Below are 56,921 nucleotides of genomic sequence, written 5' to 3'. Positions count from 1 at the left end.
TTCCCTTCCTCGAGCCCCTGGCGCCCGGCGCCCACGGGCCCTTCTACGAACTGCGGGAATACAACCTGATCCCGTCCGGCCTGACGCCCACGCTGGACGGCTGGAAGAAGGCCGTCGGGCCGCGCACCGGTGACGCTTATTCACAGGTGTATGCCGCCTTCTACGCCACCGACGGGCGCACGCCGCGCTACCTGCACATCTGGCCCTACGCCAGCCTGGAGCGGCGCCTCGACGTGCGCACGCGGGCCGTCGAGGACGGCGTCTGGCCGCCGGAAAACTCCGGGCCGCAGCTGCGCGAGATGCATTCCACCGTCTACCTGCCGGCGAAGTTTTCGCCGTTGCAGTAGCGGCTTTTTTCACGCTTTACCTCGGCCCGTTCCACTCCTTTGCGGGCCTTTTTTTGTTCGATTGGGTGACCGCTTTTCTGTGGGGGCCGCTGAGGTACGAAACCCATGCGGGGCTGATTGATGGGTATCGCAGGCTCGCGGATCGCCGCCCGACCCATCCTACGAACGTGCCAAGAATGGGGGGTGTGTCCGCTTTTCAGCCAATCCGCCCCTCCGACAACTCCTCGATCAGTGCCAGGCAGTGGGTCAGCGCCGGTGAAGCCTCGCCCACCCGGCGGCTGATGATGATGGGGGAGGTGGCCTGGGCTTCCTGCAGGGTGGCGTAGCCGATGTCGACGCGGTGCAGCACCTGCACCGAGGCGGGCACCAGGGTGATGCCGATGCCGGCGGCCACCAGGCCGATGGCGGTCTGCAGTTCGTTGGTCCACTGCGCCACCTCGATCTGCAGGCCGTAGGCGGCGAACAGCGCCAGCACATGGTCGGCATAGCTCGGTCGCGGGTTGCCGGGATAGAGCACGAAGGGTTCCTGGGCCAGGTCCGTGAGGCTCACCGGGCCGGGCAGCAGCGGGTGGCCGGCGGGGAGGGCGGCCACCAGCGGGTCGAGGGTGAGCACCTCCTGCTGGATGGCCGGGTCGTTGATATGGATGCGCCCGAAGCCGACATCGATACGCCCGGCCTTGAGCGAGTCCACCTGTTGCAGGGTGGTCATTTCCGAAAGACCCAGTTCCAGGCCCGCATCGCTGCGCAGGCGGCGGATCAGGTCGGGCAGCACGCCGTAGAGCGTGGAGGGGGCGAAACCGATGCCCAGCCAGGCTTTCTCCCCCGAACCAATGCGGCGGGTATTGTCACAGACCTTCGCCAGCTGCTCGAGGAGCGTGCTGGAGTGCTCGTGGAAAAAGCGTCCGGCCTCGGTCAGACGCAGGGGCCGGCCACGCTCAAGCAGGGCCACGCCCAGTTCGTCCTCCAGCTGCTGGATCTGCCGGCTCAGCGGCGGCTGGGCGATATGCAGGCGTTCCGCGGCGCGGGTGAAATTGAGGGTTTCGGCAAGCGCCTGGAAGTAGCGCAGGTGGCGAAGCTCCATGGAGTCTCCCGGGTGTTTGGCGTTGCAGACTTTCGATACCTGTGAGGTATCGAGCTAGACAAACTCTATATTGGACCCCGTTGTTTGTCGCGGCCACTATCGGGACCAGATGAAACGAACCTGATGGGTATTGAATTGAGCCAAGTCCTGATCGAAAGCGTCGAGGCGATCATCGTCGACCTGCCGACCATCCGCCCGCACAAGCTGGCCATGCACACCATGCAGAACCAGACCCTGGTGGTGATCCGCCTGCGCTGCTCCGACGGCATCGAGGGCCTCGGCGAGTCCACCACCATCGGTGGCCTGGCGTACGGCAACGAGAGCCCCGAGAGCATCAAGCAGAACATCGACAGCCACCTCGGTCCGCTGCTGATCGGCCAGGACGCCGCCAACATCAATGCCGCCATGCTGCGCCTCGACAAGGCAGCCAAGGGTAATACCTTCGCCAAGTCCGGCCTGGAAAGCGCACTGCTGGACGCCCAGGGCAAGCGCCTGGGCCTGCCGGTCAGCGAGCTGCTCGGTGGCCGCGTGCGCGACGGCCTGGAAGTCGCCTGGACCCTGGCCAGCGGCGACACCGCCAAGGACATCGCCGAAGCCGAGCACATGCTGGAAATCCGCCGCCATCGCATCTTCAAGCTGAAGATCGGCGCCGGCGAGGTGAACAAGGACCTGGCCCACGTCATCGCCATCAAGAAGGCCCTGGGCGACCACGCCAGCGTACGCGTCGACGTCAACCAGGCCTGGGACGAATCCGTGGCCCTGCGTGCCTGCCGCATCCTTGGCGACAACGGTATCGACCTGATCGAACAGCCCATCTCGCGCATCAACCGTTCCGGCCAGGTACGCCTGAACCAGCGTAGCCCGGCGCCGATCATGGCCGACGAATCCATCGAAAGCGTCGAGGACGCCTTCAGTCTGGCCGCCGACGGCGCCGCCAGCATCTTCGCCCTGAAGATCGCCAAGAACGGCGGCCCGCGTGCCGTGCTGCGCACCGCGCAGATCGCCGAGGCGGCCGGTATCGCCCTGTACGGCGGTACCATGCTGGAAGGCTCGATTGGCACCCTGGCGTCGGCCCACGCCTTCGTCACCCTCAAGCAACTGACCTGGCATACCGAGCTGTTCGGCCCGCTGCTGCTGACCGAGGAAATCGTCAGCGAAGCGCCGGTGTACCGTGACTTCCAGCTTCACGTGCCGCGTACCCCGGGCCTCGGCCTGGCTCTGGACGAAGAGCGCCTGGCGTTCTTCCGCCGCAAGTAAGGAGGAGAATCAACCCATGCTGTTCCACGTGAAGATGACCGTGAAGCTTCCGGTCGACATGGACCCGGCCAAGGCCGCCAAGCTCAAGGCCGACGAGAAAGAGCTGGCCCAGCGCCTGCAGCGCGAGGGCAAGTGGCGCCACCTGTGGCGCATCGCCGGGCACTACGCCAACTACAGCGTGTTCGACCTCGACAGCGTCGAGGAGCTGCACGACACCCTGATGCAGCTGCCACTGTTCCCCTACATGGATATCGAGGTCGACGGCCTTTGCCGCCACCCGTCGTCGATTCACGAAGACGATCGCTGATCGCTTCGCGCCCGATAACAACAAGATGAGGAAATAGACATGACTATCAAACTGTCCAGCACCGAAAACGTTCAGAAGTTCTTCCAGGAAGCCAGCGGCTTCAACAACGACCAGGGCAGCCAGCGCATGAAGAAGCTGGTCAACCGCATCCTGCTCGACACCGTGAAGATCATCGAAGACCTGGAAGTCACCACCGAGGAATTCTGGAAGGCGGTGGACTACCTCAACCGCATGGGCGCCCGTGGCGAAGCCGGCCTGCTGGTCGCTGGCCTGGGCCTGGAGCACTACCTCGACCTGCTGCTGGATGCCCAGGACGAGCAGGCTGGCCTGTCCGGCGGCACCCCGCGCACCATCGAAGGCCCGCTCTACGTGGCCGGCGCGCCGCTCTCCGAAGGCGAGACCCGCATGGACGACGGCACCGACCCGGGCACCGTGATGTTCCTCGAAGGTCGTGTGCTGGACACCGACGGCCAGCCCATCGCTGGTGCCACCGTCGACCTGTGGCACGCCAACACCAAGGGCACCTACTCCTACTTCGACACCACCCAGTCGGATTACAACCTGCGCCGTCGCATCATCACCGATAGCGAAGGCCGCTACCGCGCCCGTAGCATCGTGCCGTCCGGCTACGGCTGCCCGCCCGATGGCACCACCCAGGAAGTGCTGAACCTGCTGGGCCGCCACGGCAACCGTCCGGCGCACATCCACTTCTTCATCTCCGCGCAGGGTTATCGCCACCTGACCACCCAGATCAACCTGTCGGGCGACGAGTACCTGTGGGACGACTTCGCCTACGCCACCCGTGATGGTCTGGTGGGTGAGATCAACTTCAACGAGGACGCCGCCGCGGCCAAGGCTCGTGGCGTCGACGGCCGCTTCGCCGAGATCGAGTTCAGCTTCCAACTGCAGAAGGCTCCGAGCCCCGAGCTGGAAGTGATCCGCGACCGCGTACGCGCCGAAGCCTGAGTCCCCCGACTTGGCGGGGGAGGCTGGTTCCCCCGCCATTTGAGCCGGCCGTTTGGCCGGCTTTTTTATGCCTGCGTTGCGGTCATTGCCGTAGGGTGCGCCGTGCGCACCTTGCCGGTCCGAGCCGGATTCGGGTTTTCTGGTGCGCGCGGCGCACCCTACCGTGGACAAACTAGTGGGATAACCATCCCTGACTATCTGGATTTCCCGCCACCGCCGATTGCCGCCTAATCCATGGACGAGCAACCGGAGGTGCCCATGACCCGCCCCAGCGACCCGGCCGACCTGGCCGCGTATTACGATGTGCAATACAACGCCCGCGCCAGCGTCGAAGACTTCGACCAGTACCCGCGCCAGTACCGCGCGCTGAGCGATGCGGCCCACGCCAGCCTGCGCTGCTGCAGGGATGTGGCCTACGGGCCGGGTGCCGGCGAGCGGCTGGATATCTTCCCCGCCAACCGCCCTGATGCACCCGTGCTGCTGTTCATCCACGGCGGCTACTGGCGCGCCCTGTCCAAGGCCGACTCGGCCTTCATGGCGCCGGCCCTGACCGCCGCCGGCGCTTGCGTGGTGGTGCTGGACTACGACCTGGCGCCCGCCGTGACCCTCGACCATATCGTCGACCAGACCCGCCGCGCGCTGGCCTGGTTGCATCGGCACATTGCCGAGTTCGGCGGCGACCCGCAGCGGCTGTATGCGAGCGGCAGCTCGGCGGGCGGACACTTGACGGGGATGCTGCTGGCCGGCGGCTGGCATGCCAGCTACGGCGTGCCGGACAGCGTATTGCGCGGTGCATTGCCCATCAGTGGCCTGTTCGACCTGCGACCCTTGCTGGACACCCATATCAACGGTTGGATGGGCATGGACGACGCGGCGGCACGGCGCAACAGCCCGGCCTTCCACCTGCCGGCGCGGGGCGCCGAGCTGGTGATCAGCTACGGGGCGCTGGAGACGGCGGAATTCGCCCGCCAGAGTCACGAGTTCCTGGGTGCCTGGACGGCGCGCGGGTTGCCGGGGCGCTTCGTCGAAGCGCCCGGCAAGAACCATTTCGATGTGGTGCTGGAGCTGGGCCAGCCGGGGACGCCCTTGTACCGGGCGATGGTGGAGCTGATGGGGTTGTAACTCGCGGGGATCTATTTGTTGTGGGGGCGATTTCAATCGCTAAGGGGCACGCAGTGCCCCCAGGTGAGGAGGGCAGACCTGCGGTCTGCATCGCGAATGAATTCGCCCCCACAGGTGGAGCAGGCTGTGCCGAGACCCGAGCGCAGCGCTCGGTCTTAGAACAGTGCCAATGTGTAATTGAGGATCAGGCGGTTCTCGTTGATATCGGTGCGGTAGTTGGAGCGCGCGGTGACGTTGCGTACGCGCACGCCCAGGCCCTTGAGGGCGCCGCTCTGGAACACGTAGCCGATGTCCAGGTCACGCTCCCAGTCCTCGCCCTCGAAGCCGCGCCCGGTGTCCACGTTGTCGCCACGGATGTAGCGCAGGGTGGTGGTCAGGCCGGGGATGCCGAGGGCGGCGAAGTCGTAGTCGTGGCGCACCTGCCAGGAACGCTCGTCGGCCGAGGCGAACTCGTAGGTCGGTACTTCGTTGCCCAGGGGGGTGATGTTGGCGAACACCTTGGGGAAGCCCTGGTCGCCATACATGGCCTGGTAGCCGACGAAGAAGGTGTGGCCGCCGCGCTTGGCGGAGAGCAGGGAGTAGAAGGCCTGGTTGTCGACTTCGCCGATCAGCTTCTTGCCGTCCTCGCTGGAGTCGTAGAAACCCATGTTGGCGCCAAGCACCCAGTCGCCCACCGGCTCGGCGTGCTTGAGGCTGACCAGGCGCTGGTCGTAGATGTCTTCCAGTTGCGCGTACCAGGCGCCCACGGTGGTGCGGTTGCCGTTGAAGGCGTAGTCGGCGCCGGCGTAGTTGAAGGCATCCGAGGAGGCCTGACGCTGCGGCTGGAAGCCGATCTGGGCCTGGATCTTGTCGTCGCCGGCCTCGTTGCGCAGGCTGGTGCCGGTCAGGTGGCCGCCCTGCAGGGTGAGGCCGGTGATTTCGCTGGAGGTGAGGCTGGCGCCCTGGTAGCTGGGCGGTAGCAGGCGGATATCGCTGAACATCAGCACCGGCAGGTTGGGCTGCAGCTCGCCGACCTTCAGCTCGGTCTTCGACAGGCGCATCTTGCCGGCCACGCCCAGGCGGCTGTAGTCGTCGGCGGCCTCGCCATCTTCCTGCACCGGCAGCAGGCCGGTGTTGACCCGGTCGGGGCTGCTGTCCAGCTTGATGCCGAGGGTGCCGATGGCATCGATGCCAAAGCCCACCGGGCCCGGCGTGTAGCCGGACTTGAAGTTGAGGATGAAGCCCTGGGCCCACTCCTCGGCCTTGGACTGCTTGTTCGGGCCGACGATGTCCGAGAAGTCGCGGCTGAAGTAGTAGTTGCGCAGTTGCAGGGTGGCGGTGGAATCCTCGATGAAGCCGGATTCGGCGGCCAGGGCGGAAACAGGAAGGGTGCTCAAAAGGATGGGTAATGCGCGGGTCTTGTAGTTCATCGCAAGGCTCTTCTTCTTGTGTTTTTTGGGCGCAACCGTCCGCCGCCGGCTTTCGATGAAGCCGGCGGAGAGTGGGTGCGTCAGGAGGCCGGCCCGTCGTGACTACGGGCCGGGAATTTCCGCGTCGGTCAGACGCCGAGGTAGCGGTGCGACAACTCCGGTGTCGCCGCCAACTGGTCCGGCGTGCCCTGCCAGACCTGCCGGCCCTTCTCGATGATGTGGTGGCGGTCGACCACCCGCGCCATCTCCTTGAGGTTCTTGTCGATGACCAGGATGGTCTCGCCCTCGGCCTTGAGGGTGGCCAGGCAGTTCCAGATGGTCTCGCGGATCACCGGGGCCAGGCCCTCGGTGGCTTCGTCGAGGATCAGCAACTGCGGATTGGTCATCAGCGCGCGGCCCACCACCAGCATCTGCTGCTCGCCGCCGGAGAGTGTCTTCGACAGTTGCTCCTGGCGTTCTTCCAGGCGCGGGAAGAGGGCATAGATGCGCTTGAGGTCCCACTTGCCGCCCTTGCTGGCGGTGGCCAGCAGGTTTTCCTTCACGCTCAGGCTGCCGAAGGCGCGGCGGCCCTCGGGCACCAGGCCGAGGCCGGCCTGGGCGATGCGGTAGGGCGTGGCTCCGCGCATTTCCTTGCCGTGGATGCGGATGCTCCCGGCGCAGGGCTTGAGCAGGCCCATGATGGATTTCACGGTGGTGGTCTTGCCCATGCCGTTGCGGCCGATCAGCGAGACCACCTGACCCCGTTCGATGGTCAGGTGCATGTCGAACAGCACCTGGCTCAGGCCGTAGCCGGCCTGCAATCCACTGACTTCAAGCATGTTCTTCCCCCAGGTAGGCGGCGCGGACCTGCGCGTTGCTGCGGACTTCTTCGACGGTGCCGGTGAGGATGGTCTGGCCATAGACCAGCACGGTGATGCGGTCGGCCAGGGCGAACACCGCGTCCATGTCGTGCTCCACCAGCAGGATGGCGTAGCGCCCCTTGAGCGACTGCAGCAGCTCGGTCATGCGCGCGGATTCCTCCGCGCCCATGCCGGCCATGGGCTCGTCCAGCAGCAGCACCGAGGCTTCCTGGGCCAGCGCCAGGGCGAGTTCCAGCTGGCGGCGCTCACCGTGGGACAGCTCGTTCACCAGGTCATCTGCACGGCGGCCGAGGCCGACCTGTTCCAGGTAGCCGCGGGCCGGGTCGAGCAGGCGGCGGTCGCGGGACAGCGGGTTCCACATGCCGAAGGTCTTGCCTTCGCGGGCGGCGATGGCCACCGCGACGTTCTCCAGCAGGCTGAAGTCCGGGTACAGCTGGCTGACCTGGAAGGAGCGTGCCAGGCCCAGGCGCGGCCGTTCGTGGGCCGGCACGGCCGTGATGTCCTGGCCGGCGAAGAGGATCTGGCCCTTGTCCGGGCGGATTTCCCCGGCGATCTGCGAGATCAGCGTGGACTTGCCGGCACCGTTGGGACCGATGATGGCGTGCAGCTCGCCGGCGGCCAGCTCCAGGTTGGCGCCATTGGTGGCCTTCACCGCGCCGAAGGCTTTCTCCAGGCCACGGATGGACAGTTGCGCGCTCATGGGTGCACCTCGCGGGTGGTGGCGACGGGGGCGGGCAGGGAGGCGGAGGACGCGGCCGGCTTGCGCAGCTTCTGGCCGGGCATCAGCAGGCCGTAAATGCCCTGGCGGCCGAACAGCACCACCAGCAGGAGCAGCGGGCCGAAGATCAGCAGCCAATGCTCGGTCCACAGGCTCAGCAGCTGTTCCAGGCCGAGGTAGACCGCCGCGCCCAGCACCGGGCCGAGCAGGGTGCCGACACCGCCGAGGATGACCATCGCCATCAGCTCGCCGGACTTCTGCCAGGAGGCCATGTCGGGGCTGACGAACAGCGCATAGTTGGCCCAGAGCAGGCCGGCCAGGCCCGCGCCGAGACCGGCGATGACGAAGGTAGTGAGACGGTAGCGCAGAGGCTTGAGGCCGAGGCTGACGGTGCGTCGCTCGCTCTGCTTGAGGCCGCGCAGGACGAAGCCGAAGCGCGAGCCCACCAGGCGCCGGCAGAACAGCAGCCAGGCCACCAGCAGGGCCACGCAGAGGTAATAGAACTGGTTGGCGTCGTTCAGGTCGAGGCCGGGCAGGGCGTTGCGCTCGTTCAGCAGGATGCCGTCGTCACCGCCATAGAGGGACAGTGAGCCGAGGATGAAATAGAGCATCTGGCTGAAGGCCAGGGTGATCATGATGAACTGCACGCCGGTGGTGCGCAGCGACAGGTAGCCCATCACCAGGCCGAGCAGGGCGCAGCAGAGCAGGGCCAGCGGCCAGACCAGCAGCGCGCTGTTGCTGCCCTCCCAGCCCCACAGCGGCATGCCCTGGGAGGTGTGGAAGGCGATGATGCCCACCACGTAGCCGCCCAGGCCGAAGAAGGCGGCATGGCCGAAGCTGACCAGGGCGCCGTAGCCGATCAAGAGGTCCAGGCTGGCGGCGGCCATGCCGTAGATGGCCAGGCGGGTGAACAGGCTGACCAGGAAGGGTTCGTCGAGCAGCGCCGCCAGCAGCGGCATCAGCGCGAAGGTGGCCAGGCAGGCCAGGTCGATGATGATTCGACGGGACATGGGATTCTCCTCAGGCACGGGCGGGTAGCAGGCCGCGCGGACGCACCAGCAGCACCAGGGCCATGACGATGTAGGCGCTGGCGGAAATCAGGCCGGCGGACAGCGCGCCGCTCACCTCGGCGGGCAGCAACTGGTCCAGCAGCGGCGGGATGTAGGCGCGGCCGAGGCTGTCGACCATGCCGATCAGCAGCGCGCCGACCAGGGCACCGCGTACCGAGCCGACGCCACCGACGACTATGACCACGAAGGTGGTGATCAGCACCTTCTCGCCCATGCCGATCTCCACCGAGAGCAGCGGGGCGGCCATGAAGCCGGCCAGGCCGCAGAGCACGCAGCCGAAGACGAACACCAGGGTGTACAGGCGCGAGATGTTCACCCCGAGGGCGCCGACCATCTCGTGGTCGTCGGCGCCGGCGCGGATCAGCATCCCCAGGCGGGTGTGGTTGATCAGCAACCACATGCCGAGGGCCACCAGCAGGCCGGCGCCGATGAACAGCAGCCGGCTCACCGGATACATCAGGCCGGGCAGCACCTCGACGAAGGCGCTGTACCAGTCCGGCGTCGGCATGGCCGGCGGGCTACGGCCGAACAGCAGGGTGATGAGTTCGTTGGTGAAGAACACCACGGCCAGCGTCGCCAGCACCTGGTCCAGGTGGTCGCGGTTATAGAGTCGTCGGATGATCGCGGTCTCGATCACCAGGCCGTAGAGCGCGGCGCCGGCGAGCGCGGCCAGGCCGCCGAGCCAGAAGGAGCCGCTGGTGATGGCGGTGTAGGCGGCGCAGAAGGCACCGACCATGTAGAAGGCGCCGTGGGCCAGGTTGATGACGCCCATGATGCCGAAGATCAGCGTCAGGCCGGAGGCGAGCAGGAACAGCAAGGCGCTGTACTGCAGGCCGTTGAGAAGTTGTTCGAGCAACAGCATGGCGAAGTCCTGCGGTGAAGGCCCGCCGGGGGCGCCGGCGGGCTGGCGGTTCAGCTGGGGGTCAGAGCGAGCACTGGGCCGCGTAGCTGTCCACCTGGGCCTTGGCGATGGTCTTCACCGGTACTTCGACGAGTTTGCCGTCGGCGCCGGCCTGGACCTTGAGCAGGTGCCAGTCGATCACCGCGTGCTGGTTGCTGCCGAAGCGGAAGTCGCCACGCACCGAGTCGAAGCGCGCTTCGCGCAGGGCAGAGCGGAAGGCCTCGGCATCCTTGAGGTTGCCATTGGTGGCCTTGAGGGCCGAGCCGATCAGGCGCGCGGTGTCGTAGCCCTGGGCGGCGTACATGGTCGGCGCGCGGTTGTACTTCTCGGTGAAGGCCTTGACGAAGGCCTGGTTGGCCGCGTTGTCAGACTGCGGGTTCCAGCCGCTGACCACGTTGACGCCCTCGGCCACATTGCCGGTGGCGGCGAGCATGCGCTCGTCCATGGAGAACACCGGCACCACCATCGGGATGCTCTTGCCGAGGCCTGCGCTGCCGTACTGCTTGGCGAAGTTGATACCGCCGCCGCCCGGATGGAACTGGAACACCGCGTCCGGGTTCAGCGAGCGGATGCGCGCCAGCTCCACGGAGAAGTCCAGCTGGTTGAGCTTGGTGTAGATCTCGGTGACTTCGCCCTTGAAGGTGCGCTTGAAGCCTGCCAGGGCGTCGCGACCGGCCTGGTAGTTGGGGGCGAGGATGACCAACTTCTTGTAGCCCAGGTCGTTGGCGGCGACGCCGGCCATCTCGTGGGGCACGTCGTTCTGGTAGGAGGCGGCGAAGTAGTTGGGCTTGCATTGCGCGCCGGCCAGGTTGGAGGGCGCGGCGTTGGTGCTGATGTAGAAGCTGTCGCCTTTGGTGGCGCCGTTGACCACGGCGGCGAGGACGTTGGAGAACATCACGCCGGTATAGAGCGAGATGCCGTCCAGGCTCATGCGGTCGATGATCTGCTTGCCCTTGGCGGGCTGCAGGCCGTCGTCCTCCACCACCAGTTCCACCGGCACGCCGCCGAGCTTGCCGCCTTCCTGGTCCATGGCCAGGCGGAAGGCATCGCGGGCGTCTTCGCCGAGGTAGCCGGCGGGGGTGGAAAGGGTGGTGATGAAGCCGATGCGCACAGGGTCCTGTGCCAGGGCGGGGAGGGAAGAGGCCAGTGCGGCCCCGAGCATCGCAAGGTTCAGGGTCTTTCTCATGGTTACCGCCTTGGTTGCGCAGTGCCGTCGTGACCCGGCCTGCTTAGTTGTTGTGTGGGCAGTTTTGGAGCGGGTGGAGCGGGTTTGTTGTGGTTATGTGTACGCGCCGGGATGGGCGCGACGCCGGACCCCGTAGGATGGGTGGAGCTTGCGATACCCATCGATCGCGGTGATGGGTATCGCTCCGCTCCACCCATCCTACGAAGAGCCCGTTCAGGTATTGCTCTCGGTGAACTTCTCGAAATACAGGTGGCCGTTGTCGATGCCGTTGTCGGCGAGCCAGGTCTTCACCGAGTCCACCATCGGCGGCGGGCCGCAGAGGTACATGTCGAAGGGCGCCTCGCGCAGGGCGGCGGCGTCGAAGTGCTCGGGCACGTAGCCGCGCTTGCCGTCCCAGTCCTGGCCGTCGTCGCTGATCACCGGAATGAAGGAGAAGCCGGGGATGCGCGCGGCGTAGCCGGCGATGCGTTCCAGCTCGCAGAGGTCGGCGACCTGCCGCACGCCGTAGTACAGCTGCACCGGTTGGCCGCAGCCGCCGTTCTCGGCGATAGCGTCGAGCATGCCGAGGAAGGCCGAGAGGCCGGTGCCGCCGGCCACCAGCAGCAGGGGCTTCTCAATGTGACGCATGTAGAAGGCGCCCAGCGGGGCCTCGAAGTGGATTTCGTCGCCCACCTTGCAGCGTTCGCGGATGTAGTTGCTCATCACCCCGTCCGGCAGCAGGCGGATGAGGAACTGCAGCTTGTTTTCCGCATTCGGCCGGTTGGCGAAGGAATAGGAGCGCTTCGAATCCGTTCCCGGCACCAGCAGGCGGGCGTACTGACCCGGCAGGAAGTCCAGCTGCTGGCCGTCGACGCCGGCGTCCAGGTGGAGGATGGCGGTGGTCGGTGAGACTTGCTCGACATGGGTGACGATGCCGCGCTCGTGCACCGTCTTCGACGCGCCGCAGAGCGAGGAGTCGAAGTCGAAGTAGAAGGAGGCGTCGGACTGCACGCGGGTCTGGCAGGTAAGCATCTTGCGCTGGGCGAGGTCCTGTTCCGACAGCGCCTCTTCGTCCACGTAGTCCATGGCGTAGCGGCCGGACTCGCAGCGGCCCATGCAGGTGCCGCAGACGCCTTCACGGCAGTCCAGCGGAATGTTGATGCCGTTGCGCAGGGCGGCGTCGAGCAGGATCTCGTTGCCGTGCACGGGGAAGAACAGGGTTTTGCCGTCGGCAAAACTGAAGGCGACCTTGTGGTTCATGGCGCGTACTTCCGGTGGATCAGAGGTGGTAGAAATCGAGCACCGAGTTGATGGTGTCGTTGAGCAGGAGCATGTGCTTGCGGGTGATCTTCCAGCTCTCGCCCACGGGCTTGAGGTGGTAGGTCGCATGGCCGAAGAACTGCTCGCTCTGGCCCAGCCGGTAGTACAGCGTCTGCCAGTTGGCCTTCACCTCCAGCTGGCCATCGTCGCGCTCGGCGATGCGCACGTTGCTGATCTGATGCAGGGTGCGCGGCATCGGAATGGTCGAGGCGGCCTTGCCGGTGCGGATGCGGAACACGCGGTCTTCCAGGCCCGAGCGGTTGCTGTAGTAGATCAGCGACATGCCGCGCTTCGGGTCGGTGGTGTAGACGTGCTCGGATTCCCACTGCGGCAGGTGGTATTCGCACTGCTCGTCGAACAGGTCGAGGTAGGCGTCCCAGTCCTGGGCGTCGCACAGGGCCGACTTGCGGTAGAGGTACTGCTCGATCTGGTATTGCAGTTGCTGGTTCATGCCTGCACCTCCTGCAGTTTCAGGGCTTTGCGGTCCAGGCCCTGGAGCAGGAACCGCTGCCAGTTGGCGTGCTGGTTCACGTACAGGCCTTCATGGGTGAATTCGGTGCCGGTCATCGCCGGGGCGATGCCCAGGGTCTGGCTGTTCGGGGTGACGTCGGTGACCCACTTGCCGTAGCCGCGGGAGATGTCGCTCCAGCGCTCCAGGCGGCCCTGGAAGCCGCGCTGCTGTTCGCGGAACTCCACCAGGTCGTCGGGGGTGCCCATGCCGGAGACGTTGAAGAAGTCCTCGAACTGACGGATGCGGCTCTCGCGGTCGGCGTCGGACTCGCCCTTCACGCCGATGCACTGGCTGATGATCTCGGTCTTGTTCCAGGCCACCGGGCGCACGATGCGCAGCTGGGAGCTGATCTGGTCCATGAAGAACAGGCTGGGGTAGATGTTCAGGTTGCGCAGGCGGTGCATCATCCACTCGGCCTTGGCCTGGCCGAATTCCTCCACCAGGCGCGGCATCACGGTGGCGTAGCCGGGGCGCACGGTGGGGTTGGGCATGTCGCTGAACAGCACGCTGTGGCCGTTGTTGAAGGAGAACCAGCCGTCATCGGTCTCGCTGTCGCCGGCACCCAGCTTGCTGTAGTCCAGGGTGTCGCTGGCGCCGCCGTTCTGGGCGTTGACCTGCTGGCGGTGCTGCACGGTGGCCACGTAGTTGTAGTGCACGGTGCTGACGTGATAGCCGTCCAGGCCGTTCTCGTTCTGCAGCTTCCAGTTGCCGTCGAAGGTGTAGGTGGACTTGCCCGGCAGCACTTCCAGTTCGCCGGTGGGCGACTGGGCCACCATCATGTCGAAGAACACCTTGGCATCGCCGAGGAAGTCTTCCAGGGAATCGATTCCGTTGACGTCCAGGCTGATGAAGACGAAGCCCCTGTAGCTTTCGATGCGCGCCTTCTTCAGGCCACGGGTGGCCTTGTCGAAGCCTTCCGGGTATTCGCCCGGGGCCTTGACCTTCACCAGGCGGCCGTCGCTCTTGTAGCACCAGGCATGGAAGGGGCAGGTGAAGGTGGACTGGTTGCCCTTGCCGACGCGGGTGAGGGTGGCGCCGCGGTGCTGGCAGGCGTTGATCAGGGCGTGCAGTTCGCCGTTGCCGTCGCGGGTGATGATCATCGGCTGGCGGCCGGCGCGCATGGTCATGAAGTCGTGCTTGTTGGGGATCTCGCTCTCGTGGCAGGCGTAGATCCAGTTCTTCTCGAAGATCAGTTCCATCTCCAGGTCGAACAGCTCCGGCTCGGTGAACATGTCCCGGGCGATGCGGTACACGCCTTCTTCCGGACGGAAGTCCAGGCAGCCGCTGACGTACTCTCTCCACTGGGCAATGTTTTTATTCGAAGTATTCATGGTGGGCACCTTCCACATCAGGCGAAACAGTGGGGCCATTAGAAGGAGCCGGGGCGGATCCGGTCTATCCGCTTAGTTGGCAAAGCCGCGCCATAAATTTTGCGCCTCGACTCGAGCCCGGAAGTCTTGGAGGGCAGGGTTTTCACGGGTTCTGGCGGGGCGCAAAAAGTGGATAGCTTTGGCCCATGAAGCTGATGGCGGCAGGTGTGGCGACGGGTCTTGAATCCACCATCGGGGGGGTGCGCTTGGGGCGCAAAGGTAACGGCCAGGCCGCCTCGGTAGCGCCGAGGTAACGCTCTGAGCCGGAATCTACTGGTGGCTAGCCGATTCGTCCCCTGCGCGCTATCCGAAAAGTTGACGATGGCTATCCACTGCTTCTGCGCGGGTAACCCTTGGCCTGCGCGCGCTTCCCAAACCGGGTAACACCGGGGCTTTTCGCCGGGCCTCTGGCGCGCGCCGGGTTGCGCCGGGCGCACGTGGTGGTTGACGCACCGAATGGCTGCGGTCCTTGCCCCAGGGCGTGGCGGCAGGGCCCTGGGACGAGGTTTCTGGACGATCCGAACCCTTCTTTGGAGTGACTCGTTCGGGGTGCCGAGGAAGAGTGCTGTCCGAAATGTCGGCCAATGCTATCCTCATTTTCAGATTCGCAATGGATCGCCACGGCGTGGCATGGACGTTGCCTACTTCAAGTCAACGCGCCGCAGAGCGCGCATGTCCAATTGCCGTGTTGGGTGCCGCGTGATGAGTACGAAGAACCATCCTCATTTTCGAGATATTTCCGCCGATCGCTATGACCTGGTCGGGGCCCGTTCCTGGATGTCCAACATCTGCGGGCCTCACCTGCTCAAGGTGCCCAGGCCCGAGCGCATCCAGTTCCATCACAGCGGCAATGTACTGCCGTCCATGTCCACGACCCTGGGCCAGGTCGAGTACGGCACCGACGTAACCATAGGCGTCGGTGACGAGATGAACCTCAACTGCTACAGCCTCAGCCTGCCGCTCTCCGGCGAGCAGGAGCTGGCCAAGGCCGGGCGCCTGCTGCGTTCGGATCGTGACTGGGGGCTGATCGTCTCGCCCCACGAGCACCAGGAGCTGACCATCGCCGGCGACTGCCACAAGCTGCAGGTAGCCATCCCCCGTGCGGCCATGCAGAAGACCCTGGAGGACCTGTTGCAGCGCACGGTGGACGCTCCGCTGTGCTTCCAGCCGGAGATGGATGCGGTGGAAGGCGCCTCCGCCTCCTGGTGGCGCATGGCCCGGCATCTGGTCGACGAAATGGAGCGCAGCCGCGACCTCTACGGCCAGCTGTACTTCACCCGGGACCTGGAAAGCGCGCTGATCAAGGGGCTGATCCTCGCCCAGCCGAACAACTACTCGGAGGAACTGCGCGAGCGCCTGGAGATCAAGCTGCCCCATTACCTGGTGCGGGCCCGCGAGTTCATCCATGCCCATGCTCGCGAGGAAATCTGCCTGGAGGACATCGAGCGTGCCGCCGGGATCTCACGCTTCAAGCTGTTCGAGGGCTTCAAGCGCTACTTCGGCCAGTCGCCCATGGCCTACCTGAAGAAGCACCGCCTGACCGCCGTGCGCCAGGAACTCCTGGAAGACCGCTGCGCGCGCAATATCTCGGTGATCGCCATGGCCTGGGGCTTCAACCACCTCGGCCGTTTCGCCAGCGAGTACCGCAAGCTCTTCGACGAAACGCCGAGCATGACCATCCAGCGGCTTGAGGCGCGGCGCGGGCGATCGGTCTGATTGGCTCCGATGGGCCGGCCTGTGGATGGGTCGGCGGTTCTCCTGTGGGGGGGAATTCATTCGCCAAGGGCAGCGCAGCTGCCCCAGCCGTACATCCCTGCAACGCCTGCAAATCGGCTGGGGACGCACGGCTTGCAGCTGGCATAGAAACAGAGGTTTCAGGACACGGGGGGATTAGTGCTAATCGATCGAAGGAATTGTCGATCCCTCGCGAGGTCGCTCGACTAGGAGATGAGCGTATCCGCCAACAGGAGAAACCCCATGATCATCGACAATCACCCGGTGGTATCCCGCGAGGAGTGGCTGCAGGCCCGCGAGGCGCTGCTGCGCAAGGAGAAGGCCTTCACCCGCGAGCGTGACCGGCTCAGCGCCGAACGCCGCGCGCTGCCCTGGGTCCGCATCGACACGCCCTATACCTTCGAGGGGCCGGACGGGCACGAGAGCCTGGCCGACCTGTTCGATGGCCGCAGCACCCTGGTCATCTACCACTTCATGTTCGGCCCCGGCTGGGAGGAGGGTTGCCCGGGCTGCTCCTTCCTCGCCGACCATATCGACGGTGCCAACCAGCACCTCAAGCACCACGACGTGACCCTGCTCTGCGTATCGCGGGCTCCTGTCCAGGAGTTCCAGGCCTTCCGCAAGCGCATGGGCTGGAACTTCAAGTGGGTGTCGTCCCACGGCAGCAGCTTCAACCAGGACTTCGGCGTAGCCGCCCGCCCCGAGGACATCGCCGCCGGCACCGCCCGCTACAACTACGGCACCAGCAACGACCCGGGCGAGGACATGCCCGGACTCAGCGTGTTCTACCGCAACCAGGCCGGGGAGATTTTCCACACCTATTCCACCTATGCCCGTGGCCTGGACCTGCTGGTGGGCGCCTACAACTTCCTCGACCTGCTGCCCAAGGGGCGCGACGAGCAGGAAATCATGGACTGGATGCGCCACCACGACCGCTACGAGGATGAGCCCGGGAAGACTGCGAGTTGCTGCCACGAGTAGGGCAGTCAGTAGCCCGGATGAAATCCGGGGAGATTCCAACCAACTGCAAGGAGCAAGTCGGCGCCTTGCGTAGGAGCGAGCTTGCTCGCGAAAGTCTGTGCTCGGGGCTGTTCGCGAGCGAGCTCGCTCCTACAAGCGCAGCAGATGTGGCCAATCGCCATAAATTCCCCGAACTGCGCCGTTCGCACCGCCCTGGTGCAGCGAAAACTTGCAGTTTCCATTGCTGGGCTAAGCTTTCGGCAGTCCCTGGACCGGAAGGACAGCCCGATGAGCGAACCCATCCTCAGCTTCGACGAACTCAAGAAAGCCGTTGCCAGCGGCGAGATCGATACGGTGCTGGCCTGCATGGTGGATATGCAGGGGCGATTGGTGGGCAAGCGCTTCCAGGCCGAGTTTTTCATCGACAGCGGCCATGAGGAAACCCATTGCTGCAACTACCTGCTGGCCGACGACATCGACATGGAGCCGGTGCCGGGCTATGCCGCCGCCAGCTGGAACAAGGGCTACGGCGACTTCGTCCTGAAGCCGGACATGAGCACCCTGCGCCGGGTGCCCTGGCTGGAATGCACGGCCCTGGTGCTCTGCGATGTGCTCGACCACCACCACCGCGAAGACCTGCCCCACAGCCCGCGGGCGATCCTCAAGAAGCAGGTGGCGCGGCTGGCCGAACGTGGCTACCTGGGGATGTTCGCCTCGGAGCTGGAGTTCTACCTCTTCGACGAAAGCTACGAGGCCATCCACAAGCGCAACTACAGTCATCCGAAGACCGCGGGGCACTACATCGAGGACTACAACATCCTCCAGACCACCCGCGAGGAACCGGTGTTGCGCGCCATCCGCAAGCACCTGCAGGCCTGCGGCGTGCCGGTGGAGAACTCCAAGGGCGAGTGGGGGCCGGGGCAGGAGGAGATCAATGTCCGCTACGCCGACGCCCTGACCATGGCTGACCGTCATTCCATCATCAAACACGCCTGCAAGGAGATCGCCCACCAGCAGGGCAAGTCCATCACCTTCATGGCCAAGTGGCGCTACGACCTGGCCGGCTCAAGCGGCCACATCCACAGCTCGCTCTGGGACAAGAAAGGCAAGAAGGCGCTGTTCTTCGACCCGAAGGACGAGTACGGCATGTCCAGACTCATGCGCGGCTGGGTGGCCGGGCAGCTCAAGTACGCCAACGAGATCACCTATTTCCTCGCGCCCTACATCAACTCCTACAAGCGCTTCCAGGCCGGCACCTTCGCCCCGACCCGCGCGGTGTGGAGTCGTGACAACCGCACCGCGGGCTTCCGCCTCTGCGCCGAGGGCAGCAAGTCGGTGCGCATCGAGTGCCGTATCGGCGGCGCCGACCTCAATCCCTATCTCGCCTACGCCGCGCTGATCGCCGCGGGCCTGGCGGGCATCGATGAAAAGCTCGAACTGGCGGCGCCCTTCGAGGGGGACGCCTACCTGAACGACCAGCTCCCGGAAGTCGACAAGACCCTGCGCGACGCCACCGCCGCCCTCAAGGGCTCGGCCATGTTGCGCAAGGCCCTGGGCGACGAGGTGGTCGACCACTACGTGCACACCGCCGAGTGGGAGCAGAAGGAGTACGATCGGCGTATCACCGACTGGGAGTTGCAGCGCGGATTCGAGCGTTATTGAGGATTCTTTGCGGTCCGCCCAGCGGCGAGTTCGGGCACGTTCGCTGGTCGGTTTGTAACGGGGATGGGAGCAGTACGACAGGCTGTCTCAGCGCAGGCGGGGAAGGTGCCCGAACCGCCGCATGGAGCAATCCATCGCCATTCCCAACAAAGGGCACCCACGATGAAAACCATATTCCATCACGGCCCCACGCATCAGGAAGATGACGTCAAGCTGCTGCACAGCATGGGCTACGCCCAGGAGCTGGCGCGACGAATGGGCCTCTTCTCCAATTTCGCGATCTCCTTTTCCATCATCTGCATCCTGTCCGGCGGCATCAACTCGCTGGCCCAGGGCATCTCCGGCGCCGGCGGCGCCGCCATCGGCATCGGCTGGCCGCTGGGCTGCATGATTTCCGGGGTCTTCGCCGTGGCCATGGCGCAGATCGCATCGGCCTATCCCACCGCTGGCGGGCTGTACCACTGGGGCTCGATCCTCGGCAACCGCTTCACCGGCTGGCTCACCGCCTGGTTCAACCTGCTGGGGCTGGTGACGGTGCTGGGGGCGATCAACGTCGGCACCTACTACTTCTTCTTCGGCGCGTTCGGGCCGATGCTGGGCATGGAAGACACCACCACCACGCGGGTCGTCTTCCTCGCCATCCTTACCGGCGGGCAGGCGCTCTGTAACCACTTCGGCATCGGGCTGACGGCCAAGCTCACCGACTTCTCCGGCTACCTGATCTTCGCCACGGCCATCGCCCTGACCATCGTCTGCCTGGCCGCCGCGCCCAGCTACGAGTTCTCCCGTCTCTGGACCTTCGGCAACTTCTCCGGCGCGGCAGGCGGCAATGTCTGGCCAGAAGTGTCCGGCACCTGGATCTTCCTGCTCGGCCTGCTGCTGCCGATCTACACCATCACCGGCTACGACGCCTCGGCCCACACCTCGGAGGAAACCGTGCAGGCGGCCCATTCGGTGCCGCGCGGCATGGTGATGTCGGTGGTCTGGTCGCTGCTGTTCGGCTGGCTGATGCTCAGCGCTTTCGTGCTGATGCTGCCGAGCATGGAAGAGGCGGCGGCCCAGGGTTGGAACGTGTTCTTCTGGGCCATGGACACTCAAGTGAATTCGGTGGTGAAGGAGTCGCTCTACCTGGCCATCTTCATCTCGCAGGTCCTCTGCGGGCTGGCCACGGTGACCTCGCTATCGCGAATGATCTTCGCCTTCGCCCGTGACGGCGGCCTGCCGGCGTCCAAGGCCCTGGCCTCGGTATCGCGCGCTTACCGTACCCCGGTGGCGGCCATCTGGACCGGCGCCACCCTGGCGGTGCTGTTCGTCTGGGGTTCGTCCCTGGTGTCCATCGGCGAGACGCCGGTCTACACCATCGTGGTGTCCTGCACCGTCATCTTCCTGTTCTTCTCGTTCATCATCCCCATCATGCTCGGGTTCTTCACCTTCGGCAGCGCCAAGTGGCCACGCATGGGGCCCTGGAACCTGGGGCGCGGGCTTTACTCGCTGGTGGCGATCCTCTCGCTGATCTCGATGGTGCTGATCTTCGTCATCGGCATCCAGCCGCCCAACGACTGGGCGCTGTACATCACCATCGGCTTCCTGATCCTCACCGGGATCATCTGGTTCGCCTTCGAGGCGCGGCGCTTCCAGGGCCCGCCCATCGGCGACATGATCGCCAAGCGCCAGGCGGAGATCGCCGCGGCGGAAGAGGCGTTGAACAAGTAGCCCTTGCCGGCGCCCCTGTCCGACCGGGAGAGGGGCGCCGCGTCTTCACTTCGCGGCTTCGATGCGGATGCCGCGCACCTCAACCTGATCGCCGGGCTTGAAGTACTTGCCGGGAGAGCGGAAGCGCTGCACCGAGCCATCTTCGGTCTTCACCAGGTAGGCGGGTTCGCTGAGCCCCGTGGACTCCTGCACGAAGCCGCCGCCGAAGTAACCCACCGCCGCACCGGCGACGGCGCCTGCCGGGCCGCCCAGGGCGCCAAGCATCATTCCGGTCATGCCGCCGGTGGCTTTGCCGACGGTGGTATCAGGGGTTTCGGAAAGGACCTCCGCGGCGAAGGCGATGGGGGAAGAGAGCAGGGCAAGACACAGGGTGATGCGGGGGATACTCATGGGATTTCCCTTCTGCTATTGGATTGGGAAGGGAAAGCTTCATTTTCTGTGCCAGTTATAAAACCCTTTTAAATCAACGTGTTGATTTCTATGTGGTCATTCTGACTGTGGTTCGAATGACGCGCATGCTGTCATTTCGACCCATGCCGTAGGTTGTGGCTGAGCTCAGCGAAGCCCAACGATCCGCGCGACTCTCTGGCCTGGATGCTGGGCCGGCCCCGCAAGCAAATAGCCCGGATGCAATCCGGGCTATCCGTATTTCCGTTACGCCCAGCCTCAGAGCTTGATCAACACCGATTTCAGCTCGGTGTAATGCTCGATGGCTGCCGCGCCCATCTCGCGGCCGACGCCGGAGAGCTTGTAGCCGCCGAAGGGCAGGGCGGGGTCGAGGGCGCTGTGGCAGTTGACCCAGACCGAGCCGGACTTGATGCGCGGGATCATCCGGTGCACCGCCGAGAGGTCGTTGGACCAGATGCTGGCGCCCAGGCCGTAGGGGTTGTCGTTGGCCATGCGCACGGCGTCGTCGATATCGTCGAAGGGCATGGCGACCAGCACCGGGCCGAAGATCTCTTCCTGCACCAGACGGTGCTGCTGGTCGACGTCGACGATCACCGTGGGCTTGACGAAGTAGCCGGGGCCGAAGCCTTCGCCGCCGCAGGCGATGGTGGCGCCCAGTTCGCGGCCGAGCTCGATGTAGCCGGTGACGCGGTCCTGCTGCTTGGCGGAGATCAGCGGGCCCATCTGCACACTCGGGTCCAAGCCGTTGCCAAGCTTCATGCCGTTGGCGATGCCGGCGATGTCGGCGATCACATTGTCGAAGTGCTTGCGCTGCACATAGAGGCGCGAGCCGGCGCAGCAGACCTGGCCCTGGTTGAAGAAAATCGCGGTGGCGGCGCCAGCGGCGGCCTCCTGGAGGTTGGCGTCGGCCATGACGATGGTCGGCGACTTGCCGCCCAGTTCCAGGGTCACTCGGGTCATGTTGTCCATGGCGGCCTTGCCGATCTGCTTGCCGACTTCGGTGGAGCCGGTGAAGGTCAGCTTGTCCACGCCCGGGTGGCGGGTGAGGGCGACGCCGGCATTCAGGCCGGTGCCGGTGATCAGGTTGAACACCCCGGCCGGGTAGCCCGCTTCCAGCACCAGCTCGGCCAGCTTGAGGGCGGTCAGCGGGGTTTCGTCGGCGGGCTTGAGCACCACGGTGCAGCCGGTGGCCAGCGCCGGGCCGAGCTTCCAGCAGGCCAGCAGCAGGGGGAAGTTCCAGGCGACTATGGCGCCCACCACGCCCACCGCCTCGCGGCGGATGAAGCCGTGGAGCTGGTCGTCCGGCATCAGCGGCATGGACACGTCGACCGTGCTGCCTTCGATCTTGGTGGCCCAGCCGGCCATGTAGCGGAGGAAGTCGATGGCCAGTTGCACGTCCATCACCCGCGCCACGGCGGCGCTCTTGCCATTGTTCAGGCATTCCAGCTCGGCCAGCTCCTGGGCGTCGCGCTCCATCAGGTCGGCCAGGCGCCACAGCAGGTTCTGCCGTTCGCGCGGGCGCATGCGGCTCCAGGGCGAGTCGTCGAAAGCCCGGCGCGCGGCCTGCACGGCGCGGTCGACATCCTCCAAGGTGGCCGAGGGCACCTCGCCGAGGACTTCACCAGTGGCCGGGTTGCGGAAGCTCATGGTGTTGCCGCTGGCGGCGTCCAGCCACTGCTCACCGATCAGCATCTTCAGTTTGCGGCCGACGAAGGCCTGGGTTTGCGGGAGGACGGGCAGGTCAGCAAGCATGGGGAAGAGCCTCTGTTCATTGAAGTTGTACAGCGCTTTCGCAACCCCCATGCCAAGGCCTTGTTTTCTAAATAAGTGGCTGAATTAAAAGGATTTTATTCATGGGGCCGGGCCTGTTGCCAGATTCGGCCTGTTGCAGTTTGAGACGGCCTGAGACAGGTCTGGAACAGTCTCACCGTCTACTTTTATCAGGTGCTGCGCGGCCTAGTCTCAGGGTGGAACAGTCTGTCGCGAAATTAGACGGCCCGGCCCGCTGCCAGCATCCCCGCCAAGCTTGATTTTTACGGCTAAGTAGTTGTTGTAAAAGGACTTTCATCGGCATGGCACGCAATATGTATTTGCCGTGACAGCTGCACCCGTTCCGCGACGGGATGCAAACCATAAGAACAACACCGTGGAGGTCTGACCTTGAAGACGACTCGACTCCGGCAGCACGCGGGCACCCTGGCACTGGCCATGGCGTCCCTGATGTTCGCCCAGGCCCATGCAGCGGAGGAGGGCCCGGCCATCCTCAAATCCAAGTGCATGGGTTGCCACATCCCCGAGGGCAACGATTCCTATAGCCGCATCAGCCACCAGCGCAAGACCCCCGAGGGCTGGCTGATGAGCATCGGGCGCATGCAGGTGATGCACGGCCTCCAGATCAGCGACGCCGACCGCCGCACCCTGGTCAAGTACCTGGCCGACAAGCAGGGCCTGGCCCCCAGCGAAACCGAAGGCGTGCGTTACGCCATGGAGCGCCGCCTGAACACCGTCGAGAAGTTCGACGACCAGCTGAGCCAGATGTGCGGCCGCTGCCACTCGGGCGCCCGCGTCGCCCTGCAGCGCCGCCCCGCCAAGGAGTGGGAACACCTGGTCAACTTCCACCTCGGCCAGTGGCCGTCCCTCGAGTACCAGGCCCAGTCCCGCGACCGCGACTGGCTGGACCTCGCCCTCAAGGAAATGGTGCCGGAACTGGCCAAGCGCTTCCCGCTGGAAGACAAGGCCTGGGCTGACTGGCAGAAGGCCAAACCGAAAGCCGACAGCCTGCCAGGGCAATGGAGTTTCAGCGGCCACATGCTGACCAAGGGCGATGTGCGTGGTGTGATGACGGTCACCGCGGATCAGGGCGATACCTTCAAGGTCAGCGTGAAGGGCCGGTACGCCGACGGCTCTCCCTTCAACGGCGAAGGATCGGCCATGCTCTACAACGGCTACGAGTGGCGCGGCAACGTCAAGGTCGGCGAACTGAACCTGCGCCAGGTCTTCGCTGCTCTGGACGGCGAGATGAAGGGCCGCATGTTCGAGGCCGGGCATGACGAACGCGGGCTGGACTTCAGCGCCGCGAAAGAGGGCAGCGCCAAGCTGCTGGCCGTGCAACCGGCGCACCTCAAGGCCGGCAGCGAGGCCGAGCTGACCCTGGTGGGCAGCGGCCTGTCCGGCACGCCGGAGTTCGGCGCCGGAGTCGAGGTGATCAAGGTGCTGGAGGTCACTCCGAAACAGGTCCGCGTCAAGGTCAAGGCCGCCGCCGATGCCGCCCCCGGCGTGCGCAACGTGGCGCTGGGCGACCTCAAGGGCGTCGACCTGGCGGTCTACAAGGACATCGCCGAAGTGAAGGTGGTGCCCGAGTTCTCCATTGCCCGCGTCGGCGAGAACGGCGGCTCCACGCCCAAGGTGCAGGGTCGCTTCGAGGCCGAGGCCTGGGGCAAGGGCGCCGACGGCAAGCCGTACCGCATCGGCTACCTGCCGGCGAAATGGTCGGTGGAGCCCTTCGACGAGCGCGCCAAGGAAGACGAGGACGTCAAGTTCGCCGGCAAGATGCAGCCCGATGGTGTCTTCGTGCCCGGCGGAGCCGGCCCGAACCCGGAACGCAAGATGATGACCAACAACGCCGGCAATCTGAAGGTGATCGCCCAGCTCGAAGAGGGCGGCCAGAAGGGCGAGGGCCACCTGATCGTCACCGTGCAACGTTGGAACAACCCGCCGCTGCCTTGACTGGCGACGTCCCCCGGACGGCAGGCTCCGTCCGGGTTCGCAACGACGATTGGGAAGAATTCCGGGAGGTCGCCATGGGCGCAATCTTGAATCTGGTCGAACGCAACCTGCACGAAGTGCGGGTGGACGCCGACCGCATGCTGTTCCACATCCCGAGCAGTTCGCTGTTCGCCACCGACGAAGTCACCGGCGGCATCATCGACGCCCTGCGCCAGCAAGGTTGCTCGTCGGAGGAGTTGGTGCAGCGCCTGGCCGGGCGTTTCGCCGGGCAGGACATCAATGAAACCCTGCGCGAGCTGATCGCGCTGGAAGTGGTCAGCGACGGCTCGCCGCTGACGCCGGAAATCGGCATCAGCAAGGTCGAGCGCACCGCGCTGAACACCGTGGTGCTGAACGTCAACACCGGCTGCAACCTGAGCTGCACCTACTGCTACAAGGAAGACCTGGACAAGCCTTCGGCGGGCAAGAAGATGGGCGCGGAAACCGCCGAAGCCTCGGTGGAGATGCTGCTCCGGGAGTCGCCGGACGAGGATCGCTACACTGTGGTCTTCTTCGGCGGCGAGCCGCTGTCGAACCGGCCGCTGATCGAGCACATGGTGGACTACTGCGAGCGCCGTTTCAGTGAGGCCGGCAAGTTCGTGGAATTCGTCATGACCACCAATGCCACGCTGCTGACCGAAGAGGTCATCGACTACCTCAATGCCCACCGCTTCGGGCTTTCGGTGAGTATCGACGGGCCGAAGACGGTACACGACCGCAACCGCATCACCGTGGGCGGGCAGGGTACCTATGACGTGGTGCGGCGCAAGGTGGACCTGCTGCTGTCGCGCTACCGCAGCCGCCCGGTGGGCGCGCGGGTGACCCTGACCCGTGGCATCACCGACGTCGAGACCATCTGGAACCACCTGTTCAACGAGCTGGGTTTCGCCGAGGTCGGATTCGCCCCGGTCACCTCGGGCGACATGAGCGACTTCAACCTGACCGGCGAAGAGCTGGTGGAGGTCTTCGCCAACATGAAGGCCCTCGGCCGCCGCTACCTGGAGGCGGCGCTGGAGCATCGCAATATCGGCTTCTCCAACCTGCACCAGCTGATCACCGACATCCACGAAGGCCACAAGAAGGCGCTGCCCTGCGGTGCCGGGCTGAAGATGCTGGCGGTGGACCACAAGGGCGAGCTGAACCTCTGCCATCGCTTCACCGGCTCCAACCTGCCGACCTTCGGCAATGTGCACAGCGGGGTGAAGCAGGTCGAGCTGAACGACTTCCTCTCCCAGCGCCTGGACCGCAGCGGCACCGGTTGCGACAGCTGCCGCATCCGCAATCTCTGCTCCGGCGGCTGCTACCACGAGAGCTACGCCCGCTACGGCGACCCGACTCACCCGACCTATCACTACTGCGAGCTGATGCGCGACTGGGTGGACTTCGGCATCGAGGTCTACAGCCGCATCATGGCCGGCAATCCGGCCTTCATCAGCAGCTACATCACTCCGCGGAAGGCGCACTGACATGAAACATCTGAAGCCGCTCAACAACAAAGCGCAAATGCTCGAAAAAGCCGCAGCCGAAGATCGCATCGAAGAAGTCATGGCCATGAGCGCGGTGGCCGGGTGCACCGCCACCACGGACCCGGGCTGGGAGGTGGACGCCTTTGGCGGAGTGGCCTCGCTCTGCCAGCCGATGGAGGCTGACCTCTACGGCTGCTCAGACCCTTGCTGGTGGCCCGCCCAGGTGCCCGACATGATGAGCACCTACCAGGACTGGAACGCCCAGGCGACCAACTCGCAAGAGGACTGGCGCAACCTCGGCACCGTATTCCCGAAAGACAAATGACCGGCGAGAAGAACAAGAGGGATAACCGCATGAAACTCAAAGCCATCGCCAGCCTGGCGACCGCTGTCGCCGGCCTCGCACTGGGCGCGCACGCCTGGGCCGCGGATGAAACCGGCCCGGCGCTGAAGGCCGGTCATGAATACATGATCGCCACCAACTACCCGAACAACCTGCATGTGGTGGATCTCGCCACCGACAGCCTGTACAAGACCTGCCGCCTGCCCGACGCCTTCGGCCCCGGCACCGCCATGATGGCGCCGGATAACAAGACCGCCTTTATCCTCAACAACCACTTCGGCGACCTCTACGGCGTCGATCTGGACGACTGCAAGACGGTGTTCCACGCCAAGCTGTCGCAGAAGCCTGGGGAGAAGGTGCGCTCGATGTTCTCCTTCGCCTTGAGCCCGGACGGCAAGGAGCTCTACACCACGGTCAACCCCACCGAGATGCTCAACGACCACTATGTGGTCAAGCAGCCGCGCCTGGAGGTCTACGACACCAGCGCCGGGCTGGACGCCAAGCCGGTACGCAGCTTCCCGATGCCGCGGCAGGTCTACCTGATGCGCGCGGCGGATGACGGCTCCCTCTACGTCGCCGGGCCGGACATCTACAAGATGGACGTGAAGACCGGCAAGTACGAGGTGGCGGTGCCCGGCCGCAACTGGCAGCGGCCGAACTACAGCGCGCCGGACGTGCTCTACTTCTGGCCGCACCAGACGCCCTACCACGAGTTCTCGATGCTCTACACCACGGCCAAGTTCAAGGATGAGAAGCAGGACCTGGCCACCGCCGACTTCATCTATGGCTACGTCAGCATCGACCTGAAGACCGGCAAGTCGACCGTCCAGGACTTCGCGCCGCTGACCGAGCTGTACTTCACCGGCCTGCGCTCGCCGAAGGACCCGAACCAGATGTTCGGCGTGCTCAACCGCCTGGCCAAGTACGACATCAAGGAGCAGAAGCTGATCAAGGCGGCCAACCTGGATCACTCCTACTACTGCGTGGCCTTCAACACCAAGGGCAGCAAGCTGTACCTGGCCGGCACCTTCAACGACATCGCGGTGTTCGATCCGGACAGCCTGGAGAAGATCAAGAACATCAAGCTGCCGGGCGGCGACATGTCGATCACCACGACGCAGGTGTTCGTGAGGTAGGGCAGGCCCTTGCAGGCTCTCCTTGTGGGGGCGACTTCAGTCGCTAAGGGCAGCGCAGCTGCCCCCTTCCGCCTGAATGGCAGGACTGCGTCCTGCATAGCGAATGAATTCGCCCCCACAAAAGAAGTTCGAGCCGGGCGGGGTGCCGACCATCGGCTCCCAATCGGTCGAACCCCACTTCGACCAATGGGTCACTAGACAGGAAAACAGGCTTTATTTACCTTTACCTTTACGTTTACGTTTACGTAAAGGTAAATAAAGCCGATACGTCATTCACAGCTGTATCCCAATACAAGCACAAGAAGGGAAAGCCATGAATCACCAGAGCTACACCCGGGGGCGGCAGGACAAGGACCTGCTCGCCATGACCATAGGCGCGGCATTCGATGCCACGGTTGCCAAGTTCCCCGAGCGCGAGGCGCTGGTGGTCAGGCACCAGGGCCTGCGCTACAGCTGGAAGGAACTGGCCGAGGCGGTGGACCGCCATGCCCGCGCCTTGCTCGCCCTGGGCCTGAACAGCGGCGACCGCCTGGGTATCTGGGCGCCCAACTGTGCCGAGTGGTGCATCACCCAGTTCGCCAGCGCCAAGATCGGCGCCATCCTGGTCAACATCAACCCGGCCTACCGCAGCAGCGAGCTGGAATACGCGCTCAAGCAATCCGGCTGCCGTTGGGTGGTCTGCGCCGACGCCTTCAAGACCTCCGATTACCACGCCATGTTCCTGGGCCTGGTGCCCGAGCTGGCCGCCGCCGAACCGGGCAGCCTGAATTGCGAGCGCCTGCCGGAACTGCGTGGCGTGGTCAGCCTGGCGGCCAATCCGCCGGCCGGTTTCCTGTCCTGGGCGGCCCTCCAGCAGCGAGCTGGGGAGGTGAGCGCCGAGACGCTGGCAGAGCGCCAGGCCGGGCTGCAGTTCGACGATGCGATCAATATCCAGTACACCTCCGGCACAACGGGTTTCCCCAAGGGCGCCACCCTCAGCCACTACAACATCCTCAACAACGGCTATATGGTCGGCGAGAGCTTGGGGCTGACCGAGCAGGACCGCCTGGTGATCCCGGTGCCGCTGTACCACTGCTTCGGCATGGTGATGGGCAACCTCGGCTGCATGACCCACGGCTCCACCATGATCTACCCCGGCGATGCCTTCGACCCGCTGACCACCCTGCGCGCCGTGGCCGAGGAGAAGGCCACCGCACTCTATGGCGTGCCCACCATGTTCATCGCCGAACTGGACCACCCCGAGCGTGCCAGCTTCGACCTGTCCAGCCTGCGCACCGGGATCATGGCCGGCGCCACCTGTCCGATCGAAGTGATGCGCCGGGTGATCAACGAGATGCACATGAGCGAGGTGCAGATCGCCTACGGCATGACCGAGACCAGCCCGGTGTCCCTGCAGACCGGCCCGGACGACGAGCTGGAGCTGCGCGTGACCACCGTCGGCCGCACCCAGCCGCACCTGGAAAGCAAGATCGTCGACGCCGAAGGCAGGATCGTCCCCCGCGGCACCATCGGTGAACTGTGCACCCGTGGCTACAGCGTGATGCTGGGCTACTGGAACAATCCGCAGGCGACCGTGGACTCCATCGATCCGGGCCGCTGGATGCACACCGGCGACCTCGCCTCGATGGACGAGAATGGCTATATCTGCATAGTCGGGCGCAGCAAGGACATGATCATCCGCGGTGGCGAGAACATCTATCCGCGCGAGCTGGAGGAATTCTTCTTCACCCACCCGGCGGTGGCCGACGTGCAGGTGATCGGCATTCCCTGCAGCAAGTACGGCGAGGAGATAGTCGCCTGGATCAAGTTCCACCCCGGCCACACGGCGAACGAGGACGAACTGCGCGCCTGGGCCAAGGAGCGTATCGCCCACTTCAAGGTGCCACGCCATTTCCGCTTCGTGGATGCCTTCCCGATGACGGTGACCGGCAAGATCCAGAAGTTCCGCATGCGCGAGATCAGCATCGAGGAGCTGACCCCACCCAAGGACGACAAGGTGAAGGCGATCCGGTAGGGCGCCGGGGCCGGGCTCTTCGCTCTTCTGTGGGGGCGAATTCATTCGCGAAGCAGGACGCAGTCCTGCCGTTCGGGCATTCATGGGGCAGCTGCGCTGCCCAAAGCGAATGAATTCGCCCCCACAGGTAAAGCCTCTAGAATGTGCCCCCGATCGGAAACCTTTATCCCCCAAGGGAGACCATGACAGGCACGTCCACCGAAAAAGGCACCATCTCCGTCCGCCTGGTCCATGAAGCCCTGCTGGAACTGCGCCAGCGGGGTTTCGACGATTCCGCGCTGCTGAGCCGCGCCGGCATCCCTGCCGAGCTGCTGGCCAAGCCATATGGGCGCGTCTCTTCGGAGCACTTCGGCCATCTCTGGGTGCTGGTCGCGCAGAGCATGGACGACGAGTTCTTCGGCATGAATCCGCGGCGGATGAAGTTCGGCAGTTTCGCCTACATGACCCGCGCGGCGGCGAAGGAGCCCACGGTAGGCGCGGCGCTGGACGTGGCATTGCGCTTCCTCGACCTGGTATTCGACGGCCTCTCGCCGCGCCTGGTGCGGCGCGGCGGCCTGGCGGAAATTGCCCTGGACGAGCCCGAGGGCCAGCAATGCCGCGCCTTCGGCTATTTCACCCTGTGGCTGATGATCCATGGCCTGCTCTGTTGGCTGGCCGGCCGGCGCATTCCCATCCTCGGCGTCGACCTGCGCTGCGCGGTGCCCGACTACATCGAGGACTACCGGGTGATGTTCAGCACCAACCTGCGCTTCTCCCGGCTGCACAGCCGCCTGCTGTTCAACGCCGACTGCCTGGAGCTGCCGGTGCGCCGCAGCCAGCGCGACCTCAAGCGCTTCCTCGGCGGTCTGCCGGCGAACATCCTGGTCCGCTACCGCGACCCGCAGAGCCTGGCGGCGCGCATCAGGGCCTACCTGCGCAGCCTGAAGCCCGAGCGCTGGCCGGACCTGGAGGCGCTGTCCAGCCACTTCTTCATGGCGCCCTCGACCCTGCGCCGCAAGCTGTCCCTGGAAGGGCAGTCCTACCAGGGGCTGAAGGACCAGGTCCGGCGCGACCTGGCCATCGCCAGGCTGGACAGCGGTGAAGGCAACTTCACCGAGCTCGCCTTCGAACTGGGCTTCGCCGACACCAGCGCCTTCTACAAGGCCTTCAAGAAGTGGACCGGCTCCACCCCAGGGCAATACCGGGCGCTGATTCATCCCGAATCGAGCTGAGGCGGCGCCAGTGCTATGCCCGTGGGGGCGGTCTTTTTGTAGGGGCGAATTCATTCGCCAAGCAGGACGCAGTCCTGCCCGCGGCGACTTCATGGGGCAGCTGCGCTGCCCTTCGCGAATGAATTCGCCCCCACAAAAGCGCTTGGCCCCTGTCAATTCCGCTCACTCAGGTTGATGCCTTTCGACATTGCCGCCACCCCCGCTCGGCGCGACCATCCCGGTACTCCAACAAAAACAAACCCGGAGCCCACCCGATGCGCGATTACTTCACCGCTGCCCGCGAGTTCGACTACGCCAACGCCGCTTCCACGAGCCTGGTCGGCAACCTCGACGCCCTCAACGCCTGCGTCGAATGCTGCGACCGCCATGCCGACTCGGAGCGCGTCGCCCTGTATTGGGAGGGCCGCGACGGTGAGCGCGCCACCTGGACCTTCGCCCAGCTCAAGGATGCGTCCGCGCGCTTCGCCAACTACCTGCACAGCCAGGGCGTGCGCCCCGGCGATTGCGTCTCGGGGCTGCTGCCGCGCACCCCGGAACTGCTGATCACCATCCTCGGCACCTGGCGCATCGGCGCCGTCTACCAGCCGCTATTCACCGCCTTCGGGCCCAAGGCCATCGAGCATCGGGTCAAAGGCGCCGGCTCGAAGCTGGTGGTTACCGATCTGACCAACCGGCCCAAGCTGGACGAAGTGGACGGCGTTCCGCCGGCACTGGTGGTGGGCGACGACTTCTGGACCGAGCTGGAGCGCCAGCCGGCCAGCTTCGAGCCGGTGCTGCGCAAGGCTTCCGATCCCTTCCTGCTGATGTTCACCTCCGGCACCACTGGCCTCGCCAAGCCCCTGGCCGTGCCGCTGAAGGCCATAGTCGCCTTCGTCAGCTACATGCGCGATGCGGTGGACCTGCGTCCCGAGGACAACTTCTGGAACCTGGCGGATCCGGGCTGGGCCTACGGCCTTTACTACGCCGTGACCGGCCCGTTGGCCATGGGACACGCCACCACTTTCTACGAAGGCGGTTTCACCGTGGAAAGCACCTGCCGCATCATCCGCGAATACGGCATCACCAACCTGGCCGGCTCGCCCACCGCCTACCGCCTGCTGCTGGCCGCCCGTGACGAGGTGGAAGCCGCTATCAAGGGCTGCCTGCGCGCCGTCAGCAGCGCCGGCGAGCCGCTGACCCCTGAGGTGATCCGCTGGTTTGCCGAGGGCCTGGGTTGCACCATCCACGATCACTACGGCCAGACCGAACTGGGCATGGTGCTGTGCAACCACCACGCCCTGGAGCACCCGGTGCGCCTGGGCGCCGCCGGCTTCGCCATGCCCGGCCACCGGGTGGTGGTGCTGGACGAGGCCCACCGCGAACTGCCCGTCGGCCAGCCCGGTATCCTCGCCCTGGACATGCCGCGCTCGCCGCTGTTCTGGTTCCCCGGCTATCAGGGCATGGCCACCAAGGCATTCGTCGGTGACTACTATCTCAGTGGTGACACCGTGGAGTTGAACGACGACGGCAGCATCAGCTTCGTCGGCCGTGCCGATGACGTGATCACCACCTCCGGCTACCGCGTCGGCCCCTTCGACGTCGAAAGCGCGCTGATCGAGCACCCGGCGGTGATCGAGGCCGCGGTGATCGGCAAGCCCGACCCGGAGCGCACCGAACTGGTCAAGGCCTTCGTCGTGCTGCATGCCGGCCACGAGGGCGATGCCGCCCTGGCCGAGGCGCTGCAGCAGTACGTGCGCAAGCGCTTGTCCGCCCATTCCTATCCGCGCGAAATCGAGTTCGTCGCGGAATTGCCCAAGACCCCGAGCGGCAAGATCCAGCGTTTCCTCCTGCGTAACCAGGAGATTGCCAAGGCCCAGGCGGCCACCGCTCACTGATCCCGAGGAGTAGCAAAAGTGCGTATCGAGAATTCCGTTTTCCTGGTGACCGGCGGTAGCTCCGGTCTGGGTCTGGCCACCGCCCGAGAACTGGTGGGGCAGGGCGGCAAGGTGCTGCTGGTGGACATCAACGCCGAGGTCGGTGCCGCCCGTGCCGGGGAACTGGGCGGCAATGCCCGCTTCGTCAAGGCCGACATCACCCGTGAAGAGGATGCCCGCGCCGCCGTGGCCGCAGCAGTGGATGCCTTCGGCGGCCTGCATGGGCTGATCAACTGCGCTGGCGTCGCGCCGGCGGAGAAGGTGCTGGGTCGCAATGGCGCCCACGGCCTGGACAGCTTCCGCCGGGTGATCGAAGTCAACCTGATCGGCAGCTTCAACATGCTGCGCCTGGCCGCCGAGGCCATGGCCCAGGGCAAGCCGAACGAAGGTGGCGAGCGCGGCGTGATCATCAACACCGCATCGGTCGCGGCGTTCGACGGCCAGATGGGGCAGGCCGCCTATTCGGCCTCCAAAGGCGGTGTGGCCGCCATGACCCTGCCGGTGGCCCGTGATCTGGCACGCTCCGGCATCCGCGTGATGTGCATCGCCCCCGGTATCTTCGAGACGCCGATGATGGCCGGCATGCCGCAGGAGGTTCAGGACTCCCTGGCCGCCAACGTGCCATTCCCGCCGCGCCTGGGTCGCCCGGACGAATACGCCGCGCTGGCCCGCCACATCATCGAGAACAGCATGCTCAACGGCGAAGTCATCCGTCTGGATGGCGCGCTGCGCATGGCCGCCAAGTAAGGAGATCGCCATGAACAAAGATCCCATCGTAATCGTCAGCGCCGTGCGCACGCCCATGGGCGGCTTCCTCGGCGACTTCAAGGACATGACCGCCGCCCAGCTCGGCGCCGCCGCCAACCGTGCCGCCCTGGAGCGCGCCGGGGTGCAGGCCGACGCCGTCGACGAAGTGATCATGGGCTGCGTGCTGCAGGCCGGCCAGGGCCAGGCCCCGGCGCGTCAGGCCGCTCTTGGTGCGGGCCTGCCCCAGGGCGTGGTCTGCTCAACTGTGAACAAGATGTGCGGCTCGGGCATGAAGACCGTGATGCTCGGCCACGACCTGCTGATTGCCGGCAGCGCCGATGTAGTGCTGGCCGGTGGCATGGAAAGCATGTCCAACGCGCCCTACCTGTTGGAGCGCGCCCGCTCCGGCTACCGCATGGGCCACGGCAAGGTGCTCGACCACATGTTCCTCGACGGCCTGGAAGACGCCTATGACAAGGGCCGCCTGATGGGCACCTTCGCCGAGGACTGCGCCCAGGCCTACGGCTTCACACGGGAACAGCAGGATGCCTTCGCCATCGCCTCCCTGACCCGCGCCCAGAAAGCCATGGCCGAGGGCCGCTTCGCCGCCGAGATCGTGCCGGTGGAAGCGAAGTCCGGCCGCGAGCTGGTCACCGTCGCCAGCGACGAGCAGCCACCCAAGGCGCGCCTGGAAAAGATTCCCACCCTGAAGCCGGCCTTCCGCGAGGGCGGTACCGTCACCGCGGCCAACTCAAGCTCCATTTCCGATGGCGCCGCCTCGCTGCTGCTGATGCGCCTGTCCGAGGCGGAAAAGCGCGGCCTGACGCCCCTGGCGCGTATCGCCGGCCACGCCTCCTACGCGGGGGCGCCGAACCTCTTCACCACCGCACCGGTAGGTTCCGTCCAGCGCCTGCTGGCGCGTACCGGCTGGAGCCTTGGCGATGTGGACCTGTTCGAGATCAACGAGGCCTTCGCCGTGGTGCCCATGGTCGCCATGCGTGATCTGGATATCTCCCACGACAAGCTCAACGTCCACGGCGGCGCCTGCGCCCTCGGCCACCCCATCGGCGCCTCCGGCGCGCGGGTGCTGGTGACCCTGCTCAATGCGCTGACCCAGTACGACCTGAAGCGCGGCGTGGCGTCGCTGTGCATCGGCGGTGGCGAGGCCACGGCCGTCGCCATCGAGCGCATGGCCTGAGGAGGTTGCGATGATTCCGTCCGAACAGGATATCCAGATCCGCGACATGGCCCGGCAGTTCGCCCAGGAACGGCTGAAACCCTTTGCCGAGGCCTGGGACCGCGAGCACCGCTTCCCGGCCGAAGCCTTGCGCGAGATGGCCCAGCTGGGCTTTCTCGGCATGCTGGTGCCGGAGGAATGGGGCGGCGCGGCCACCGGCCACCTGGCTTACGCCATGGCCCTGGAGGAGATAGCCGCCGGTGACGGCGCCTGCTCCACCATCATGAGCGTGCACAACTCGGTGGGTTGCATGCCCATCCTCAAGTACGGCAGCGAGGAGCAGAAGCAGCGCTTCCTGCAGCCACTGGCCACGGGCGAGATGATCGGCGCCTTCGCCCTCACCGAGCCCCAGGCCGGCTCCGATGCCAGCGACCTGCGCACCCGCGCGCGCCTCGACGGTGACCACTATGTGCTGAACGGCGCCAAGCAGTTCATCACTTCCGGCAACCACGCCGGGATGGTGATCGTCTTCGCCGTCACCGATCCGTCCGCTGGCAAGAGGGGCATCAGCGCCTTCATCGTCCCCACCGACACGCCCGGCTACCAGGTGGTGCGGGTGGAGGAGAAGCTCGGCCAGCACGCCTCCGATACTTGCCAGATCCAGCTGGACGAGGTGCGCATCCCGGCGTCCCTGCGTCTGGGCGCGGAAGGCGAGGGTTACCGCATTGCCCTGTCCAATCTGGAGGGCGGCCGCATCGGCATCGCCGCGCAATCCGTGGGCATGGCCCGTGCGGCCTTCGAGGCGGCACGGGACTACGCCCACGAGCGCAAGACCTTCGGCAAGCCGATCATCGAGCACCAGGCCGTGGCCTTCCGTCTCGCCGATATGGCCACCCAGATCGCCGTGGCCCGGCAGATGGTCCACCACGCCGCCAGTCTGCGCGAAGCCGGCATGCCCTGCCTGACCGAAGCCTCCATGGCCAAGCTGTTCGCCTCGGAAATGGCCGAGAAGGTCTGCTCGGCGGCCATCCAGACCCTGGGCGGCTACGGCTATCTCAAGGACTTCCCGGTGGAGCGCATCTACCGCGACGTGCGCGTGTGCCAGATCTACGAAGGCACCTCGGACGTGCAGCGCATGGTGATTGCGCGCAGCCTCTGAGCCCTGGGGCAGCTGCGCTGCCCTTGGCGAATGAATTCGCCCCCACAACGGCGCGGCCGACCTTCTGTGGGGGCGATTTCAATCGCTAAGCAGGCCGTAGGCCTGCCAATCCATTTTGCGAGGAACCTCCCATGACCTACCAGACCCTCCTGGTGGAGCAGGCCGGCGCTGTCGGCCGCATCACCCTGAACCGCCCCGAAGCGCTGAATGCCATCAATACCCTGCTCATCGACGAGCTGAACCAGGTGCTCGACGGCTTCGAGCGCGAACCCGCCATCGGCTGCGTGCTGATCAGCGGCTCGGAGAAGGCCTTCGCCGCCGGCGCCGATGTCAAGGAAATGGCCGAGCTGTGCTTCCCCGGCACCTACCTGGACGACTTCCTCGGCCGCTGGGACCGGGTGGCGCAACGGCGCAAGCCGATCATCGCCGCAGTGGCCGGTCACGCCCTGGGTGGTGGCTTCGAGCTGGCGCTGATGTGCGACTTCATCATCGCCGCCGACAACGCCCGTTTCGGTCTGCCGGAGGTGAAGCTGGGCGTGATCCCGGGGGCCGGTGGTATCCAGCGCCTGACCCGCCTGGTGGGCCGCGCCAAGGCCATGGAAATGTCGCTGACCGGCCGCAGCATGGACGCCGCCGAAGCCGAGCGCTGCGGCGTGGTGGCACGGGTGGTGCCGGTGGCGGAACTGCTGGATGTGGCCATGGACAGCGCCAGCCGCATCGCCGCGCAATCGCGCACGGCGGTGCTGATGCTCAAGGAGTGCGTGAACCGGGTCGACGAAGGTTCGCTGGGAGAGGGCCTGCGCTTCGAGCGACGGCTGTTCCAGGCGGTGTTCGCCACGCCGGACCAGAAGGAAGGCATGGGTGCGTTCATCGAGAAGCGCAAGCCGGTGTTCGGGCGCTGAGTTCTGGCGGGGCGCAGTTCGCTTTTCCTTGTGGGGGCGACTTCAGTCGCTAAGGGCAGCGCAGCTGCCCCCTGAAAACTCCCAGGGCAGACCTGCGGTCTGCTTAGCGAATGAATTCGCCCCCACAATGTTCCTGAATGCCTTCGCGGCGGGCTTTACGCCCGCTCTTTCAGCTCCTTCTGCTCCTGCGCCGTCACCTGCTGGCAGATTTCGATGATTTGCTCGCGCATCCAGCGATTAGCCGGGTCCTGGTCGGTGCTTTCGTGCCAGTAGAGGTGAGTTTCCAGGGACGGCACGTCGTGCACCGGCAGGTCGACGTAGTGCAGGTCATGGCGGCGAGCGAAGCGCTCGGGGACGGTGATGGCCATGTCGGTGCCGTGCAGCACGGTGGAGGCCATCAGGTAGTGCTGCGAGCGCAGGGTGACCTTGCGCTGGATCCCCATCTTGCCCAACGACAGGTCGATGTAGCCCAGGCCGCTCCGGCGGCTGGAAATGTGGATATGGGACAGCGACAGGTATTCGTCCAGGCTGATCTTCTCCTTGGCCAGCGGGTGGCCGCGGCGCATGGCGCAGACATAGCGGTCCTCCATCAGCTTGACGTGGCGCACCTGGGGGTCGGTGTTGAGCGGCGCGTCGACGGCGAAGTCCAGGCGGCCGGCGGCCAGTTCCTTGGTAGTTTCGCGGCGCTTGGCCAGGAAGCTCTCGATCTGCACGGTCGGCGCCATGCGGCGCAGGCGCTGGAACAACGGCGGCAAGATTACCGTCTCGGTGAGGTCGGTCATGCTGATGCGGTAGGTCTTGTTTGCCTGGGCCGGGTTGAAGGTGCGGCTTTCCTGCACCGATACCCGCAGCAGTTGTAGGGCGTTGCGCACCGGGCCGATGATGTTCTGCGCCATGGGCGTGGGCACCATGCCCTGGGCGGTGCGGACGAAGAGCGGGTCGTTGAAGGTCTCGCGCAGGCGGGCGAGGGCGTTGGAAACGGCGGGCTGGGTAATGCCGACGATCTGGCCGGCGCGGGTCAGGTTGGCCTCGGTGTAGATGGCGTCGAAGACGATGAAGAGGTTGAGGTCTACCTTGTTCAGATTCATGCCGGACGTGCTCCTCGAGGATTGTTCTTATCAGTGGGCCATATATCGGTGATGAATGTTCATAGATGCCGAAAATAGACTAGGGAAATCTTACGCCCTGTTCTAGCATCCTTACCAGACCTCACACATAGACCCCCGCAAAAGGTAGCCCCGCATGGATTTCGCCTATTCCCCGAAGGTCCAGGAACTGCGTGAACGCGTCACCGCATTCATGGACGCCTATGTCTATCCGGCCGAGCCGGTATTCGAGCAGCAGGTCGCCGAGGGCGACCGCTGGCAGCCCACCGCGATCATGGAGGAGCTGAAGGCCAAGGCGAAGGCCGAGGGGTTGTGGAACCTGTTCCTGCCGGAGTCCGAACTCGGTGCCGGCCTGACCAATATGGAATACGCGCCGCTGGCCGAGATCATGGGCCGCTCCCTGCTCGGGCCGGAGCCCTTCAACTGCTCCGCGCCGGATACCGGCAACATGGAAGTGCTGGTGCGCTACGCCAACGAAGCACAGAAGAAACAATGGCTGGAGCCGCTGCTGCGTGGCGAGATCCGCTCCGCCTTCGCCATGACCGAGCCGGGCGTGGCCTCGTCCGACGCCACCAACATGGAAGCCCGCGCCGTGCGCCAGGGTGACGAGTGGGTGATCAACGGCAGCAAGTGGTGGACCTCGGGCGCCTGCGACCCGCGCTGCAAGATCCTCATCTTCATGGGCCTGTCCAACCCGGACGCGCCGCGCCACCAGCAGCACTCGATGATCCTGGTGCCCATCGACACCCCCGGAGTGAAAGTACTGCGCCCGCTGCCGGTGTTCGGCTACGACGACGCCCCCCACGGCCATGCCGAGGTGGTCTTCGAGAACGTGCGCGTGCCTTATGAGAACGTACTGCTGGGCGAGGGCCGCGGTTTCGAGATCGCCCAGGGCCGTCTCGGCCCGGGCCGCATCCACCACTGCATGCGTTCCATCGGCATGGCCGAGCGCGCCCTGGAACTGATGTGCAAGCGCGCCGTCAGCCGCACCGCCTTCGGCAAGCCGCTGGCGCGCCTGGGTGGCAACCTCGACAAGATCGCCGACTCGCGGATGGAAATCGACATGGCCCGCCTGCTGACCCTGAAGGCGGCCTACATGATGGACACAGTGGGCAACAAGGTGGCCAAGAGCGAGATCGCCCAGATCAAGGTGGTGGCACCCAACGTCGCCCTGCGGGTGATCGACCGCGCCATCCAGATCCACGGCGGCGCCGGCGTCTCCAACGACTTCCCGCTGGCCTACATGTACGCAATGCAGCGCACCCTGCGCCTGGCCGACGGCCCGGACGAAGTGCACCGCGCGGCCATCGGCAAGTTCGAGATCGGCAAGTACGTGCCGAAGGAAATGCTGCGCAGCGGTCAGTGATCGCGCCCTGCCAAAGCCAGAGGGGGTCGGCTTGCGCCAACCCCTGCAAGGCATTAGGGCCATGCTTCGGCCGATCGCCCGTGACGTCTCCTGCGAGGCGAGAATCGGACGCCTAGCCTTTCTCGAGATAGGCCAGTGCCAGTATCGCCAGGCTTCTCATTCCCAGCGGGAATGTCGACTCGTCGAGGTCGAAGGTGGGTGAGTGGGGTGGTCCGACCGCCTTGTCCCCGGGTTTGACGCCGAGAAAGAAGAACAGGCCTGGCGCTACCTGCTGGTACTCGGAGAAATCTTCCGCGCCGGCTGCCTTGGGAACGAGCATGAGCTTCCCATTGGCCGCTTGCTTTAGCGCGGGAAGCATGGCTTCGGTCAGCACCTCGTCGTTGCTCGTCACGCTATAGGAAGACGGCCCAAAACTGATGTCCGCCTTCGCGCCATTGGCCGTGGCAGTCGACTGCGCAATGCTGGTGATGCGCTCCTTGGCGCTGGTGCGCATTTCTTCATTGAAGGTGCGCAGCGTACCCAGCATCTCGACGGAGTCCGGAACGATGTTTTCGCGGGTACCGCCGTTGATCGAACCGATGCTGAAAACAGCAGGCTCCCGGGTGATGTCGAGCGAACGGCTGACGACGGTCTGAAGCGCGCTCACGATCTGTGCGGAAGTCACTATGGGGTCGACGCCGAGCCAGGGCGCGGCGCCATGGGTCTGCTTGCCTTCGACGGTGATGCGCACCGTGTCGGCGCTGGCCAGGACCGGCCCGCTGCGCCAGCCGATCACACCACTGGGAATGACCGGGGCGACGTGAAGGCCGAAAACAGCATCCACTTTCGGATTCTCCATGACGCCTGCGGTGACCATTGCCTTCGCCCCCCTCAGGGCATCGGCACTGGAAGGCGTCTCGGAAAAGCCTTCCTCGGCAGGCTGGAAGATGAACTTGATGCTGCCCGGGATTTGCGCCTTCATGCCCGCCAGCACTTCGGCCACACCCATCAGAATCGCGGTATGGGCATCGTGACCGCAGGCATGCATCACCGGACTGTCCTTGCCCATGTGCTTTGCGATTACCTTGGACGCGAATGGCAGACCGGTCGCTTCCTGCACTGGAAGGGCGTCCATGTCGGCGCGAAGCGCGACGACCTTGCCGGGCAAACCGCCCTCGAGGAGACCCACGACGCCATGGCCTCCGACACCCGTGGTGACATGCATGCCCAGCCTTCGCAGATGCTCCGCCACCAGCCTGGACGTGCGAACTTCCTGGCCGGACAGCTCCGGATGCTGGTGTATGTCACGTCGCCATGCCACGACCTTGGATTCCACCCGGGTTATTCTCTGATCCAACTGTTGTGTGGTGATCGGGCTCGCTGATGGCTGGGCGAAGCTCGAGCCCGCATTGGCCAGCACGGCAGCCAGAAGGCCGAGCCTGATTGCGGTGTGAGGGAAAGCTGTTGGCATAGTCTTGTCTCCATGGGACTTTTGCAGATGCATTGCCGGTTGTCCTGATGCTCTGGACGAAGGCAAGCTACAGCGGGCCATGCAGACCGGGCATTCAACTAGATGAAGAACAAGAAAGAAGCATTTCTGGATGACGTGGGGCGTTTTCGCGATGTGATGATGAAGCGCTACCTCTTCAGCGAAGGGACTTATCACCACATGCTCGACAACTTGTCGGCGTTGGCGCAGCCGGTCACTTTCCGTAAAGGCGAGTTTCTCCAGCGTCAGGCTGTGCCTGCCCATTCCGCCTACTGGATCATGAGTGGTGTGGCGAGGACGGGTTTCATCACCGAAAGCGGCGCGGACGTCACCCTGAGGTTTGCCGCGGAAGGCGAGATGGCCGGGGCTCATGAAGATGTACTCGCCGCAAAGAGCGGGTTGCCGGCAAAATCCTTCGTCGTTGCCGAACAGCCGATCGACGCCTATGAGTTTCACTGTCCCGCACTAGGCCGCCTGCTGGCGGAGGGAAGGCTGTCGTTCGAAGTGTCTGTGCGTTTCCTTGAATACAACCTCAAGAAGCAGGCCAGGCGTACCTGTATGGTTGGATTCGCATCCGCGCGTGAGCGGCTGGCTGCGTTCCGGGAGGAATACCCGGGCCTGGAAAACCGGGTGACGCAAAAGTGCATCGCGTCTTATCTGGGGGTCACCCCGCAGTACCTCTCGCAGCTGTCCCGCAGGCGCGAGCCTGGGAATTCACTCCAGTGTTAGCGCCATTGGGTTGGTGATCCGAGCGAAAGGGGCCTGCAGGGCGCTGGGCGTCGTAGGATGGGTGGAGCGGAGCGATACCCATCGATTCGGCGGTGATGGGTATCGCAGGGCTCGCGGAACGCCGCCCGACCCATCCTACGACTCGTGCTTCTCCGGTCCCGCGCTTGTCCGCAGCCACCCCATCCGCAAGTGCAGCTGCGCCGCGAAGGTACGGGCGGCCAGTTCCTCGTGGAAGGTCAGGCCACGTTGGCCCAGGCGTACGCGCCAGAATGTCCGGCCATCTTTCTCGAACGGTTCGATCCGTACTTCAGCCATGTTTCTCCAGATCTCCCGTGCTCCGGGCCGGGGTGTTGCGGGTCTTGAAAAGGGACAAGATCACGCCACCGGCAAGTAGGCCGAAGGTTACGCCAAGTGATACCAGGGCGGGAATCTTGCCAATGAAACCGTGCAGGAAAATCTTCCCGCCGATGAAGATCAGCACCAGCGCCAGGGCGTACTTCAGGTAGACGAAGCGGTGCATCAGCGCCGCCAGGGCGAAATACAGGGAACGCAAGCCGAGGATGGCGAAGATGTTCGAGGTGTAGACGACGAACGGGTCCTGGGTGATGGCGAAGATCGCCGGCACGCTGTCCACGGCGAACACCAGGTCGGCCAGTTCGATCAGCACCAGGGCGAGGAACAGCGGGGTGGCGTAGAGCAGGCCCTTGCTCTGGCCGGCCTGTTTCAGGCGCACGAAGAAGTGCGCGCCATGTAGGTCATCGGTGACCCGCATATGGCGGCGGACGAACTTCAGCACCGGGTTGTTGGCCAGGTCCGGATGGGCGTCCTCCCTGGTGACGAGCATCTTCACGCCGGTGAACAGCAGGAAGGCGCCAAAGACGTAGAGGATCCAGTCGAACTCCTTCACCAGGGCGCTACCCACGCCGATCATGATGGCGCGCAGCACGATCACGCCGATGATGCCCCAGAACAGCACCCGGTGCTGGTAGCGGCGGGGGACGGCGAAGAAGCCGAAGATCATCGCCATGACGAAGACGTTGTCCATGGACAACGACTGCTCCACGAGGAAGCCCGTGTAGAACTCCAGGGCACTCTGCGCACCCAGCTGGAACCAGACCCAGATCCCGAATAGCATGCCGACGCTGAAGTAGCCGCTGTAGAGCAGCAGGCTTTCGCGCACCTCGATTTCATGCTGGTCACGGTGCAGTACCCCGAGGTCGAAGACCAGCAGGGCGAGGACTATGCCGAGGAAGACGAGCCACAACCAAGTGGCGGTGCCGAGGAAGTCGGCGGTGAGAAATGCCTGTAGAGCTGCCATGCGCCCCTCCTTCTGTCGTCGTTGAACAGTGACTCCGACATGGCGGTTGGCAGCCGTCAGAGGGGCCCGGCGTCACAGGAAAAGCCTAGTCGCTCGTCGCACCGGTCTGGAACGAGGCTGCTGTAACAAATCTTTGCCCTTTGTAGGAAAACTCTTTTTATGCAAGTGAGAAGCAAATAGATTAGCAATTGAAAATTAGTCACATTGGATAGTGGTCTTCGCATCCGCCGTCAGATGCGATCCCGCCTGCACGGTCGCCAGGCTCCAGCCAAGGGCGTTGCACACAGCAAAAAGAAGAAAGCCAGTGGTTAGCCGGCCACCAAGCAGATAGACCATCCAAGGGGTTTGAGAGTGCAACAGCGAAATGCGTTCAACGCGGTCGAGACGGCTGGGGATGCCGTTGCCGCACGGATCGAGCGTCACCCGTTGTCCGTAGCGATCCTGGGCGTGACCTTGGCATTGCAGGCCGGTGTGGTGCTCGCCGACGAGCAGGAAAACGGCAATGGAACGCTGGAACTGGGGGCTACGGCCATCACCGACAACCGCCTGGGTGAAACCACAGAAGGCACGGGTTCCTACACCACCGGCTCGACGAGCACCGCCACCAAGCTGTCGCTGTCGCCTCGCGAAACCCCGCAATCGGTCAGTGTCATCACCCGTCAGCAGATGGATGACCAGGGCCTGACCAGCATTGGTGACGTACTGTCAAAGACTCCCGGCATCACTGCCAACAAGCTGGACAGCAGCCGGGTCGAGTTCCGTTCGCGGGGCTTCGAGATCGACAACTTCCAGATCGATGGCATTCCGGCGGCGTTTCGTTTCGGCAACGGTATCGATCAGGCCGACATGGTCATCTACGACCGCGTGGAAGTGCTGAAGGGCTCCACCGGCCTGCTCAGCGGCTTCGGCAGCCCCTCGGCTACCGTCAACCTGGTGCGCAAGCGTCCGACCCGCGAACTGTCCGGTTATGTGTCGGCCAGTGCCGGCAGTTGGGACACCTACCGCAGCGAATTCGACATCGGCGGTTCGCTGACCCTGCAGGGCAATGTGCGCGGCCGCTTCGTCACCGCCTATGAGGACGGCCAGTCCTTCATGGACCACCTGTCCGAGAAGAAGCAGGTCTTCTACGGCATCCTCGAAACCGACATCACCGACGACACCCTGCTGAGCGCCGGCCTGAGCCGCCAGACCAATCGTCCGGACGGTTCGTCCTGGGGTTCCTCGACGCCGCTGGTGGACAGCAACGGCAATGAGTTCACCTTTTCCCGGTCGTTCAACCCGGGCACCAAGTGGAGTCAGTGGGACAACACCGCCGACAACTCCTTCGTGACCCTGGAGCAGCGCCTGGCCCAGGACTGGGTGGTAAAGGCCTCCATCACCCGCACCGAGACCGACTCGCCCATCACCCTCGGCTCGGCCGCCAGCGGCAACCCCAACCCGGTGGATGGCACCGGAATGTCCATCTGGCGCGGCAAGTACCGCTACGAGACCACCCAGAACGCCTACGACCTCTATGCCAGCGGTCCTTTCCAGCTGCTCGGCCGCGAGCATGAGCTGGTGGTCGGCCTGTCGCACCGCGATATCGAATCCAACGAGACCAACTGGCCGTTCTTCTTCGACAGTGTGCCAACCATCGATGGCTGGACCGGCGACTTCCCCGAGCCGGACTGGGGCAGCCCGGTGTCCAGGGTCGACACCGACCTGAAGGAAACCGCCGCCTACCTGACCGGCCGCTTCAAGCCCACCGATGACCTGTCGATCATCCTCGGCAGCCGGGTCTCCAACTGGCAGCTGGACAGCACCGGCACCGACCTCGCCACCGGCCAGAGCGCCAAGCAGCAGGACCTGCAGGAAAATGGCGTGGTGGTGCCCTATGCCGGCGTGGTCTACGACCTCAACGACACCTACTCGGTCTATGCCAGCTACACCAGCATCTTCAAGCCCCACGAGAGCGAGCAGGATGCCAGTGGCAAGGCGATCGAGCCGGAAGAGGGCGACAGCTACGAGCTGGGCCTGAAAGCCGAATTCTTCGATGGCCGCCTGAATGCCAGCGCCGCCGTGTTCGAGGTCAAGCAGGACAACCTCGCGGAGGAGGCCGGCTTCGACCCGGTGAGCAACAAGTCCGCCTTCCGCGCGGTGCAGGGCGCCCAGACCAAGGGCTTCGAACTCGAAGTGGCCGGCGAGCTGATGCCTGACTGGCAGGTGCAGGGTGGCTACACCCATCGCATCACCCGCGATGGCGACGACAACAAGATTTCCACCACTGAGCCCGAGAACATGTTCCGCCTGTCCACCAGCTACCGCCTGCCTGGCCAGTTCAACAAGCTGACCATCGGCGGCTCGGTCAGCTGGCAGAGCAAGATCTGGAAGGACGTGTGGAATCCGGCGACCAATGCCAGCGACTTCGAGTACACCCAGGAGAGCTACTGGGTGCTGGATGCCATGGCCAAGTACCAGGTCACCGAGCAGGTGTCGGTTACCCTCAACGGCAACAACCTTACCGACAAGAAGTACTTCAGCAACTTGGGCTTCTATGAGGGCGGTTTCTACGGCGATCCGCGCAACTTTATGCTGACCACCCGCTTCGACTTCTGATGCGGCAAGGCCCCTCTCCCGATCCGGGGGAGGGGCCTTTCATGTAGGAGCCTGGATGCGAGAGGGCGGGTGGCTCAGTACACCCAGACCTCCACCCGGCGGTTGCGAATCCGCCCTTCCTCGGCCGTGTTGGCCGCCACCGGCAGCTCATCGCCGAGGCCGGTAACTTCCCGCAGGACCACGCCGCCCCTGGTCAGCTCGCGACGTACCGCCATGGCGCGCAGCTTGGACAACAGTGCGGCGCGCTGCGGGTCTTCCTTGGGATCGCCGAAGCCCACCAACACCACTTTCCGCTCCAGCTTGCTGGTCTGCTTGAGGTAGTCCAGCACCCGTTGCACGTCGCGCAGGGCCTTGTTGTCGAGGTTGGCGTTGCCTTCCTGGAAGCGGAAGTTCACCGACAGGCGCTGGGCGCCGGCGGCCAGCTCGCGGTAGCTCGGCGGCATGTCCTGCTGCGCCTGGACCTTGATCGCCTGCACCTGTTGGGCGACGAAGCCAGTCTGGCCGACTATCGCCTGGCCACGCGGGCCCTGGGCGAACTGAACCAGTGCCTTGGCCCAGCGGTTCTGTTCGCCCGGTTTGATATAGAGGAAGAGTCGGCGCGACAGCGGGTAGTCCTCGGTGGCGATCAGGTCCGCGCTGGGCGCCATGGCCTGGGAGTCGCCGTCGGCAATGGCAAGGGCGCGGGCCTGGTTGATCGAGGCCAGGCCGACGAAGCCGATGCCCTGCGGGTCGGCGCTGACGGCGGCGGACAGCTTGTCGTTGGATTCGAAGCGCTGGGCACCGGCGGCCAGGCTCTTGCCCTGGCGGGTCAGCACCAGTTCCTTGAAGGTGTCGTAGGTGCCGGACTGGTCATCGCGGGCGTAGAGGTGGATGGCGCCACCCTGGCCGCCGAGCTCTTCCCAGGTCTTTACCTCCCCGGCGAAAACCGCGGCCAACTGCGCCGTGGTCAGGGCTCGCAAGGGGTTGGCCGGGTGCTGGATGATGGCCAGGCCATCGATGGCGATCACCTGTTCGGCGTACTGGCTGCGCAGGTCGCCGAAGTTGGCCAGGTCCTGGAACTCGGCGTCCTTGATCGGGCGCGAGGAGGCGGCCAGCTCGGCGCTGCCGTCCTTGAGTGCGGCGAAGCCGGTGGAGGAGCCATGGGCCGCCAGTTCAACCTGCACCTGATTGCCCTGGGCATCATGGCCGAGGATATGCACTTCGTTCTCCCGGTCGCCCGGCGTCTGCTGGATGGAGCGCAGGCCTTCCTCCTCCATCATCCCCTTGACCAGCGCCGGCCCCAGCTTGGCGCCAATGGTGTTGGAGCCCTGGATGCGCAGGACGGTGGTGGGTTGGGCGGCGAATACCGACCAGGGGAAGGCATAGCAGACGAAACCGAGCAGCAACATGCTGAGGGCACGGCCCCACAGATCCTTGTCGCTGGCGGTCATGGCGCGCGGCATGGGTAGACACCTTGTTCGAGGGGGTGGAAGGAGTCGCGAGATTAAGTCAGCAGGGTGACGGAGATATGACAGAAATGGCTCTGCCATGAGGCTTTGAGCTTCGGCTGTGAAATTTCGCAGAAAGTGGATTGGCCGCTCCTACGGATCGATAAGCCAAGTCCTACAGCCAGGCAATCGGGGGCGGGGTAGGGTAGCCCGCTGCTGCAAGCATCCCCTCGGTGGTGCTTTCAGCCAGCGCTTGTGCGCATTCCGTTGAATCCTTGAAGGAGTGTTGTGAATGAGTAGTTGGTTCGAGCTGCGCAAGAACACTGCAGGCACCTGGCGCCTGCGTTTGAAAGCGGCCGACGCGCAGACCCTGCTGGACACCGGCGTTTATGAAAACCGCGGCGCAGCGGAGGAGGCCATGGTCCTGTTCCGTGAGAACTGCATGCACGAGGAGCGCTATGCAAGGCGCATCGATTCGAGCGGCAAGAACTACTTCAAGCTGCGTGCGGCCAACAAGGAGGTCATCGCCAGGAGCCACCTCTACGACTCCGAGTCGACGCTGGAGAAGGCCATCGAGACCATCATGCGGGTCGGCGCGACGCAACAGGTGAAGGAAGCCTGAGTCAGGCAATAAAAAAGGTTCTTCGCGGATTTCCGGGGACGGGTGGGGTTTACGGCGGATTGGCGAGATTGGTTAATGCACCTTTCTTGGCTACGTGTTGCCGGGGATTTCCCTCACCCCCGGCCCCCGCCCTGCGCCCCAGCCTGAGCGCTGCGCGCTCAGTCGCTCATCGCCACCGGAAGCGGTGCTTCCGGCAGCGTGCCTCTTCGCCCCGGTGGGAGAGGGGGGGCGCGCGCTGGCGAGGCACAAACAGTCCTGAAGCCAACAGCGGCCTGAAACTGAGCAAACAGGGTGGGGCGGCGACTTCGCCCCTTCAGGAGGCCGAGCGGAATCGTTGCAGAGAGGGACGAGCGGCATGGATGCCGCGAGAGGCGTGTGGGGCCAGGGATGGCCCCTCACGCCGGGCCCTCGGCGCAACGATGGAGCGAGGGAAACGCAGTAACAGCCGAAGGCTGGTCACCCCGGCGAAGCCGGGGCCGGATGCCGGGGCAAGTTTTTTGGTTCCTTTTCACGGGGCCGGCCATCCGGCGACTGGAAAAGGGACTCGCCCGGGAGGGCGAAACAGAAAGCCACCGCCCACTCGGCAATGAGCTGGGCCGTTGAACAACAAGCCCACACAAGATCGCCCGTCCGCTGTGTCCCCGGAATTCCGTGATGAACCATAAAAAAGGCCCATCGTTGATGGGCCTTTTCATGGGCGGGTCCCGTCGCTGGGCGTAGGGTGGATCACGCCTTACCGATCCACCATTGGTGTGCGGCACGGCAGAGCCGGTGGACAAAAGAGCGCTCTCCACCCTACAAGAGCGGCTTCACGCCAGCTCCAGCCAGATCGGCGCATGGTCGGACGGCTTTTCCATCCCGCGCAGGTCGTAGTCGATCCCCGCATCCTTGATCCGCGCCTGCAGCGGGCTGGTGGCCAGGATCACGTCGATGCGCAGGCCACGCTTGGGATTGTCCTCGAAGCCGCGGCTGCGGTAGTCGAACCAGCTGAAGCGATCGTTCACCTCGGGGTTGAGGTGGCGGAAGCTGTCCACCAGTCCCCAGCTCTTCAGGCGCGCCAGCCATTCGCGTTCTTCCGGCAGGAAGCTGCACTTGCCGGTCTTCAGCCAGCGCTTGCGGTTCTCTTCGCCAATGCCGATGTCGCAGTCCTCCGGCGAGATATTGATATCGCCCATCACCACCAGTGGTTGGCTCGGCTGGAACTGACTCTCCAGCAGCCCCTGCAGGTCCGCATAGAAGCGTTCCTTGGCCGGGAACTTGACCGGATGATCGCGGCTCTCGCCCTGGGGGAAGTAACCATTCATCACGGTCACCGGGTTGCCCTGGGCATCGGCGAAGGTGCCGTAGATGAAACGGCGCTGGGAATCCTCGTCGTCAGCTGGGAGGCCCTTGACCAGCGACAGGGGCTCCTGGCGGGAGAGCAGGGCGACGCCGTAGTGGCCTTTCTGCCCGTGATAGTGGACGTGGTAGCCGAGCTGGCGAATTTCGGCTTCCGGGAACTGGTCGTCGGAAACCTTGGTTTCCTGCAGGCCGATCACGTCCGGCTGGTGCTTGGCGATCAGCGCTTCGAGCTGGTGGGGACGCGCCCGCAGGCCATTGATATTGAAAGAAACGATCTTCATCGCTGAGCCTTCCTGGGAAAAAGCGGATGCTAGCCCATAGGCGCATGGCGGGCCAGTCGCATGGCCGGGTGGAGGAACAGGTGCTAATTTCCCTCTTGGCCCGACAATCCCATAACAAATGAGGTGCCGCGAATGCCCGGTTACATCCCCAGCGCTCCGGTCGAGGTGCGCCTGCTGGACGGCGGTTATAGCCGCGAAGCCCGCTCCCTGCTGTACCACGCGTACCGCCACGAGCCCACCTTCGCCTATCTGTTCGAGGCCGAACGCCCCGGTTATGAACAGCGGGTGCGCGCCACAGTGCGCGAACTGGTGCAGCAGCATTTCTTCCAGGAACTGCCGGCGATCGGCCTGCTGATCGAGGAGCGGCTGGTGGGGATCGCCCTGATCGCCCCGCCGCAGCGCCGCCTGGACATCACCGAAAGCTGGGGTTGGCGCCTGCGCATGCTGCTGACCACTGGCTTCCGCTGCACCCGCCGCTACCTCGACTACCACGACGCCGTGCTCGCCTGCCTGCCGCCTGGCCCGTACCACGTGCTGCCACTGCTGGGCGTCCACCCGGAGTTCCAGGGCCGCCACCTCGGTGAGAAGCTGCTGGAAGCGCTGCACAACTGGTGCGCCGAAGACGACGGCTCGCAAGGCGTGGTGCTGGATACAGGCAACGTCCGCTACCTCGACTTCTACAAGCGCCAGGGTTACGAGGAAGTGGGGGAGGTGGCGCTGGGGCCGGTGGTCGAGCACGTATTCTTCCATCCCAACCCGCGGCCGGTGATGCAAGCCAGCGGCTGACAGGCATTTCCGAAGGACGAGGCAGGTTGCCGTGGTAGCATTCCGCGCATGAAATTCTGCCAAGGATTGCGCGGGCCGCTGCTGGTGGCCCTGCTCTGCATTAGCAGTCTGGCGCTGGCCAAGTCCGCGCTGGATGTGAAGGTCGACCCTGCCAACGCGGCGCTGAAGGCCAATATCGAGGCCTACATCGGCGCTGTTGGCGATCGCAACGAAGAGGCCCTGCGACGTTTTCGGCGTGCCGCCGAGGAGCAGGCGCGCCTGGCCGCCCAGGCGCTGGGCTACTACCAGGCCGAGATCGACAGCCGCGTCGAGGGTGGCAAGGACCCGGCCCTGCACCTGCTGGTGGTCCCCGGCGAACCCGTGCGGCTGCGCAACGTCCAGGTGCGCATCGACGGCGAGGCCAGCGCGCACAAGGCGTTCCGCGTGCCCGAGAGCAAGGCGCTGAAACCCGGCGCCCAGCTCAATCACGGCGCCTACGAGGACGCCAAGAAACTGATCCAGAACCAGGCGCTGCGCTACGGCTACTTCGACGGCCGTTTCACCCGCCAGCGCCTGGATGTCGACCCGCGCGCCGGCGTCGCCGATATCGAGTTGGTCTATGACAGCGGCCAGCGCTACCGCCTGGGCGCGGTCAGCTTTGATGGCGACACGCCATTCGACCCGGACCTGCTGGCGCGCCTGGTGCCTTTCCCGGCCAACACTCCATACGACTCCGACCAGGTCGCCAAACTGAGCCAGAATCTCCAGGCCAGCGGCTACTTCGACGAAGTGCGGGTGGACGCCAGCCCGGTGAAGGGCGCGGGCCCGCTGATACCGGTGAAGGTCCGGCTGGCGGCGGTCAAGCCGAGCACCGTGGGCCTGGGCATCGGTTTCTCCACCGACGTCGGCCCGCGCGCGCGGGCCAACTGGACGCGTCACTGGATCAACCCCCAGGGCCATCGCCTCGGCGCCGAGACCGAGGTGTCTCCGGTGCGGCAGAACGTCGGCGCCTGGTACGAGATTCCCCTCGATCCGCCGCTCACCGACAGCCTGCGTTTCACCACCGGCCTTCAGCGCGAGAACCTGGTGGACGTCGAGAGTCGCCGCTTCACTCTGGGCGGCCAGTGGCAGTCCAAGTTACCCAGCGACTGGCAGCGGATCGTGTCCCTGCGTTGGGAGCAGGAGACCTTCGATTTCGGCGACGGTAGCGACGATGGTCGCAGCAGCTTCCTGATTCCCGGCATCAGTTATGGCGTGACCCGCAGCGATAGCAAGCTCGACCCGAACCGCGGCTATTCCCTGCTGTTCGACGTGCGCGGCGCCAAGGAAGGCATCCTTTCCGATGCCGACTTCACCTACGCCAGCGCCCTGGCCAAGGGCCTCTACACCTTGCCCGGCGGCCACCGCCTGCTGGGTCGCGCCCAGGCCGGCGGCATCGCCACCACCGATTTCGATGCCATCCCGCCGTCGCTGCGCTTCTTCGCCGGCGGCGACCAGAGCGTGCGCGGCTACGATTACCAGACCCTGTCGCCGGAAGACAGCAACGGCAAGAAAGTGGGCGGCCGCTATCTCCTGGTGGGCAGCGCCGAGTACCAGTATCCGATCACCGACAAATGGCGCATGGCCGCCTTCGTCGACCGCGGGAACGCCATGGATTCGCTCAATGCGGCGATGAAGACCGGTGCCGGCTTCGGCGTGCGCTGGGTCTCCCCGGTGGGGCCGATCCGCCTCGACCTGGCCAAGGCCCTGGACGATCCAGGTGGCTACCGCATCCACTTCTCCATGGGGCCTGAACTGTGAGGCGCGTGCTGAGGTTCGGCCTCTCGGGCCTGGCCATCGCCCTCGTCGGCCTGCTGGCGCTGATGGCCATCCTGCTGTTCAGCGAGGCTGGCGGGCGCTGGCTGCTGGGTCGGGTCCCGGGGCTGGAAGTGGAAGGCTTCGCCGGCCAGCTCGGCGGCCGCTGGAGCGCCGAACGCCTGGCCTGGCAGCAGGACGGCACCCGCCTGGAGCTGGACGCACCGCTGCTGGAGTGGTCGCCCGCCTGCCTGCTGCGCCGCACCCTGTGCATTGATGAACTGGCCAGCGACAGCATCCGGCTCGACCTACCACCGTCAGAAGCCGAGGAGGATGGCGGGCCCATCAGCCTGCCCGAGCTGCGCTTGCCCTTGGCCATAGAGCTGGGGAAGGTGCGCATCGGCCGCTTCCTCCTCGATGGCAACGACCAGCTGCAGCAGCTTGAACTGGTGGCGCACTGGCAAGCCGACGGCCTGCAACTGGAGCGCCTGAGCCTGCGTCGCGACAGCCTGGCCCTGGAGCTGCAAGGCTCCCTGCGCCCCGAAGGTGGCTGGCCCCTGGCCCTGCAGGGCAGTCTGCAGCTGCCCGCACCGGGAGACGTGCCATGGAAGCTGGCACTCAAGGCGAATGGCGACCTGCAGGGCGTGCTCAAGCTCCAGGCCGACAGCAGCGGCTATCTCGCCGGGCACCTGGATGGCGAGCTGCGCCCGCTGACGGAAAACCTCCCGGCCAGCGCCCGCTTGCGCGCCGATGGCTTCAAGGCCAGTGCCGACCTGCCGGATACCCTGACCCTCAACCAGGTGGAGTTGACCGCCAAGGGCGACCTGAAGGACGGCTATGCCGTGCAGGGCAAGGCCGCGCTGCCGGGCGAGGGGGGGGCCATAGCCCTGGACCTCGCCGGCCGGGTCGACGCCAGGGGCGCGGACATCCAACAACTCCGCCTGACCGGCGAGCCGGTGCAGAGCCTGGCGCTGCAAGGCCGCGTCGATTGGCAGCAGGCCCTGGCCATCGACAGCCGCCTGCAATGGCGCGACTTCCCCTGGCAGCGGCTGTTCCCCCAGGAGCAACCACCACCGGTGGAGTTGCACCAGTTGGATGCCGAAGTCCGCTACGCCGAATCCCGCTACGACGGCAAGTTCGACGCCAGCCTCAAGGGGCCGGCCGGCGACTTCAACCTGGGCAGCCCGGTGGCCGGCGACCTGACCAGCGTCACCCTCGCTGACCTGCAGCTCAAGGCAGGGCAGGGCAGGGCCCAGGGCCAGGTGAAGATCGACTTCGCCAATGGCGTCGGCTGGGATAGCCAGCTGGCCCTGAGCGAACTGGACCCGTCCTACTGGCTGGCGGAGCTGCCGGGCAAGCTGGCCGGCCAGTTGCGATCGAAGGGTGCCTGGCGCGAGCAGCGCTTGGAGCTTGATGCCGACCTCGACCTCAAGGGCCAGCTGCGTGGTCAGCCGGCGTTGCTCCAGGCCAAGGCCCAGGGCGCAGGAGAACGCTGGATGCTGAACGCCCTGCAGGTGCGCCTGGGCGACAACAAGGTGGAAGGCCGGGGCCAACTGGACCAGAAGCTCAGCGGCCATCTGGACCTGGCCCTGAACCGCCTTGGCCAGCTCTGGCCGAAACTCTTCGGCAGGGTTCAGGGCCGTCTCGACTTGGCCGGCACCCTGCAAGCCCCGCAAGGCACCCTGGTGCTGACCGGCGAACGCCTGGGACAGGCCGATAATCGCCTGACCAGCCTGAAGCTGGACGCCCGGCTGGACGCCGCCCAGCGGGGCCGCGTGCAACTGCAGGTGGACGGCCTGGCCTCCGGCGACAACGAATTCGGCACCCTCACCGCTGATGGTTCCGGCGACCGGGTGCGCCAGCAGCTGGAGCTCAATCTCAAGGGACCGATGCTGGACCTGCTGCTGGCCGTCGACGGCAAGCTCGACGCTGCGAACTGGCGCGGCCGCCTTGCCCGCGGGGAGGTCCAGGCCGGCGGCCAGGACTGGCACCTTGAAGCCCCGGCGCGGCTGGAGCGCCTGGCCGACGGCAAGCTGAACTTCGGCGCCCACTGCTGGCGTTCCGGGCCTGCCAGCCTCTGTGGCGGCGAGCAGCGCCTGATGCCGGAACCCAAGCTGGACTACCGCCTGCGCGACTTCCCCCTGGCCAGCCTGGCGCGCTGGCTGCCGGAGGATTTCGCCTGGCAGGGCGAACTCAATGCCGACCTCAAGCTCGACCTGCCCGCCAGCGGGCCCAACGGCCAGATCACCCTGGACGCTGGCAGCGGCGTATTGCGCCTGAAGGAAGAGGACCGCTGGGTCGATTTCCCCTACCAGCGCCTGCTGCTGGACAGCACCCTGCGTCCACAACGTATCGACAGCCAGTTGAGCTTCCAGGGGCAGGGGCTGGGTCAACTGCAGATGGACGCGCGGATCGACCCGCGCCCGGCGCAGAAGCCGCTTTCCGGGCAGTTCCGTCTGGACGGCCTGGACCTCGCCGTGCTGCGGCCTTTCGTGCCCAAGGTGGAACAGCTGGAAGGTCGCCTGCAGGGCGCCGGCAGCCTGGGCGGCACGCTGCTTGCGCCCTATGTGCTGGGCAACCTGAAGCTGAGCGACGGCCGCATCGGCGGCGGTGAGCTGCCGATGAGTTTCGAGGCCCTCGGCCTCGATGCGCGCATCGCCGGCGAAAGCCTGGAGCTGAGCGGCCAGTGGCGCAGCGGCGAGCAGGGGCAAGGCAACCTGTCCGGCAGCCTGGCCTGGGCTCGCGGCCTCGACCTCGACCTGGCTCTGCGCGGTTCGCGCCTGCCGGTGGTGGTGGAGCCCTACGCCAACCTGGAAGTGGAACCGGACCTGCGCATCGGCCTGGCCGGCGAGCGTCTGGCGGTGACCGGCAAGGTCCTGGTGCCCCGCGGCAAGATCAAGATCCGCGAACTGCCGCCCCAGGCGGTCAAGGTATCGCCGGACGCCCGCGTAGTGGGTGAACAGGACGCCGAACAGCAGCCGCTGCAGATGGCCATGGATGTGGACGTCGAAGTGGGCCAGGACCGCCTGCAGTTCTCCGGCTTCGGCCTGACGGCGGACCTCCAGGGCCACCTCAAGGTCGGCGATAACCTCACGGGGCGGGGCGAACTGGTGCTGAAGAACGGCCGCTACCGCGCCTATGGCCAGCGCCTCGACCTGCGCCGCGCGCGACTGCTGTTCGCCGGGCCCCTGGAACAGCCCTACCTGGACGTGGAAGCGATCCGCACCGTCGGCGACGTCACCGCCGGCCTGCGCCTCAATGGCCGCGCCGATGAGCCCACCACCGAGGTCTTTTCCAACCCGGCCATGAGCCAGGAGCAGGCGCTGTCGTACCTCATCCTCGGCCGCCCGCTGAACAGCAGCGGCGATGGCAACGCCGTGGGCCAGGCGGCCCTGGCCATGGGCCTGTCGGGCAGCGCGTCGGTGGCCAGCGAACTGGCCCAGCGCCTCGGCCTCAAGGACCTGCAACTGGACGACGGTGGCGCCACCGGGCAGATCACCGAGCGCCTGAGCATCCGCTACGGCCTCGGCGTGCTCGAGCCCACCAGCGTCGTGGCCCTGCGCTACGAGCTGACCAAGCGCCTCTACCTGGAAGCCGCCAGCGGCCTGGCCAGCTCCCTGGACCTGTTCTACAAGCGGGATTTCTAGGGAGTGGATAGGATTTTCCATGGGGGCCTTTCCTGTGGGGGCGAATTCATTCGCTAAGCAGGCCGAAGGCCTGCCAACAGATGGACGGGGCAGCTGCGCTGCCCTCAGCGAATGAATTCGCCCCCACAAGGTAACTGTGCCATCTCGGGCGAATGGACTAGCATCCTGGCGGTCTTGCAGGCGTTGGCTGACTCGAAAGTCAGGACAATTTCCTCGACCCGTGATTAACTCGGCGCTTTACTACAACACCACCTGAAACAAGGACCCATGCAATGGCTCAAGTAACCCTCAAGGGCAACCCGATCAACGTCGACGGCCAGCTCCCGCAGAAAGGCCAGCAAGCGCCGGCCTTCAGCCTGGTCGGCGGTGATCTGTCCGACGTGACCCTGGCCAGCCTGAGCGGCAAGCGCAAAGTACTCAACATCTTCCCGAGCATCGACACCCCGACCTGCGCCACCTCCGTGCGCAAGTTCAACGTCGAAGCCAGCAAGCTGCCCAACACTGTGGTGCTGTGCATCTCCGCCGACCTGCCGTTTGCCCAGAAGCGCTTCTGTGGCGCCGAAGGCCTGGACAACGTGGTGAACCTGTCCACCATGCGCGGCGCCTCCTTCCTCAAGGACTACGGCGTAGCCATCGCCAACGGCCCGCTGGCCGGCGTCGCCGCCCGCGCCGTGGTGGTGCTGGACGAGAACGACAAGGTGCTGCACAGCGAGCTGGTGGCCGAGATCGCCAACGAGCCTGACTACGCAGCGGCCGTCGCCGCCCTGTAAGGGATGGCGTGATGAAGAAGGGAGGCCAGTGGCCTCCCTTTTTTGTGCCCGTCGCACCCGGATTCCCCGTAGGTTGTGGCCAAGCGCAGCGCGGCCCAACGTTCGTGTTCCGCCGGTGCTCCGTTGCGTTGGGCTTCGCCGAGCTCAGCCCAACCTACAGGGTCAGCTTCAACCTTCCGGTCAGGGCGCCGGGCAGCAGCGCCGACCAGGTCTGGCGCTCGCCGTAGGTGCTGCTGGACAGGCGCAGCTGGCGCTCCTGGGTCAGGGCTTCCAGCTGGTCGCCGAGGACGCTGTAGAGGCTGTCGTCGAAGCGCATGGTGTCCACCGGCGCCTGGATCTGGCCGTCCTCCACCCAGAAGGTGGCGAAGCGGGTCATGCCGGTCATGCGTGCGGCGGGCAGGTCGGACCAGTTCAGGTACCAGAGGTTGCCGATATAGAGGCCGGTGCCCAGGCGCTCCAGCACGGCGTCCAGGGGCAGGGTGCCGGAGCCCATGACCAGGGACTGGGTCGCTTCATTGGCATCGGCGCAATTGGCCTCCAGGCCGTATTCGCGGGCGCTGCGCGGGTAGACCAGCTGGCCCGTCAGGCGGCCGTCGCGGACCAGGGCCACATCACTGCGCGGCGCGCCTTCCGGGCCGAAGGCCGGGGCCAGGGCGCCGGCCACCTGTTCGTCCAGGTTGAGCAGCGGGCTGAATTGGGCGCTGCCGTCCTGCAGGCGCTGCAGCGGGCTCTCCTTGTCGGCCAGGGCTCGGGCGGAGAAGCCGGTCCAGGAGAGCATGCCGAGGATTTCGTCGAGGGCCGCCGGCGCCAGGTAGGCGCGGTAGTCGCCGGGGTGCAGGTGGCGCAGCGGCTTGCCCAGGTGTTCCAGCTGCTGACGGGCGCCGGCAAAGCGGCGGGCGAACTCGGTGGCGTCCCAGCGGGCGCCGGCATAGTCGGCCTTCACCGCCTGGTGATTGGCGTGGAACAGGCTCCAGTCGA

At 65.4% G+C, this 56,921-nt stretch carries 47 protein-coding genes (2 of these 47 cut by a window edge); 28 read left to right on the top strand and 19 right to left on the bottom strand.

The genetic code is table 11. The features are described from left to right. Positions 1-347: the 3' portion of an NIPSNAP family protein gene (locus tag E8F11_RS19735; protein WP_280290551.1), read on the top strand. Its footprint begins 277 nt before the window's first position; only the last 347 of its 624 coding nucleotides appear in the window; its start codon lies beyond the left edge, outside the window; its stop codon occupies positions 345-347. A gap of 196 nt (positions 348-543) precedes the next feature. On the opposite strand, the gene E8F11_RS19730 is transcribed toward E8F11_RS19735, so the two are convergent. Further along, a complete protein-coding gene (locus E8F11_RS19730) occupies positions 544-1,428 on the bottom strand; it encodes a LysR family transcriptional regulator (protein WP_280290550.1) in 885 nt (294 codons plus the stop codon). 135 nt (positions 1,429-1,563) lie between these two features. Here E8F11_RS19730 and E8F11_RS19725 point away from each other — a divergent pair, with 135 nt between their 5' ends. The 4 genes from E8F11_RS19725 to E8F11_RS19710 all read left to right on the top strand — a co-directional run bounded on the left by E8F11_RS19725 (position 1,564) and on the right by E8F11_RS19710 (position 5,080). Next, positions 1,564-2,685, top strand: a complete 1,122-nt coding sequence (locus tag E8F11_RS19725) for a muconate cycloisomerase family protein (RefSeq protein WP_280290549.1) — start codon at positions 1,564-1,566, stop codon at positions 2,683-2,685. 16 nt (positions 2,686-2,701) lie between these two features. Then, entirely contained in the window at positions 2,702-2,992 is a 291-nt protein-coding gene (gene catC, locus E8F11_RS19720) for a muconolactone Delta-isomerase (protein ID WP_280290548.1), read from the top strand. A gap of 39 nt (positions 2,993-3,031) precedes the next feature. Beyond that, entirely contained in the window at positions 3,032-3,958 is a 927-nt protein-coding gene (gene catA / locus E8F11_RS19715; RefSeq protein WP_280290547.1) for a catechol 1,2-dioxygenase, read from the top strand. 258 nt (positions 3,959-4,216) lie between these two features. Beyond that, positions 4,217-5,080 (top strand): alpha/beta hydrolase, encoded by an 864-nt coding sequence (locus tag E8F11_RS19710; protein WP_280290546.1) that lies wholly within the window; start codon positions 4,217-4,219, stop codon positions 5,078-5,080. 155 nt (positions 5,081-5,235) lie between these two features. Here E8F11_RS19710 and E8F11_RS19705 read toward each other — a convergent pair whose 3' ends face one another. The 9 genes from E8F11_RS19705 to antA all read right to left on the bottom strand — a co-directional run bounded on the left by E8F11_RS19705 (position 5,236) and on the right by antA (position 14,365). Then, a complete protein-coding gene (locus tag E8F11_RS19705; RefSeq protein ID WP_280290545.1) occupies positions 5,236-6,489 on the bottom strand; it encodes an OprD family porin in 1,254 nt (417 codons plus the stop codon). A gap of 128 nt (positions 6,490-6,617) precedes the next feature. Then, entirely contained in the window at positions 6,618-7,307 is a 690-nt protein-coding gene (locus tag E8F11_RS19700; RefSeq protein WP_280290544.1) for an ABC transporter ATP-binding protein, read from the bottom strand. Then, on the bottom strand, positions 7,300-8,049 hold the full coding sequence (locus E8F11_RS19695) for an ABC transporter ATP-binding protein (RefSeq protein WP_280290543.1): 750 nt from the start codon (positions 8,047-8,049) through the stop codon (positions 7,300-7,302). Before E8F11_RS19695 ends, E8F11_RS19700 begins: the two co-directional genes overlap by 8 nt. Further along, positions 8,046-9,077 carry a branched-chain amino acid ABC transporter permease gene (locus E8F11_RS19690; RefSeq protein ID WP_280290542.1) on the bottom strand — a complete coding sequence of 344 codons (1,032 nt, stop codon included), beginning with the start codon at positions 9,075-9,077 and terminating at the stop codon, positions 8,046-8,048. The genes E8F11_RS19695 and E8F11_RS19690 overlap by 4 nt, the downstream gene beginning before the upstream one ends. 10 nt (positions 9,078-9,087) lie before the next feature. Then, on the bottom strand, positions 9,088-9,999 hold the full coding sequence (locus tag E8F11_RS19685; protein ID WP_280290541.1) for a branched-chain amino acid ABC transporter permease: 912 nt from the start codon (positions 9,997-9,999) through the stop codon (positions 9,088-9,090). A gap of 61 nt (positions 10,000-10,060) precedes the next feature. Then, positions 10,061-11,224: an ABC transporter substrate-binding protein gene (locus tag E8F11_RS19680; protein WP_280290540.1), complete on the bottom strand. Its 1,164-nt coding sequence runs from the start codon at positions 11,222-11,224 to the stop codon at positions 10,061-10,063. A gap of 213 nt (positions 11,225-11,437) precedes the next feature. Next, positions 11,438-12,463: an anthranilate 1,2-dioxygenase electron transfer component AntC gene (antC, locus tag E8F11_RS19675; RefSeq protein WP_280290539.1), complete on the bottom strand. Its 1,026-nt coding sequence runs from the start codon at positions 12,461-12,463 to the stop codon at positions 11,438-11,440. Between the two features lie 19 nt (positions 12,464-12,482). After that, the gene (gene antB / locus E8F11_RS19670) at positions 12,483-12,974 is read right to left on the bottom strand and encodes an anthranilate 1,2-dioxygenase small subunit (protein WP_280290538.1); all 492 of its coding nucleotides are present in this window, start codon (positions 12,972-12,974) and stop codon (positions 12,483-12,485) included. Continuing rightward, entirely contained in the window at positions 12,971-14,365 is a 1,395-nt protein-coding gene (antA, locus tag E8F11_RS19665; RefSeq protein ID WP_280290536.1) for an anthranilate 1,2-dioxygenase large subunit, read from the bottom strand. The genes antB and antA overlap by 4 nt, the downstream gene beginning before the upstream one ends. 741 nt (positions 14,366-15,106) lie before the next feature. Here antA and E8F11_RS19660 point away from each other — a divergent pair. The 4 genes from E8F11_RS19660 to E8F11_RS19645 all read left to right on the top strand — a co-directional run bounded on the left by E8F11_RS19660 (position 15,107) and on the right by E8F11_RS19645 (position 20,473). Beyond that, entirely contained in the window at positions 15,107-16,120 is a 1,014-nt protein-coding gene (locus E8F11_RS19660; protein ID WP_280290535.1) for an AraC family transcriptional regulator, read from the top strand. Between the two features lie 261 nt (positions 16,121-16,381). Further along, complete coding sequence (locus tag E8F11_RS19655) at positions 16,382-17,119, top strand: thioredoxin family protein (protein WP_280290534.1); 738 nt, start codon at positions 16,382-16,384, stop codon at positions 17,117-17,119. A gap of 267 nt (positions 17,120-17,386) precedes the next feature. Continuing rightward, positions 17,387-18,760, top strand: coding sequence for a glutamine synthetase family protein (locus tag E8F11_RS19650; protein WP_280290533.1), 1,374 nt, complete (start codon positions 17,387-17,389; stop codon positions 18,758-18,760). A gap of 162 nt (positions 18,761-18,922) precedes the next feature. After that, positions 18,923-20,473, top strand: coding sequence for an amino acid permease (locus E8F11_RS19645; RefSeq protein WP_280290532.1), 1,551 nt, complete (start codon positions 18,923-18,925; stop codon positions 20,471-20,473). 45 nt (positions 20,474-20,518) lie between these two features. Here the strand turns inward: E8F11_RS19645 and E8F11_RS19640 are convergent, their stop codons facing one another. Continuing rightward, positions 20,519-20,863, bottom strand: a complete 345-nt coding sequence (locus tag E8F11_RS19640) for a hypothetical protein (protein WP_280290531.1) — start codon at positions 20,861-20,863, stop codon at positions 20,519-20,521. A 276-nt stretch (positions 20,864-21,139) separates the two neighbouring features. After that, a complete protein-coding gene (locus E8F11_RS19635; RefSeq protein WP_280290530.1) occupies positions 21,140-22,633 on the bottom strand; it encodes an aldehyde dehydrogenase family protein in 1,494 nt (497 codons plus the stop codon). 456 nt (positions 22,634-23,089) lie between these two features. Here E8F11_RS19635 and peaA point away from each other — a divergent pair, with 456 nt between their 5' ends. From peaA to E8F11_RS19580, 11 genes are all read left to right on the top strand, one after another. Next, the gene (peaA, locus tag E8F11_RS19630; RefSeq protein WP_280290580.1) at positions 23,090-24,607 is read left to right on the top strand and encodes a quinohemoprotein amine dehydrogenase subunit alpha; all 1,518 of its coding nucleotides are present in this window, start codon (positions 23,090-23,092) and stop codon (positions 24,605-24,607) included. A 74-nt stretch (positions 24,608-24,681) separates the two neighbouring features. Then, positions 24,682-26,112 (top strand): quinohemoprotein amine dehydrogenase maturation protein, encoded by a 1,431-nt coding sequence (peaB, locus tag E8F11_RS19625; RefSeq protein ID WP_280290529.1) that lies wholly within the window; start codon positions 24,682-24,684, stop codon positions 26,110-26,112. A gap of 1 nt (position 26,113) precedes the next feature. Continuing rightward, positions 26,114-26,437, top strand: a complete 324-nt coding sequence (gene qhpC, locus E8F11_RS19620) for a quinohemoprotein amine dehydrogenase subunit gamma (RefSeq protein ID WP_028627367.1) — start codon at positions 26,114-26,116, stop codon at positions 26,435-26,437. Between the two features lie 29 nt (positions 26,438-26,466). Continuing rightward, a complete protein-coding gene (peaD, locus tag E8F11_RS19615; RefSeq protein ID WP_280290528.1) occupies positions 26,467-27,591 on the top strand; it encodes a quinohemoprotein amine dehydrogenase subunit beta in 1,125 nt (374 codons plus the stop codon). 313 nt (positions 27,592-27,904) lie between these two features. After that, positions 27,905-29,605: an AMP-binding protein gene (locus E8F11_RS19610; RefSeq protein ID WP_280290527.1), complete on the top strand. Its 1,701-nt coding sequence runs from the start codon at positions 27,905-27,907 to the stop codon at positions 29,603-29,605. A 182-nt stretch (positions 29,606-29,787) separates the two neighbouring features. Then, positions 29,788-30,816 carry an AraC family transcriptional regulator gene (locus E8F11_RS19605; protein WP_280290526.1) on the top strand — a complete coding sequence of 343 codons (1,029 nt, stop codon included), beginning with the start codon at positions 29,788-29,790 and terminating at the stop codon, positions 30,814-30,816. Positions 30,817-31,070: 254 nt separating this feature from the next. Then, a complete protein-coding gene (locus E8F11_RS19600; protein WP_280290525.1) occupies positions 31,071-32,690 on the top strand; it encodes an acyl-CoA synthetase in 1,620 nt (539 codons plus the stop codon). Between the two features lie 18 nt (positions 32,691-32,708). After that, positions 32,709-33,476 (top strand): 3-hydroxyacyl-CoA dehydrogenase, encoded by a 768-nt coding sequence (locus E8F11_RS19595; RefSeq protein ID WP_280290523.1) that lies wholly within the window; start codon positions 32,709-32,711, stop codon positions 33,474-33,476. A 10-nt stretch (positions 33,477-33,486) separates the two neighbouring features. Further along, on the top strand, positions 33,487-34,674 hold the full coding sequence (locus tag E8F11_RS19590) for an acetyl-CoA C-acyltransferase (RefSeq protein WP_280290522.1): 1,188 nt from the start codon (positions 33,487-33,489) through the stop codon (positions 34,672-34,674). Positions 34,675-34,684: 10 nt separating this feature from the next. After that, positions 34,685-35,812, top strand: coding sequence for an acyl-CoA dehydrogenase family protein (locus E8F11_RS19585; RefSeq protein WP_280290521.1), 1,128 nt, complete (start codon positions 34,685-34,687; stop codon positions 35,810-35,812). Between the two features lie 131 nt (positions 35,813-35,943). Further along, positions 35,944-36,714, top strand: a complete 771-nt coding sequence (locus E8F11_RS19580) for an enoyl-CoA hydratase-related protein (protein ID WP_280290520.1) — start codon at positions 35,944-35,946, stop codon at positions 36,712-36,714. 155 nt (positions 36,715-36,869) lie between these two features. Here the strand turns inward: E8F11_RS19580 and E8F11_RS19575 are convergent, their stop codons facing one another. After that, entirely contained in the window at positions 36,870-37,802 is a 933-nt protein-coding gene (locus tag E8F11_RS19575) for a LysR family transcriptional regulator (RefSeq protein ID WP_280290519.1), read from the bottom strand. A 154-nt stretch (positions 37,803-37,956) separates the two neighbouring features. Between E8F11_RS19575 and E8F11_RS19570 the strand changes: the two genes are divergently transcribed. After that, positions 37,957-39,186, top strand: a complete 1,230-nt coding sequence (locus tag E8F11_RS19570; protein ID WP_280290518.1) for an acyl-CoA dehydrogenase — start codon at positions 37,957-37,959, stop codon at positions 39,184-39,186. A gap of 112 nt (positions 39,187-39,298) precedes the next feature. Here the strand turns inward: E8F11_RS19570 and E8F11_RS19565 are convergent, their stop codons facing one another. Continuing rightward, positions 39,299-40,669: an amidohydrolase gene (locus tag E8F11_RS19565; protein WP_280290517.1), complete on the bottom strand. Its 1,371-nt coding sequence runs from the start codon at positions 40,667-40,669 to the stop codon at positions 39,299-39,301. 69 nt (positions 40,670-40,738) lie between these two features. Here E8F11_RS19565 and E8F11_RS19560 point away from each other — a divergent pair, with 69 nt between their 5' ends. Next, positions 40,739-41,383, top strand: a complete 645-nt coding sequence (locus E8F11_RS19560) for a Crp/Fnr family transcriptional regulator (protein WP_280290516.1) — start codon at positions 40,739-40,741, stop codon at positions 41,381-41,383. A 135-nt stretch (positions 41,384-41,518) separates the two neighbouring features. Here E8F11_RS19560 and E8F11_RS19555 read toward each other — a convergent pair whose 3' ends face one another. Then, complete coding sequence (locus tag E8F11_RS19555; protein WP_280290515.1) at positions 41,519-41,698, bottom strand: hypothetical protein; 180 nt, start codon at positions 41,696-41,698, stop codon at positions 41,519-41,521. Then, positions 41,691-42,701, bottom strand: a complete 1,011-nt coding sequence (locus E8F11_RS19550) for a TerC family protein (RefSeq protein ID WP_280290514.1) — start codon at positions 42,699-42,701, stop codon at positions 41,691-41,693. Before E8F11_RS19550 ends, E8F11_RS19555 begins: the two co-directional genes overlap by 8 nt. 351 nt (positions 42,702-43,052) lie before the next feature. On the opposite strand from E8F11_RS19550, the gene E8F11_RS19545 reads away from it, so the two are divergent. Beyond that, complete coding sequence (locus E8F11_RS19545; RefSeq protein WP_280290513.1) at positions 43,053-45,296, top strand: TonB-dependent siderophore receptor; 2,244 nt, start codon at positions 43,053-43,055, stop codon at positions 45,294-45,296. A 74-nt stretch (positions 45,297-45,370) separates the two neighbouring features. Here E8F11_RS19545 and E8F11_RS19540 read toward each other — a convergent pair whose 3' ends face one another. Further along, a complete protein-coding gene (locus tag E8F11_RS19540; protein ID WP_280290512.1) occupies positions 45,371-46,738 on the bottom strand; it encodes a phosphate ABC transporter substrate-binding/OmpA family protein in 1,368 nt (455 codons plus the stop codon). 277 nt (positions 46,739-47,015) lie between these two features. Between E8F11_RS19540 and E8F11_RS19535 the strand changes: the two genes are divergently transcribed. Beyond that, complete coding sequence (locus tag E8F11_RS19535) at positions 47,016-47,345, top strand: YegP family protein (RefSeq protein WP_280290511.1); 330 nt, start codon at positions 47,016-47,018, stop codon at positions 47,343-47,345. An 809-nt stretch (positions 47,346-48,154) separates the two neighbouring features. Here the strand turns inward: E8F11_RS19535 and xthA are convergent. Continuing rightward, a complete protein-coding gene (gene xthA, locus E8F11_RS19530; RefSeq protein WP_280290510.1) occupies positions 48,155-48,967 on the bottom strand; it encodes an exodeoxyribonuclease III in 813 nt (270 codons plus the stop codon). Between the two features lie 132 nt (positions 48,968-49,099). On the opposite strand from xthA, the gene E8F11_RS19525 reads away from it, so the two are divergent. The 4 genes from E8F11_RS19525 (at position 49,100) to tpx (ending at position 55,943) form a co-directional block, all read left to right on the top strand. Next, positions 49,100-49,753, top strand: a complete 654-nt coding sequence (locus E8F11_RS19525; RefSeq protein ID WP_280290509.1) for a GNAT family N-acetyltransferase — start codon at positions 49,100-49,102, stop codon at positions 49,751-49,753. Positions 49,754-49,801: 48 nt separating this feature from the next. Then, positions 49,802-51,532, top strand: coding sequence for an autotransporter assembly complex family protein (locus E8F11_RS19520; RefSeq protein WP_280290508.1), 1,731 nt, complete (start codon positions 49,802-49,804; stop codon positions 51,530-51,532). A gap of 62 nt (positions 51,533-51,594) precedes the next feature. Then, complete coding sequence (locus tag E8F11_RS19515; protein WP_280290579.1) at positions 51,595-55,173, top strand: translocation/assembly module TamB domain-containing protein; 3,579 nt, start codon at positions 51,595-51,597, stop codon at positions 55,171-55,173. Positions 55,174-55,445: 272 nt separating this feature from the next. Next, positions 55,446-55,943 carry a thiol peroxidase gene (gene tpx / locus E8F11_RS19510; RefSeq protein WP_280290507.1) on the top strand — a complete coding sequence of 166 codons (498 nt, stop codon included), beginning with the start codon at positions 55,446-55,448 and terminating at the stop codon, positions 55,941-55,943. A gap of 154 nt (positions 55,944-56,097) precedes the next feature. On the opposite strand, the gene E8F11_RS19505 is transcribed toward tpx, so the two are convergent. Beyond that, positions 56,098-56,921: the 3' portion of a TldD/PmbA family protein gene (locus E8F11_RS19505; RefSeq protein WP_280290506.1), read on the bottom strand. Its footprint extends 505 nt past the window's final position; 824 of the gene's 1,329 nt are visible here — the last part of the coding sequence; its start codon lies beyond the right edge, outside the window; its stop codon occupies positions 56,098-56,100.

This window comes from Pseudomonas sp. BN417, assembly GCF_029871205.1.
GTDB lineage: Bacteria > Pseudomonadota > Gammaproteobacteria > Pseudomonadales > Pseudomonadaceae > Metapseudomonas.
Note: the sequence above shows the minus strand (reverse complement) of the source record. Positions and strands in the feature narration are given on the sequence as shown.

What these genes read in the sequence shown, in the direction of transcription:
- antB (WP_280290538.1), bottom strand. Translation starts at nt 12,974, where the DNA reads ATGAACCAGCAACTGCAATACCAGATCGAGCAGTACCTCTACCGCAAG.
- qhpC (WP_028627367.1), top strand. Translation starts at nt 26,114, where the DNA reads ATGAAACATCTGAAGCCGCTCAACAACAAAGCGCAAATGCTCGAAAAA.
- E8F11_RS19650 (WP_280290533.1), top strand. Translation starts at nt 17,387, where the DNA reads ATGAGCGAACCCATCCTCAGCTTCGACGAACTCAAGAAAGCCGTTGCC.
- peaA (WP_280290580.1), top strand. Translation starts at nt 23,090, where the DNA reads ATGGCGTCCCTGATGTTCGCCCAGGCCCATGCAGCGGAGGAGGGCCCG.
- E8F11_RS19580 (WP_280290520.1), top strand. Translation starts at nt 35,944, where the DNA reads ATGACCTACCAGACCCTCCTGGTGGAGCAGGCCGGCGCTGTCGGCCGC.
- antA (WP_280290536.1), bottom strand. Translation starts at nt 14,365, where the DNA reads ATGAATACTTCGAATAAAAACATTGCCCAGTGGAGAGAGTACGTCAGC.
- E8F11_RS19515 (WP_280290579.1), top strand. Translation starts at nt 51,595, where the DNA reads ATGGCCATCCTGCTGTTCAGCGAGGCTGGCGGGCGCTGGCTGCTGGGT.
- E8F11_RS19660 (WP_280290535.1), top strand. Translation starts at nt 15,107, where the DNA reads ATGAGTACGAAGAACCATCCTCATTTTCGAGATATTTCCGCCGATCGC.
- E8F11_RS19695 (WP_280290543.1), bottom strand. Translation starts at nt 8,049, where the DNA reads ATGAGCGCGCAACTGTCCATCCGTGGCCTGGAGAAAGCCTTCGGCGCG.
- E8F11_RS19590 (WP_280290522.1), top strand. Translation starts at nt 33,487, where the DNA reads ATGAACAAAGATCCCATCGTAATCGTCAGCGCCGTGCGCACGCCCATG.
- E8F11_RS19585 (WP_280290521.1), top strand. Translation starts at nt 34,685, where the DNA reads ATGATTCCGTCCGAACAGGATATCCAGATCCGCGACATGGCCCGGCAG.
- E8F11_RS19730 (WP_280290550.1), bottom strand. Translation starts at nt 1,428, where the DNA reads ATGGAGCTTCGCCACCTGCGCTACTTCCAGGCGCTTGCCGAAACCCTC.
- E8F11_RS19570 (WP_280290518.1), top strand. Translation starts at nt 37,957, where the DNA reads ATGGATTTCGCCTATTCCCCGAAGGTCCAGGAACTGCGTGAACGCGTC.
- E8F11_RS19700 (WP_280290544.1), bottom strand. Translation starts at nt 7,307, where the DNA reads ATGCTTGAAGTCAGTGGATTGCAGGCCGGCTACGGCCTGAGCCAGGTG.
- E8F11_RS19565 (WP_280290517.1), bottom strand. Translation starts at nt 40,669, where the DNA reads ATGCATCTGCAAAAGTCCCATGGAGACAAGACTATGCCAACAGCTTTC.
- E8F11_RS19645 (WP_280290532.1), top strand. Translation starts at nt 18,923, where the DNA reads ATGAAAACCATATTCCATCACGGCCCCACGCATCAGGAAGATGACGTC.
- E8F11_RS19550 (WP_280290514.1), bottom strand. Translation starts at nt 42,701, where the DNA reads ATGGCAGCTCTACAGGCATTTCTCACCGCCGACTTCCTCGGCACCGCC.
- E8F11_RS19655 (WP_280290534.1), top strand. Translation starts at nt 16,382, where the DNA reads ATGATCATCGACAATCACCCGGTGGTATCCCGCGAGGAGTGGCTGCAG.
- E8F11_RS19635 (WP_280290530.1), bottom strand. Translation starts at nt 22,633, where the DNA reads ATGCTTGCTGACCTGCCCGTCCTCCCGCAAACCCAGGCCTTCGTCGGC.
- E8F11_RS19520 (WP_280290508.1), top strand. Translation starts at nt 49,802, where the DNA reads ATGAAATTCTGCCAAGGATTGCGCGGGCCGCTGCTGGTGGCCCTGCTC.
- xthA (WP_280290510.1), bottom strand. Translation starts at nt 48,967, where the DNA reads ATGAAGATCGTTTCTTTCAATATCAATGGCCTGCGGGCGCGTCCCCAC.
- E8F11_RS19710 (WP_280290546.1), top strand. Translation starts at nt 4,217, where the DNA reads ATGACCCGCCCCAGCGACCCGGCCGACCTGGCCGCGTATTACGATGTG.
- E8F11_RS19575 (WP_280290519.1), bottom strand. Translation starts at nt 37,802, where the DNA reads ATGAATCTGAACAAGGTAGACCTCAACCTCTTCATCGTCTTCGACGCC.
- catC (WP_280290548.1), top strand. Translation starts at nt 2,702, where the DNA reads ATGCTGTTCCACGTGAAGATGACCGTGAAGCTTCCGGTCGACATGGAC.
- E8F11_RS19535 (WP_280290511.1), top strand. Translation starts at nt 47,016, where the DNA reads ATGAGTAGTTGGTTCGAGCTGCGCAAGAACACTGCAGGCACCTGGCGC.
- E8F11_RS19605 (WP_280290526.1), top strand. Translation starts at nt 29,788, where the DNA reads ATGACAGGCACGTCCACCGAAAAAGGCACCATCTCCGTCCGCCTGGTC.
- antC (WP_280290539.1), bottom strand. Translation starts at nt 12,463, where the DNA reads ATGAACCACAAGGTCGCCTTCAGTTTTGCCGACGGCAAAACCCTGTTC.
- peaB (WP_280290529.1), top strand. Translation starts at nt 24,682, where the DNA reads ATGGGCGCAATCTTGAATCTGGTCGAACGCAACCTGCACGAAGTGCGG.
- E8F11_RS19690 (WP_280290542.1), bottom strand. Translation starts at nt 9,077, where the DNA reads ATGTCCCGTCGAATCATCATCGACCTGGCCTGCCTGGCCACCTTCGCG.
- E8F11_RS19560 (WP_280290516.1), top strand. Translation starts at nt 40,739, where the DNA reads ATGAAGAACAAGAAAGAAGCATTTCTGGATGACGTGGGGCGTTTTCGC.
- E8F11_RS19540 (WP_280290512.1), bottom strand. Translation starts at nt 46,738, where the DNA reads ATGCCGCGCGCCATGACCGCCAGCGACAAGGATCTGTGGGGCCGTGCC.
- peaD (WP_280290528.1), top strand. Translation starts at nt 26,467, where the DNA reads ATGAAACTCAAAGCCATCGCCAGCCTGGCGACCGCTGTCGCCGGCCTC.
- E8F11_RS19705 (WP_280290545.1), bottom strand. Translation starts at nt 6,489, where the DNA reads ATGAACTACAAGACCCGCGCATTACCCATCCTTTTGAGCACCCTTCCT.
- catA (WP_280290547.1), top strand. Translation starts at nt 3,032, where the DNA reads ATGACTATCAAACTGTCCAGCACCGAAAACGTTCAGAAGTTCTTCCAG.
- E8F11_RS19680 (WP_280290540.1), bottom strand. Translation starts at nt 11,224, where the DNA reads ATGAGAAAGACCCTGAACCTTGCGATGCTCGGGGCCGCACTGGCCTCT.
- E8F11_RS19610 (WP_280290527.1), top strand. Translation starts at nt 27,905, where the DNA reads ATGAATCACCAGAGCTACACCCGGGGGCGGCAGGACAAGGACCTGCTC.
- E8F11_RS19600 (WP_280290525.1), top strand. Translation starts at nt 31,071, where the DNA reads ATGCGCGATTACTTCACCGCTGCCCGCGAGTTCGACTACGCCAACGCC.
- E8F11_RS19685 (WP_280290541.1), bottom strand. Translation starts at nt 9,999, where the DNA reads ATGCTGTTGCTCGAACAACTTCTCAACGGCCTGCAGTACAGCGCCTTG.
- E8F11_RS19640 (WP_280290531.1), bottom strand. Translation starts at nt 20,863, where the DNA reads ATGAGTATCCCCCGCATCACCCTGTGTCTTGCCCTGCTCTCTTCCCCC.
- E8F11_RS19525 (WP_280290509.1), top strand. Translation starts at nt 49,100, where the DNA reads ATGCCCGGTTACATCCCCAGCGCTCCGGTCGAGGTGCGCCTGCTGGAC.
- tpx (WP_280290507.1), top strand. Translation starts at nt 55,446, where the DNA reads ATGGCTCAAGTAACCCTCAAGGGCAACCCGATCAACGTCGACGGCCAG.
- E8F11_RS19555 (WP_280290515.1), bottom strand. Translation starts at nt 41,698, where the DNA reads ATGGCTGAAGTACGGATCGAACCGTTCGAGAAAGATGGCCGGACATTC.